Annotated in this window: 50 protein-coding genes, 4 tRNA genes and 1 pseudogene; 21 read left to right on the top strand and 34 right to left on the bottom strand. The window is 51.7% G+C overall.

Annotation, left to right across the window (positions count from 1 at the left end; all coding sequences use genetic code 11):
• Positions 1–93: 93 nt before the first annotated feature.
• Positions 94–663 carry a DUF6444 domain-containing protein gene (locus Q1Q75_RS13955; RefSeq protein ID WP_300671824.1) on the bottom strand — a complete coding sequence of 190 codons (570 nt, stop codon included), beginning with the start codon at positions 661–663 and terminating at the stop codon, positions 94–96.
• A gap of 126 nt (positions 664–789) precedes the next feature.
• On the opposite strand from Q1Q75_RS13955, the pseudogene Q1Q75_RS13950 reads away from it, so the two are divergent.
• Positions 790–1671 (top strand): annotated as a pseudogene (locus Q1Q75_RS13950) (IS4 family transposase); the annotation flags it as partial.
• A 117-nt stretch (positions 1672–1788) separates the two neighbouring features.
• Here Q1Q75_RS13950 and Q1Q75_RS13945 read toward each other — a convergent pair.
• The 9 genes from Q1Q75_RS13945 to Q1Q75_RS13905 all read right to left on the bottom strand — a co-directional run bounded on the left by Q1Q75_RS13945 (position 1789) and on the right by Q1Q75_RS13905 (position 12209).
• Complete coding sequence (locus tag Q1Q75_RS13945; RefSeq protein WP_300671821.1) at positions 1789–2850, bottom strand: glycosyltransferase family 4 protein; 1062 nt, start codon at positions 2848–2850, stop codon at positions 1789–1791.
• Positions 2834–3691, bottom strand: coding sequence for a glycosyltransferase family 2 protein (locus Q1Q75_RS13940; RefSeq protein ID WP_300671818.1), 858 nt, complete (start codon positions 3689–3691; stop codon positions 2834–2836). The genes Q1Q75_RS13945 and Q1Q75_RS13940 overlap by 17 nt, the downstream gene beginning before the upstream one ends.
• 811 nt (positions 3692–4502) lie before the next feature.
• Positions 4503–6548 (bottom strand): tetratricopeptide repeat protein, encoded by a 2046-nt coding sequence (locus tag Q1Q75_RS13935; RefSeq protein ID WP_300671815.1) that lies wholly within the window; start codon positions 6546–6548, stop codon positions 4503–4505.
• Positions 6549–6997: 449 nt separating this feature from the next.
• Positions 6998–7768, bottom strand: coding sequence for an ABC transporter permease subunit (locus tag Q1Q75_RS13930; protein ID WP_300671812.1), 771 nt, complete (start codon positions 7766–7768; stop codon positions 6998–7000).
• Positions 7769–7770: 2 nt separating this feature from the next.
• Positions 7771–8685 carry an ABC transporter ATP-binding protein gene (locus Q1Q75_RS13925; protein WP_300671809.1) on the bottom strand — a complete coding sequence of 305 codons (915 nt, stop codon included), beginning with the start codon at positions 8683–8685 and terminating at the stop codon, positions 7771–7773.
• A 30-nt stretch (positions 8686–8715) separates the two neighbouring features.
• The gene (locus tag Q1Q75_RS13920; protein WP_300671806.1) at positions 8716–9558 is read right to left on the bottom strand and encodes a hypothetical protein; all 843 of its coding nucleotides are present in this window, start codon (positions 9556–9558) and stop codon (positions 8716–8718) included.
• A 110-nt stretch (positions 9559–9668) separates the two neighbouring features.
• Positions 9669–10136 (bottom strand): type IV pilin protein, encoded by a 468-nt coding sequence (locus tag Q1Q75_RS13915; RefSeq protein ID WP_300671803.1) that lies wholly within the window; start codon positions 10134–10136, stop codon positions 9669–9671.
• A gap of 121 nt (positions 10137–10257) precedes the next feature.
• A complete protein-coding gene (locus Q1Q75_RS13910) occupies positions 10258–10653 on the bottom strand; it encodes a type IV pilin protein (protein WP_300671800.1) in 396 nt (131 codons plus the stop codon).
• A gap of 167 nt (positions 10654–10820) precedes the next feature.
• On the bottom strand, positions 10821–12209 hold the full coding sequence (locus Q1Q75_RS13905; RefSeq protein ID WP_300671797.1) for a sigma-54 dependent transcriptional regulator: 1389 nt from the start codon (positions 12207–12209) through the stop codon (positions 10821–10823).
• Between the two features lie 155 nt (positions 12210–12364).
• Between Q1Q75_RS13905 and Q1Q75_RS13900 the strand changes: the two genes are divergently transcribed.
• Positions 12365–12559, top strand: a complete 195-nt coding sequence (locus Q1Q75_RS13900) for a hypothetical protein (protein WP_300671793.1) — start codon at positions 12365–12367, stop codon at positions 12557–12559.
• A gap of 985 nt (positions 12560–13544) precedes the next feature.
• Here the strand turns inward: Q1Q75_RS13900 and Q1Q75_RS13895 are convergent.
• From Q1Q75_RS13895 to Q1Q75_RS13875, 5 genes are all read right to left on the bottom strand, one after another.
• Positions 13545–14819, bottom strand: coding sequence for a dihydroorotase (locus Q1Q75_RS13895; protein ID WP_300671791.1), 1275 nt, complete (start codon positions 14817–14819; stop codon positions 13545–13547).
• Positions 14803–15738, bottom strand: coding sequence for an aspartate carbamoyltransferase catalytic subunit (locus tag Q1Q75_RS13890; RefSeq protein ID WP_300671788.1), 936 nt, complete (start codon positions 15736–15738; stop codon positions 14803–14805). Before Q1Q75_RS13890 ends, Q1Q75_RS13895 begins: the two co-directional genes overlap by 17 nt.
• A gap of 479 nt (positions 15739–16217) precedes the next feature.
• Positions 16218–16859, bottom strand: coding sequence for a signal peptidase I (gene lepB / locus Q1Q75_RS13885; RefSeq protein ID WP_300671785.1), 642 nt, complete (start codon positions 16857–16859; stop codon positions 16218–16220).
• 532 nt (positions 16860–17391) lie between these two features.
• Positions 17392–18564 carry a homocysteine biosynthesis protein gene (locus tag Q1Q75_RS13880; protein WP_300671779.1) on the bottom strand — a complete coding sequence of 391 codons (1173 nt, stop codon included), beginning with the start codon at positions 18562–18564 and terminating at the stop codon, positions 17392–17394.
• Positions 18565–18732: 168 nt separating this feature from the next.
• Complete coding sequence (locus Q1Q75_RS13875; protein ID WP_300671776.1) at positions 18733–20133, bottom strand: M23 family metallopeptidase; 1401 nt, start codon at positions 20131–20133, stop codon at positions 18733–18735.
• Positions 20134–20830: 697 nt separating this feature from the next.
• On the opposite strand from Q1Q75_RS13875, the gene kdsA reads away from it, so the two are divergent.
• The 18 genes from kdsA to Q1Q75_RS13785 all read left to right on the top strand — a co-directional run bounded on the left by kdsA (position 20831) and on the right by Q1Q75_RS13785 (position 34229).
• Positions 20831–21658 (top strand): 3-deoxy-8-phosphooctulonate synthase, encoded by an 828-nt coding sequence (kdsA, locus tag Q1Q75_RS13870; RefSeq protein ID WP_300671774.1) that lies wholly within the window; start codon positions 20831–20833, stop codon positions 21656–21658.
• The gene (locus Q1Q75_RS13865) at positions 21655–22176 is read left to right on the top strand and encodes an HAD family hydrolase (protein WP_300671771.1); all 522 of its coding nucleotides are present in this window, start codon (positions 21655–21657) and stop codon (positions 22174–22176) included. The genes kdsA and Q1Q75_RS13865 overlap by 4 nt, the downstream gene beginning before the upstream one ends.
• The gene (gene lptC / locus Q1Q75_RS13860) at positions 22173–22778 is read left to right on the top strand and encodes an LPS export ABC transporter periplasmic protein LptC (RefSeq protein WP_300671768.1); all 606 of its coding nucleotides are present in this window, start codon (positions 22173–22175) and stop codon (positions 22776–22778) included. The genes Q1Q75_RS13865 and lptC overlap by 4 nt, the downstream gene beginning before the upstream one ends.
• On the top strand, positions 22759–23286 hold the full coding sequence (locus Q1Q75_RS13855; RefSeq protein ID WP_300671766.1) for an LptA/OstA family protein: 528 nt from the start codon (positions 22759–22761) through the stop codon (positions 23284–23286). Before lptC ends, Q1Q75_RS13855 begins: the two co-directional genes overlap by 20 nt.
• A 211-nt stretch (positions 23287–23497) precedes the next feature.
• The gene (lptB, locus tag Q1Q75_RS13850; protein ID WP_300671763.1) at positions 23498–24220 is read left to right on the top strand and encodes an LPS export ABC transporter ATP-binding protein; all 723 of its coding nucleotides are present in this window, start codon (positions 23498–23500) and stop codon (positions 24218–24220) included.
• Between the two features lie 147 nt (positions 24221–24367).
• The gene (gene rpoN / locus Q1Q75_RS13845; RefSeq protein WP_300671760.1) at positions 24368–25804 is read left to right on the top strand and encodes an RNA polymerase factor sigma-54; all 1437 of its coding nucleotides are present in this window, start codon (positions 24368–24370) and stop codon (positions 25802–25804) included.
• A gap of 11 nt (positions 25805–25815) precedes the next feature.
• Entirely contained in the window at positions 25816–26232 is a 417-nt protein-coding gene (gene raiA, locus Q1Q75_RS13840; protein WP_300671757.1) for a ribosome-associated translation inhibitor RaiA, read from the top strand.
• Between the two features lie 368 nt (positions 26233–26600).
• On the top strand, positions 26601–27059 hold the full coding sequence (locus Q1Q75_RS13835) for a PTS sugar transporter subunit IIA (RefSeq protein ID WP_300671754.1): 459 nt from the start codon (positions 26601–26603) through the stop codon (positions 27057–27059).
• A 151-nt stretch (positions 27060–27210) separates the two neighbouring features.
• Positions 27211–28086 carry an RNase adapter RapZ gene (rapZ, locus tag Q1Q75_RS13830; RefSeq protein ID WP_300671751.1) on the top strand — a complete coding sequence of 292 codons (876 nt, stop codon included), beginning with the start codon at positions 27211–27213 and terminating at the stop codon, positions 28084–28086.
• A gap of 51 nt (positions 28087–28137) precedes the next feature.
• A complete protein-coding gene (locus tag Q1Q75_RS13825) occupies positions 28138–28548 on the top strand; it encodes a PTS fructose transporter subunit IIA (RefSeq protein WP_300671748.1) in 411 nt (136 codons plus the stop codon).
• Between the two features lie 244 nt (positions 28549–28792).
• Positions 28793–29794: a type I glyceraldehyde-3-phosphate dehydrogenase gene (gap, locus tag Q1Q75_RS13820; RefSeq protein WP_300671745.1), complete on the top strand. Its 1002-nt coding sequence runs from the start codon at positions 28793–28795 to the stop codon at positions 29792–29794.
• A gap of 50 nt (positions 29795–29844) precedes the next feature.
• Positions 29845–30603, top strand: coding sequence for a triose-phosphate isomerase (gene tpiA, locus Q1Q75_RS13815; RefSeq protein WP_300671742.1), 759 nt, complete (start codon positions 29845–29847; stop codon positions 30601–30603).
• Positions 30604–30624: 21 nt separating this feature from the next.
• The gene (secG, locus tag Q1Q75_RS13810; RefSeq protein ID WP_300671740.1) at positions 30625–30924 is read left to right on the top strand and encodes a preprotein translocase subunit SecG; all 300 of its coding nucleotides are present in this window, start codon (positions 30625–30627) and stop codon (positions 30922–30924) included.
• A gap of 10 nt (positions 30925–30934) precedes the next feature.
• Positions 30935–31019: transfer RNA gene (locus Q1Q75_RS13805), tRNA-Leu, on the top strand.
• Positions 31020–31297: 278 nt separating this feature from the next.
• Positions 31298–31382: transfer RNA gene (locus tag Q1Q75_RS13800), tRNA-Leu, on the top strand.
• Between the two features lie 998 nt (positions 31383–32380).
• Positions 32381–32465, top strand: a tRNA-Leu gene (locus Q1Q75_RS13795).
• A gap of 404 nt (positions 32466–32869) precedes the next feature.
• Positions 32870–32954 (top strand) — tRNA-Leu (locus Q1Q75_RS13790).
• A gap of 477 nt (positions 32955–33431) precedes the next feature.
• Entirely contained in the window at positions 33432–34229 is a 798-nt protein-coding gene (locus Q1Q75_RS13785) for an MBL fold metallo-hydrolase (protein ID WP_300671739.1), read from the top strand.
• Positions 34230–34288: 59 nt separating this feature from the next.
• Here the strand turns inward: Q1Q75_RS13785 and Q1Q75_RS13780 are convergent, their stop codons facing one another.
• The 3 genes from Q1Q75_RS13780 to cbiB all read right to left on the bottom strand — a co-directional run bounded on the left by Q1Q75_RS13780 (position 34289) and on the right by cbiB (position 38139).
• Positions 34289–35782 carry a leucyl aminopeptidase gene (locus tag Q1Q75_RS13780; protein ID WP_300671737.1) on the bottom strand — a complete coding sequence of 498 codons (1494 nt, stop codon included), beginning with the start codon at positions 35780–35782 and terminating at the stop codon, positions 34289–34291.
• Positions 35783–36014: 232 nt separating this feature from the next.
• On the bottom strand, positions 36015–36953 hold the full coding sequence (gene glpX / locus Q1Q75_RS13775) for a class II fructose-bisphosphatase (protein ID WP_300671734.1): 939 nt from the start codon (positions 36951–36953) through the stop codon (positions 36015–36017).
• A 217-nt stretch (positions 36954–37170) separates the two neighbouring features.
• Positions 37171–38139, bottom strand: a complete 969-nt coding sequence (gene cbiB, locus Q1Q75_RS13770) for an adenosylcobinamide-phosphate synthase CbiB (protein ID WP_300671731.1) — start codon at positions 38137–38139, stop codon at positions 37171–37173.
• A 234-nt stretch (positions 38140–38373) separates the two neighbouring features.
• Between cbiB and Q1Q75_RS13765 the strand changes: the two genes are divergently transcribed.
• Positions 38374–39540 carry a mechanosensitive ion channel family protein gene (locus Q1Q75_RS13765; protein ID WP_300671728.1) on the top strand — a complete coding sequence of 389 codons (1167 nt, stop codon included), beginning with the start codon at positions 38374–38376 and terminating at the stop codon, positions 39538–39540.
• Positions 39541–40383: 843 nt separating this feature from the next.
• Here Q1Q75_RS13765 and Q1Q75_RS13760 read toward each other — a convergent pair.
• The 16 genes from Q1Q75_RS13760 to Q1Q75_RS13685 form a co-directional block, all read right to left on the bottom strand.
• The gene (locus Q1Q75_RS13760; protein WP_300671726.1) at positions 40384–41463 is read right to left on the bottom strand and encodes a threonine-phosphate decarboxylase; all 1080 of its coding nucleotides are present in this window, start codon (positions 41461–41463) and stop codon (positions 40384–40386) included.
• A gap of 105 nt (positions 41464–41568) precedes the next feature.
• Positions 41569–42309 (bottom strand): adenosylcobinamide-GDP ribazoletransferase, encoded by a 741-nt coding sequence (gene cobS, locus Q1Q75_RS13755; protein WP_300671723.1) that lies wholly within the window; start codon positions 42307–42309, stop codon positions 41569–41571.
• A 377-nt stretch (positions 42310–42686) separates the two neighbouring features.
• On the bottom strand, positions 42687–43214 hold the full coding sequence (gene cobU, locus Q1Q75_RS13750; protein WP_300671720.1) for a bifunctional adenosylcobinamide kinase/adenosylcobinamide-phosphate guanylyltransferase: 528 nt from the start codon (positions 43212–43214) through the stop codon (positions 42687–42689).
• A 1-nt stretch (position 43215) separates the two neighbouring features.
• Positions 43216–44730 (bottom strand): cobyric acid synthase, encoded by a 1515-nt coding sequence (locus Q1Q75_RS13745; RefSeq protein ID WP_300671717.1) that lies wholly within the window; start codon positions 44728–44730, stop codon positions 43216–43218.
• A gap of 380 nt (positions 44731–45110) precedes the next feature.
• Positions 45111–45632, bottom strand: a complete 522-nt coding sequence (locus Q1Q75_RS13740; protein ID WP_300671714.1) for a cob(I)yrinic acid a,c-diamide adenosyltransferase — start codon at positions 45630–45632, stop codon at positions 45111–45113.
• A 24-nt stretch (positions 45633–45656) separates the two neighbouring features.
• Positions 45657–46397 carry a precorrin-3B C(17)-methyltransferase gene (cobJ, locus tag Q1Q75_RS13735; RefSeq protein WP_300671712.1) on the bottom strand — a complete coding sequence of 247 codons (741 nt, stop codon included), beginning with the start codon at positions 46395–46397 and terminating at the stop codon, positions 45657–45659.
• 26 nt (positions 46398–46423) lie between these two features.
• On the bottom strand, positions 46424–47452 hold the full coding sequence (locus Q1Q75_RS13730; protein ID WP_300671709.1) for a cobalamin biosynthesis protein: 1029 nt from the start codon (positions 47450–47452) through the stop codon (positions 46424–46426).
• A gap of 601 nt (positions 47453–48053) precedes the next feature.
• The gene (cobM, locus tag Q1Q75_RS13725; protein ID WP_300671706.1) at positions 48054–48833 is read right to left on the bottom strand and encodes a precorrin-4 C(11)-methyltransferase; all 780 of its coding nucleotides are present in this window, start codon (positions 48831–48833) and stop codon (positions 48054–48056) included.
• Positions 48833–50053, bottom strand: a complete 1221-nt coding sequence (gene cbiE, locus Q1Q75_RS13720; RefSeq protein ID WP_300671704.1) for a precorrin-6y C5,15-methyltransferase (decarboxylating) subunit CbiE — start codon at positions 50051–50053, stop codon at positions 48833–48835. The genes cobM and cbiE overlap by 1 nt, the downstream gene beginning before the upstream one ends.
• Positions 50050–51141, bottom strand: a complete 1092-nt coding sequence (gene cbiD, locus Q1Q75_RS13715; RefSeq protein ID WP_300671701.1) for a cobalt-precorrin-5B (C(1))-methyltransferase CbiD — start codon at positions 51139–51141, stop codon at positions 50050–50052. Before cbiD ends, cbiE begins: the two co-directional genes overlap by 4 nt.
• Positions 51142–51542: 401 nt before the next feature.
• The gene (locus Q1Q75_RS13710) at positions 51543–52631 is read right to left on the bottom strand and encodes a nucleoside recognition protein (protein WP_300671697.1); all 1089 of its coding nucleotides are present in this window, start codon (positions 52629–52631) and stop codon (positions 51543–51545) included.
• Entirely contained in the window at positions 52600–53328 is a 729-nt protein-coding gene (cobI, locus tag Q1Q75_RS13705) for a precorrin-2 C(20)-methyltransferase (protein WP_300671694.1), read from the bottom strand. Before cobI ends, Q1Q75_RS13710 begins: the two co-directional genes overlap by 32 nt.
• Before the next feature lie 353 nt (positions 53329–53681).
• On the bottom strand, positions 53682–54299 hold the full coding sequence (locus Q1Q75_RS13700) for a precorrin-8X methylmutase (RefSeq protein WP_300671691.1): 618 nt from the start codon (positions 54297–54299) through the stop codon (positions 53682–53684).
• Entirely contained in the window at positions 54296–55699 is a 1404-nt protein-coding gene (locus Q1Q75_RS13695) for a cobyrinate a,c-diamide synthase (protein ID WP_300671688.1), read from the bottom strand. Before Q1Q75_RS13695 ends, Q1Q75_RS13700 begins: the two co-directional genes overlap by 4 nt.
• Before the next feature lie 89 nt (positions 55700–55788).
• The gene (locus Q1Q75_RS13690; protein WP_300671685.1) at positions 55789–56724 is read right to left on the bottom strand and encodes an ABC transporter substrate-binding protein; all 936 of its coding nucleotides are present in this window, start codon (positions 56722–56724) and stop codon (positions 55789–55791) included.
• The coding region (locus Q1Q75_RS13685; protein ID WP_300671682.1) for an ABC transporter ATP-binding protein at positions 56717–57510 on the bottom strand (794 nt) is incomplete at its 5' end. The genes Q1Q75_RS13685 and Q1Q75_RS13690, both read right to left, overlap by 8 nt.

Here is a 57510-nt window from a genome sequence, read left to right as displayed (position 1 = left end):
TGTGGGAAAGGAAATTATGAAGAAAATAAAGAAGATGAAGAAAATAATTTTAAAATGTGGGAACTGAAGAAAAAAAGAAAGGAAGAAAATTGACTACACTTTCGTACCGCCAGTGAGCATGCAGATTAAAGACGCCGCTGACACTTCGGGAGTATTTTCGGGTACGGTAGCCTTTACAGACTGACCACATGATGGACAATTGCACTTATTCAAGATGAAGTGGCGGATGTCCAAACGGGGTGGTGGAAGCTCAATATTCTGATGGGTATAAAACGTTTCAAAATGGACACCCTCGAAGTTTCGGCACCCGCAAGAACACTGCGTCGGAAAAATATCGTGTGTCTCTGTTGGGGGTAACAACTCTTGTTGATGCCCTTTGTGCCCGGGTTGCCCTCCCTTAGGGAGAGAATCTTTCTTCTTAGGGAATTTTGCGGGTGCTTCGGTCTCTTTCTTTTCTTTGTATGGAGAATCAGAAGAGGGAGGCTTACTGGAGTTAGTTGAATTTTTGCCGTTCTTTTCGTTTAGCTTCTCAACGACCGCTTCAAGCTCGTTTATGCGTACCTGATGAGACGCCAACAGTCCTTCAAGATGCAGGATGTATACTTGCACAGGTTGAGGGGTTTTCACATAATCTTTTTGTGATGGCGGTTCTAAAATCTCCATGACATAGTGCTATCACACTAGTGAGCGCATGTCTAGTTTAAGTTGTTTTGATCGATTCTTCGTTAATTGTCAGTAATATTGAACGTTTGCGACAACAGAAAGCGAACTATAGCCCCCTGAACGCTTACGGGCAGAGATCTCATACAGGATTTATCCGAAAACGAATTTGCAAAGCAGTGTATCGCTCCTGACGGTGGGATAAGCCGGAGCAGCTTTTCAGAGGCCATCAATTCTCGTGGACTTGAGCAGCTTCAAGTCGTCTTCAAAGAGCTGTCAAAAAAAGCGAGCCATCTCCTACCCAAAGAATTTTCGCAGTTCGGGGAGCTTATTGCCATAGATGGCAGCCTTATCGATGCATGCCTGTCAATGTACTGGGCTGACTACAGAAAAGGCTCAAAAAAAGCTAAGGGCCATTTTGGTTTCAATATCAATCAAGGAATTCCAACAAAGGTTTATCTGACAGAGGGCAATGGAGCTGAGCGTCCTTTTGTCAGTTCTATTCTCTCCCCAGAACAGACCGGTGTCATGGATCGTGGTTATCAATGTCATAATGACTTCGATAGCCTTCAAGATCAGGGCAAACATTTTGTTTGTCGTATTAAAGCACTTACGACAAGAACTGTTCTTGAAAAATATCAGATCAATGAGGGCGAGAACTTTATATTTTATGATGCCAAAGTCCTTCTTGGTTCCTCACGAGCCAACCTGACCAAAATTCCCGTCAGGGTTGTGGGTTACAAGGTAGATGGCAAGGATTATTACGTTGCCACAGATCGATTTGACCTTAAAGCCCATCAGGTTGCAGAAGTTTACAAACTGAGATGGACTATTGAGTCCTTTTTTAAATGGTGGAAACACCATTTGAAAGTTTATCACCTTATAGCACGTAGCGAGTATGGACTGATGGTCCAGATTCTTGGTGGCCTCATTTCATATCTTTTAATGGCAATATATTGCCACGAGGAACACAACGAAAAGGTCTCTATTGAAAGAATCAGAGAGCTACGGGCGACCATTTTTAATGAGCTATGCGGTGCACCGGACTCCACTACTACGGCAAGGGAAAAAACAAAAAAACGTAAAAAGCACCATGCAAAGACCTAACCGGACATCACTGAAAATAAATTAAAATAACAGACTGAAATACGCATCTATACATTTATCCCATGAGAAATTCTTCATTACATATTCTGCTATAACTTTACGGTTATAACTTTGATTTATAATGGCTGAAGAATAACCTACACTATCTTCCACTTGTATCAAAATGCCCGTAATCTCATTTACAACAGCATCCTTGATACCTTGAAGATCGGATGCAACAACTGGAAGACCACATACGCCCGCCTCAATGGCTGTAATACCAAACCCCTCTACATCCCCATCAACGATAATATTTGGCATAATAAACAGATCTGAAGAGTGATACACTATATTTCTTTCCAAATCACTTAATCCACTAAATACCTTAACCCTATTTTCTAAAGAATATTTCATAATTGTTTTAGCAATACTACCATACTCTGGTCCAGAGCCTACAATTAAATAGATGTAGTTCTCATCCAATTTATAAAACACATTTTCTAAAAACCAGACCACACCCTTTCTTTGCACCAAACGACCGACTGTAAGAAGAATTTTTTTAGAGTTAACCTCAAAATCTACTATCTTTTTAAACTTGTATGAGATTTCATTTTTAGGCAAGTTAAGCTTAAAGTCATTGGCATTAACTCCGTTACCAATCACGATGCATTTCGATGCGGACATCCCTCTGTTAACACACTCCGTCAATGTTGAACGACTAACACAAACAATTTTATCAAGATGCGATAAAATTCTCGGAATGAATAATTGATAAGACCTATTACTGTACGTAATATCTAAGCCATGGATTGTTACAGTCACCTGAATACGAAAGAATGCTTTCAAAATGAAGCCAATAGGGGATAAAACACCATCACATAAATGCACTTTCTGTATGCGATATCTCTTAATCATGAAACTGGCAAGAAATAAACTATAGGGAATAAACCATAATAAATGAATATTGCTTTTTGAGAGTGTGATTTTATATGTTGATGCCCTCTTTTCAAAATTTTGGATCAAATTAAAACTAAACGTTTCAAGCCCGCCAATTTTAGGTGGATAATTTCTCGTAATGACGAGTATTCTATTTTTTATATTCATAGCGCATCTGACATATCTGTTCAGAAATGATCCCCATCATAAAAATGATCACTCCAGACATAAATAATGTAGCACTCATGTTCGTAAACCTGCCTCCAGACAGATACGTATATGCATAGTTAATAAACCCTAAAAGAAACATCATGCCACTGACAGGCAAAAAAACCCTTAAAGGTGAATAGAGTGTGCATATTTTAATAATAATCATCAAAAAGCGGGTCCCGTCCTTAACCAGGTGGATTCCGCTTTTTCCATTTTTACGAGACTTGACTCGTATTGGCATGTATTTCAGACTAAACCCACTTCGAAGAACAGCTATAGTCAAGGTGGTCGGATAAGAGTATGTATTAGGAAAAAGATGCAAATATTCCAAAGCTACTTCACGCTTAACAGCCCGAAAGCCAGAGGTCAGATCTTTGACTTTGAATTTTGCTACATAGGATGCAAATCCATTGTATAAATAGTTACCCACGGCCCTCCGGACTGATGCCTGCCCATTTAAAGAGCGCTCACCGACCACCATGTCGTATTCAGGAATATACGAAACCAACTTTTGAATATCAGCTGGATCATGCTGACCATCGGCATCCATGGTGACCAGTACATCTCCAGAAGCATGACGCATTCCTGTCTTTACTGCTGCTCCATTCCCTATATTGTAGGGATGTTCATAAACAATAGCACCTAACGACTTGGCAACGCGCGCTGTATCATCTGTAGAACTATCGCTGACAACAATAACCTCATACTCAGGATGAATACACCTGATAGCGGAGACTACTGCACCAATACTTGTCACTTCATTATAAGCAGGTAAAATAACGCTGACTGAAGAACTCATAAGCCCCCACACATTAAGACCAAACAAATCAAATACTACCGACAAAACCGTTAGCCCGAATAGAGCCTCTGAAAGAGAAAAGTCGTACCAAAGCTTTTAGGAATTACCAAAATATAGTTGTGCAATTGGCTCAAGCCCTCGATATCTTGGGCCGCTAAGGCATAGTGCATACCCCATTTTACCAATTTCTATTTCCATTGATCGCTTATCCTGCACTTACTGTTGGTTGCTATACGGCCATACTACCCCTAAGTTGACCCTATAGAATAAGTCTGTTTTTCAAAATTCAGGGTTATTTGTTAAAAAGACGTTGAATTCTGGTAAAGTAACAGTCAAATTCTACACAGTTGACACTTCTTTGACTAATTTCAGCATAGCATTCACCATGAAATTTCAGCGGGGACTTATTCTACGGCGTCGTTAGACGACAAAAAAACAGCCCAAAAAGTCGATAGGGCACAATACCTTAGTTCAAAAGCTCCTTGTTTAAATGTATTGGCCGTTGCTACATACAAACCGCAAATATGAACATGGTGCGACATTGAAGGCTCTTCGACTAGGTTCTATGCAAATTTGACCCCATTGCTCTACAAAAACCTACCCGAAACGCTACCGTATCCGACCATACAACTTATACGACCATAGCTTGAAATCCACCCAACATCGTTTTTATATCTCCTTTTCCGGTTTCCCTTCCGAATGGTTTTCATAATCCCTTATATTAATATTCTTACCGCCTCGCGGTACCTCGGAAAGAAAGTGAATGTCGCATGAATAGGAAAGCCTGTCATAGCCGCGACAATATCATTGATTAGTAACCCATATCATTCTGAATTACAGAATCAACAGAAGATATCTTTTTTTTGATAATAGTCTCTACTTCAGTAACTTGAACAATAGGAACATCTTTTAGATCTTTATATCTTTTCACTTCACTTAAGATATCAGGTATAGGAAATGACTTTATCATAGAAGTTATTACATCGTTAATTTTATTTTGATCGTCTATCAAAGCTGCAAGTTGCAAATAATAAACGTAGTATAAAAAGTTTCTATTTGAGTGAGGAATTTTATTTAAATACAATTCTGCTTTATCATAATTATGAATACGCATATTTGTATAAGCAAGAAAATAATAAGGAGTCGTCAAATCACCTCCAAGTTTTACATACTGTATAGACTGATTCTTGGCTTCAGTAAATTTATTTGTCTTAATATATATAACAGATTTGAGGCGATAATAGTCTTTGCGCTCCGGAAGACTTATCTCGCTAATACTAACATAATCTATCCAGCGTAACGCCTCTGAGTATTTCCCTTCACTAAGCTGCATTTTTGCGATTAGCAATGCGTCCGAATCGCTCTTAAGATACCCATAAGCCTTTATAAGGTACCATAGCGCCTTTGAATAGTCGCCCTTCTCAATATAAACAATCGCAATATTTTTTAAAGAAATGATCTTTGCTTTATTTTTTGTGGAATCATTCAATTCCATGGCCTTTTTATTAAATGCAATCCGTATTGCCTGGTCATGGTCACTGTTCGTGTATGTTGCGGATAAATTGTGATACACACGAGCCATATTTTCAGCATGCGGCAAAGCAGAAGCCCATAAAGAGCGTTCTGACTTCCAGTCTTCATTACGAGTGTATGTACTAAGGCCCAATATCATAAGAAGAAGCACACATAACATTTGTATCAGCCCCTTGGTTAGCTTACTGTAGCCTGACTCATATATTCCCTTATAAATTAGACAAGACGCAGGAATATTGAAAAAAAATGAAGGGATATAATTTCGATGTTCAAAAGCAATTTCAAGGGGAATAAATGTTGATTCTAACAAATGGCTCGTAAAAAAAAACAAAATCGAGAACCCGATCAATTTATGCCTACGCATTACTAAAATCACCGCTATGCAAAGGATAATAATGATAGTAATAAAAGCAAACAATGTCGATATTGGATCAATGAATGAGTTGGAAATAAAAAATTCATGCGCTATAGAATAATTACTCGACACTGGATATACCAATAAATAAAGATAAAAAATCACCACTCTAAATTCTGTCAAAAATCTTTGTACTTTAGTATAACTTCTTAAACGGTATGCATCATATACCGATGACCATTCGAAGAAAAAATCAAGAAGGACAAAAGCACAACACAAAGCAAAAATAACATTAAATAATGCCAAACAACGACGTTGCTTGCAATCGTTCGAATTCAAAAAAAACACATTCTCTAAAAGCAATATTGAAACCAGTAAAAGGATTCCGTTCTGCTTACTTCCGACAGACAAAATGAATAACGCAAAAAAAACCAAATAATATATTATTCTTTTATCACTTGATTTGGCTTTTAAATAAAACAGCAAAGCCAAAAGATAAAATAAAGCTGCCAGAGAATTCATTCTCTGGACGATGTAAGTCACCGACTGGATTTGAATGGGATGAATGGCCCATAGCAATGCTGACAGAGATGATATGAAAAGAATTCTTTTTTCAGATTTTTCGCCTGTCAACTCCAATAAAGAACGCGTAAGAAAAAACAACAAGATAGAATTTGTGAAATGTATTATTATATTAGCAATATGATAACCGAAAACATGGGTACCCCCCAAATACCAGTTAAAAGCAAAGCTCAAAAATGAAACGGGCCTCATGTTAATCAGCCACGAAATGGTCGGCTTAAAACCTGAGGCCTGCTTCAAGGAGTGGGGTGATAAATCTGATATATGAATAGACTCATTTTGTAAAATATTTTGATCGTCATCAAAATGCCAAGAGGCATTAAACGTATTACTATAAATAAGTAAAACAAACAAGCCACTCAAAACAACAAACCACTTTGAGCCCATTGGAATCCCCAAAAATTAGTCTTGATGATAAAAATACGATGGGTTCAAAAAACTGACCCATATAGCTCATTTATAGCCGAAAACCATTCAATCTTTAAGCTATTGAAATTTACATTCTCTTAATTATCTTTGTATTCGTTGTCTTTAAGAAAGTTTCTTTATAATAACCTGAAGCATCAAACCTTACAGGCCACACCATCAAAAGTTCGGACACAATTTTTGATAAAAAGCCTATCGAGAATCAATAGCAAGGTTACAATTACGGCTCTTTCACGATTTGAATGGGTAATACCGCACCATAAAGTTTGCGGTAGGATCAACTCACTGCCACATGCTATGAGTTTAAGCATCCCCCTGCCTACCATCGGAGACCTGCCTGTATCTGTCACGACACAAAGCATTTCGGTTCTCTCCTGAGTTACCCACTCTAATATGGGAAGAATCCACAATCACTCTAAATCTTTCTTCTCAAATACAACAATTGCAAATTTTAAAAGAATTGTAAGATATAATATTACATAACAGAAAGATAGAAACAAGTGAGGAACTTCGATCGGAATATTATAAAGAGCATGAGCCCTGAAATTAAATTTATTAAAATCAGGTAAGACATAATATAGTATTTGCAATACCCAGCCAACACTCTCGCTCGACAAACGGTATAAATCATAAATGCTATGAGAAATATTTCCAACAATATAGAAGGCTATAGTAAAAATACCACTGAGTATAGGAGAACTCATTGTTGAGAAGATAACGGCAAAGGCAAGTATTAATTCTATTTCACATAAGATAGAGAAAAATGCTGGAAACAAATTGATATTAATCGGATGACCTTGTAAAAACATTAAAACAACCATCATCGCAAACATCTGTATTTCCATCAGCACAAGTGCGGTACTTAAACCCAAAAACTTGCCGATAACAACCTCTCCCCTACCTATGGGTTTTGATAAAATATTATAAATTGTTTTTCTTTCTATCTCTCTATAGACCAAGCTAATTCCAACAAAAACAGAAACAAGAGTACCTATTACTGACATAGTTCCAAAAGACACATCAAGTAATATTTTTCTTGATTCACCAATCGATAAGCGACCCAAATAAAATGACAATCCAATTATAATTATCGAAAAAGCAAAAAAAGTATAAAAAATTTTATCTCTGACAGATTCTCTGTACGTATTAAGAGCAATAGAAAATAATTTATTCAAATGCATTTTCACCTCTTACATTCTCCGGGCAGCAAAAGAGTTTCAAGGCTCGAATACATTTCCTTTACATCCTCTATCCTTCCGCCAGAATTAATGATGACTTTAAGTACCATGTTCACATCATCTATCGTTGATAGTGTCAAGCGATACCCACCATGCTTCAATGTCTGTGCAGATTTAAACATGGGCATCTGTAAATCGTGCCGTGGTATTTCCCCTCTGAACTCAACAATCCAACTGCGATATCGATTGGTTTCTTCATTCGAAAGGATCTGCACGATCTCGCCTCCTTTAAGAACAACAACTCGATCGCAAATATCCTCAACATCACTTAAAATATGAGATGAAAAAACAACTGCCTTCCCGCGCTCTGCCCTATTCATAATAACAGACCGCATATCCCTTCTTCCCTCAGGATCAAGACCTGACATAGGCTCATCAAGAATCAATAATTCAGGATCGTTGAGCAAGGCCTGTGCTATGCCAAATCGCTGAAGCATTCCTTTCGAATAGCTTCTTAACAACGCATTTGAATGATCCTGAAGGCCAACTTCATTTAAACTATTTTCAATGAGAATAGTTGAGTCTTTCAAAGACATACCGAATAAAGATATATACAACCCCAAGCACTCTCTAGCTGACAAATGACTGTAAAAATAGGGTGACTCAGGAAGAAATCCAATGCGAAAACGAGGGTCCTGACCAAAGTGAGAGCTGAAATGAACAGCCCCCCGATCAGCCTTCATAAAACCCACGATAATCTTGAACAGCGTTGTTTTCCCTGCCCCATTGTGACCAACGAGACCCATAATTTCATTGCTCTCAATATTTAAGGAGATGTCTTTCAAAACATCTTTCTTCTTCTGCCAAAAATGAAACCCCAAAGACTTTGATACATTCTGCAATGACAATAGTGAGTTCATATAGCACGCACAAACCGCCCTAAGTATAGATTATTTAACCCTTAAAACTACAACCCCATCGCCTCTTATTTCATAGTAATCCAACAAATCGAAAAGATATGGGTCCTGAATAAACCCCATAAAAACAAGAAAAGATAATTCACATGGTATCACCAAAAAGGACGACCGGAATAAATCCACAGCACTCTGCATCGCTTCCAACCCTAAATCGGCAACAAGCTCATCCCTGCGTTTATTTAATTCCACCAAAAGGTAAGGATCATCTGTCAAAGCAATTACAGAATCAAGAAAACCTATACCATCTCCCTCCTTATCTGCCATAGAGTAAAGGCGTGCTACAAGCAATGGCAAATATTTGGGTGACTGTGAGTACGTCGCCGCCTGTTCCATATAAAATGCAGCTTTACTGTAATCATTTTTATAAAAAAAATAATTGAACCCCTGATAGAATAGAAGTTTCCAATAACGATTATCTCTTGTTGAGACACTTGCCAACCCCTTCTCAACAAAAAAAACAGAACCATCAACATCGTTAAATACACTCGGCAGGATCATGCCAGCAAACTCATAAACGCCCTCAAACATAGGGGAAATATCAGTGATATATTCCAAATATTCATAAACAAATTCAGCATCCTGCTTATTTTTAATCGCAGAACCAAAACGAGATACAAGTTGAAGCCATAAGTAATCGGCAATAACTTCTTCATGCCCAATAGATATAAGAGATATCAGTCGGGTATCGATATTAAAGATGAAGGGCCTCTGCACCCATTTGCCTCTGTAATCATGTTGCGGCAACTGGACAAGTACAAGTAATATTGACGCAACAATGACCGATGATACAGCATGATTTCTCCGAAAAAAAAGCATAAAACACTCTCTTTAATATAATAAAGGCAGATATCTTTATGGATACCTGCCCTTATCTTCTCCATCTGAAAATGGATTTATCAAGACAGAAAATGTCTGGACTTAATGTCTTAGTAATCTGTCAATTTAGAGAACTTCCAAACCCCCGAATCATTTTTGACTCGGAACTCGCCATTAGTCTTGTCTCCATCTAAGTCTGCCTTCGCTGTGCCTAAAAAGCTAGTATTACCAACCTTCGCAATTTCGTACTGATAATAAACTTTAGTATCTTTAGGCTCAAAACCAATCTTTTCGTAGCCTTTAAAATCGGCTGAATCTGGTATCTTCACAAATACAGCTTTCTTTCCAGGTATTAGAGCCTTTGGGTTTGGAGCGCAAGTAGGGTATCCATCAAACTCGGCAAAATAACCTTCCTGCGCAACAGCAATTGCCGCCAAGTTGACTTTAGCTTCAGACTCTTTTGACTTGAGTTGGTAATTTCGAAAGTTTGGAATCGCAATCGCGGCCAAAATACCGATAATCGCCACAACGATCATCAATTCGATCAGAGTAAAACCTTTGCTGTCTTTTTTCATCATGGTATTTTCTCCTATTTTTTTCGTTAAATAACCCGTAGCTTCATGAAACAGTTATCATTCTTTCAACCACGGGTCAACACATCCATTTTATGTAAGTTGAATCGAAAGATCAGTGCCAAATTTAGTTACTACATCCCGGTTGAGTATTCTTCAGCAGCCCCTGTTCATCCATACTCCATGAATCGAGTTTATTATTTATAAACCCTGAAGCTTGAGCTGTGAAAGTTATCCGGGAAGAAGTCACGATTGAAATCGTATATCTTCCAGGCTGACGTGGAAAATAATTAAGCGATATCAGTCTTGAAGCATAAGAATCTGATTCCGCGTAATAAGCTTCCTGGGCTGTCCGAATATCATTAAGTGCTTTTTTTGCCTCAGCTTGTTTCGATTTACACTGAACTTTAGAATAATTCGGAATCGCAACGGCGGCAAGTAACCCAATGATCGCTACCACAATCAACAACTCAATCAGAGTAAATCCATTCGTATCACTTTGATTTGTTGAGTCGCTTTTCATCGTTGCCGCCTTCACTATTTTAATAATGCAGTATTCGTTCCAGAAAAAATTAAAGTTATAAACATCTTAAATCATGCAGTATATCAGGACAAAAGCATGAATCAACAGATACATACCAAACACATACTGACATTATAAGGCACTGTGGCTGACAAAAATTGTCACATTTACAAAATATTCAACTTGTCACACCGATACCGGAAGGACCGGAAGGAGAGTCCCAACAGTTCAGCGGCCTTGCTTTTGTTTCTTTTGGTGAATTCCAGGGCCTTTTCCATATAAGCGGTTTCGATGGCTTCCAAGATTTCGGTGAGATCCACGCCGGTAGCGACCTCATCCAGATCAAAACGCCGGTTTGAGACCCCTTCAATCCATCGCCTTCGCTTTGAAGACATGGAGAGACTTTCTGGGAGAATGATGTTGGTGGCAGAGAGGGCCACACTGCGTTCGATGAGATTTTCGAGTTCCCTTACATTACCCGGAAAATCGTAATTTTTCAACAAATCAATGGCATATGATGAAATCTTTGTTATGTCTTTTCCCATCTCGCGGGCATATTTTTCCAGAAAAAACTGGGACAGGGGCTTAAGGTCGGCTTTGCGCTCGCGAAGGGGGGGGACTCGAATTTCAATGACGTTCAGGCGGTAGAAGAGGTCTTTTCGGAATCGTTTTTCCATCACCTCCTCTTCAAGATTCTTGTTGGTGGCACAGATGACGCGGGCGTCGACGTCTACTTCGCGGGTGCCGCCTACAGGCTTGATTTTTCGTTCCTGGACCACTCGGAGGAGTTTAACCTGCAGGGCCACAGAGAGTTCGCCGATCTCATCAAGAAAGATCGTGCCGCCCCCTGCCTCTTCGAAGAGCCCTCTTTTGTCGTGGGTGGCCCCGGTAAAAGAGCCCTTGAGGTGGCCAAAAAGCTCGCTTTCCATGAGGGTTTCGGGAATGCCACCGCAGTTGACGGCCACAAAGGACTCTTTTTTACGACCACTCAAGAGGTGGATGGAATGGGCTATCAGTTCTTTGCCGGTACCGCTCTCGCCGGTGATCAGGACATTGGTCTTCGTGTCCGCCACCTGCTCAACCAGAGTATAAATTCGGCGCATGGGGCCGCTGCTTCCAATCATACTCCCGAAGTGAAGGACCTCCTGAGTCTCTTCGGAGAGTTTTTCTTTTTCGGCGGCAATGCTCTGAAGTTCGAGGGCTCTGCGGAGGGTGTCTTTGAGTTCTTCGTTGTCAAAGGGCTTGGGCACGTAGTCGTAGGCACCTTCATTCATCGCCTCGACGGCTGTTTCCGTTGTGGCATAGGCGGAAATGAGCACCACGGCGGTCTCTTCTTTGTTCTGCTTGGCAGCCCGCAGGACATCCAGACCTGTCAAGTCTCCCAGACGAATGTCCGTCAAGACCAGATCATACTCAGATTTCTTGATTTTTTTTACTGCGTCTTTTCCAGAATCCGAAAGGGTCACCTTGTACCCCTCCTGGGTCAGCATCAGCTCAAGAAACTCACGCATTCCGAGATCATCATCCACAACGAGAATATGAGGTTTATTGGGCATGAGTCAGTGGGGTGTCCTTCTATCCGAATGGGTTCTGGGTTAAAAAAAACGGGCTATAGGTGATCGGCCATAGGCTATCGGCAAGGAGTCGCTACGCTCCAGCATTTAAAAAACATTCTCGGGCAAAGGCGCTAAGACACAAGGTAGCGTTTTAAATGGCGAAGGCTGGCGGTGCATCAGAAGTAACAAAAAAAGGCGTTTCTACCATGAAGCGCTTGAAGAGCATGAAGGCGGCTACGCCGCTAAAAGCATTGTTCTTCGTAACTATTCAGCGTATGCCTCCGGCGGCCCTGCCGGGGGCTAAACTTTTGAAAAGTTGGATGTGTTCAATAATGGCTATTTTAGGGTAACACTGGCCGGGGCCAAGCCCCCGGCAAAAAAAGCCGCAGCGGAGCACGGCGCGCCCGGAAGGGTGCTGTGGTGCCTCCACTCCGTTATAAAATACGATTGGTGTTTCCGTTCGTTAAACGCATTTTTATTCAACTTCTCGGCCTTGGTCATCGTTTGAGCCGCGACCTTTAAAAACCGAGAAAGACGAACCGAAACGGAGCGCCGAACTCCGGTGCGGCTTTTTAGTTCGTCGTTACCCATGCCGCACCGGAGTGCGGCGCTCCAGGGAACAAGGGTGTTCAGGTGGCGATGTAAACACGCTGATGGCCGAAACGATGATTGAGGCCAACTTCTCAATAAATGTGGCCAATATTATGAGCTACATTCAAAATGTATAACCCTGAGTTGGACCAGGCCGAAAAGTTTAACAAACAGGTCTTAAATACATATTTTAGATTTCGGCGACCCAAATGCGGATGTGATTTGACCCAAGAAATCCGTCTTCGCGTTCAGCTACGCTTGGAAAAGCCGGCTACGCCGTGACAAGTCCGCCTACGCCCGTGTCTGTGCGTTACCATTCGCCCCACGTCAAAGGACTACAACGCGACACGTCCCCCCCTTACCCTTCACACGAATGCGGACGTGAGGTGCTGAGAGTACCGACACCCATAGTGCATTCGCAAACCCGCTTTCAAGGTGGCTCACCTTGCCGCCGGAGGCAGCCAGGTTAAAGATGCCTCCGGCGGCCCTGCCGGGGGCCAAACTTTTGAAAAGTTTGATAAACAGGTTTTGAAAAACAATCTTGGGTAAATCTAAAGCCCAAGGCGAATGTGATTTGACCCGAGGAACGAGGGGCAAAGCGCATTTGCAACCTGCTTTCAAGGTGGCACACCTTGCCGCCGGAGGCACGTTTTTGCCCCGAGTTTAACCATAGAAGGCACTGCTTTTTGTGCCCTTATTTTTTTCTTGCCCGATAGCCTATCGCCGCTTACCTATAGCCTTTTTTTACCCCCCATACACCGTCTTTCCATCCACAATCGTCTGCACCGCCCTCCCCTTCAAGGCCCAGCCTTCAAAAGGGGTGTTGGTGCTTTTCGAGTGCATCTCAGAGGCCACGGCCGTCCATTCTGCATGTTCATCAATCAGAGTGATATCGGCTGTATTGCCCTGGGTCAGCGAATTATCAAGGCCTAAGATCTGTGCCGGTTTTTTGGACATGCGCGTCACGAGCTGTTCCAGGGTCAGCACGCCATCTCGGACCAGTTCCAGGCTCAAAGGCAACGACGTCTCCAGGCCGATGATGCCGTTCATGGCTCGATTGAACTCCAGGTCTTTTTCAAGGATGGAGTGGGGGGCATGATCGGTGGCGATGACGTCCAGGGTGCCATCGGCAAGGGCTGCTCGTACAGCCTGACGGTCTTTTTCCGTCCGCAGGGGGGGATTCATCTTGGCATTGGTGTTGTAGCCCTTCACCGCCTCATCCGTCAGGGTAAAGTAGTGGGGTGCGGTTTCAGCCGTGACGGAGACTCCGCGCTTTTTAGCCTCGCGGATGGCCTCGATGGACTCCGGCGTGCTCACATGGGCCACGTGCAGATGGGCGCCGGTGAGTTCGGCCAGGCTGATATCCCGGATCACCATCATGGACTCTGAAATGTTGGGGATCCCTGCAAGGCCCATGTGGGTGGCGGTGAGTCCCTCATTCATGCAGCCGCCGGCCACCAGGGAGAGCTCTTCGCAATGGGAGATGATCAGCATCTGAAAGCCTTTGGCGTACTCCATGGCCCGGCGCATGATCTGGCCGTCTTCCACGGGGCGCCCGTCATCGCTGATGGCCACAGCCCCGGCTCGTTTCAACTCCCCGTACTCGCAGAGGGAGGCCCCGGAGAGCCCGCCGGTAATGGCCGCAACCGGATAAACCTTCGCATAACCGGCCTCGCGGGCTTGTTTCACTATAAAAGAGGTCACTTCAGGGGTGTCGTTTACGGGTTTGGTGTTGGGCATGGCGCAAACCGCTGTAAACCCACCGGCAGCCGCCGACAGAGCGCCTGTTTCAATGGTTTCCTTGTACTCTTCACCAGGCTCGCGCAGATGCACGTGGACATCAATGAGGCCTGGGACCACCAGAAGCCCTTCTGCGTCAATCACCTCTGCATCGACGGGAATCGCCTTCTCGCCAGAAGGAACCACCTCATCAACAGATCCGTCCATGATCCAGACATCATAGTGTCCCACCACATTGCCCGGATCCACCACCTTGCCGTTTTTAATCACTGTCAGCATCACGGCCTCCTGCCAAAAGATAAAATAGTGCCATACGCGCAGCCACCCCGTTGGTAACCTGATCCAGAATCACGGACCAGGGACCGTCGGCGATCTCACTGGTGAGCTCAACCCCACGATTCATGGGGCCGGGATGCATCACAATGGCCCCCTCGTTGGCGCGCATAAGCCGTTCACGGGTCATCCCGTAATTTCGCGAATATTCCCGGACCGATGAGAAGAGAAAATTCTCCTGGCGCTCCTTTTGAATCCGAAGCATCATCACCACATCGGCACCCTCCACGGCTTCATCGGCAGATCCCGTCACATCACAGCCCAGATGCTCCACACCAAAGGGGAGCATGGTAGGCGGACCGGAGACCACCACAGACGCACCCATCTTGATCAGGCCGTTGATGTTGGACCGGGCCACCCGGCTGTGTGCGATATCCCCGATGATGGCGACCCGCTTGCCTGCAATCGTTCCAAGCTTTTCCCGAATGGTGAGCATGTCCAGAAGCGCCTGGGTGGGGTGAGCGTGCATGCCGTCCCCGCCGTTGATGACCGAGGCCTTCACCCGCTGGGCCATCATATGGGGAGCCCCCGCTGAGGAGTGACGCATCACGATGATATCCGGATTCATCGCCTCAAGGGTCAGTGCCGTATCCGCCAGAGTCTCCCCCTTGACCAGGCTGCTTGAACTTGCCGCCATGGAGATGCTGTCGGCGCTCATTCGTTTGGCGGCAATGTCAAAGGAGGTCTTGGTGCGCGTGCTGGGCTCGTGGAAGAAAAGAATGATGGTTTTTCCCCGCAGGGTGGGGACCTTCTTTACAGGACGCTGGGAGATCTCACGCATCCTCTCTGCCGTGTCAAGGATCAGCCCGATCTCTTCGGCAGAGAGGGACTCTATGTCCAGAATATCCTTGTTCCTTAATTTCATGGCACCTCGAATATGAAATCTATATTTATATATTGACGGGCTAAAAAAGCCTCCGGCGGCCCTGCCGGGGGCCAAACTTTTGAAAAGTTTGATAAACAGGTCTTAAAAACAGGATTTACGCGCCACTACCGTTGTTGGCAGATTGTCTGTTTTCTGCTTGGCAACAGGCTCGATATTCCAAATTATGGCATTGATCATCGTTTCGGCCATCAGCGTGTTTACATTGCCACCTGAGCACCCTTGCGCGCCGCACTTTGGTGCTGCATGGGTAGCGACGAACTAAAAAAGCCGCACCGGAGTGCGGCGCTCCGTTTCAATCCGTCTTTCTCGGTTTTTTTAAGGTCGCTGGCCAAACGATGGCCAGGACCCAAATTATACTTGGTGAAACCCCACGCTGTCGGTTTTGGCGCATCGAATGGACCGACTTCCTTCGCCTTTAGCCTTTAGCCTTTAGCCTGTTTTTCGTCTTTAGCCTTCTTTTACCTGAGAATATCTCCCATACGACTCCAGCGCACCGAATTATCCCGCCCGTTCCAGGAAAAATAGATCAAAAAGGCTTTCCCTTTCACGGCCTTCAGGGGAACAAATCCCCAGAAGCGACTGTCATGGCTGTTGTCACGGTTATCTCCCATGACAAAAAGCGACTCTTTGGGAACCGTGACCGGCCCAAAGTTATCCCGTTGGGTGAACTCTGCAGGCAACACCCGCCGATCGGTATGGATGGTGTAATCCCTTTCCACACGTGCGTTGTTCACATAGAGCACTTTATTTCGAACTTCAATCACATCCCCTTCGACCCCCACAACCCGTTTGATAAAATCCTTCTTGGGATCTTCCGGGTAAATGAACACCACGATATCATCGCGTTTCGGATCTTTGACGGGAATAACCGTTTTTTGAATAAAGGGGATTTTGACGCCGTAGATGAACTTATTCACGAGAATATGATCACCGATCTGAAGGGTGTTAAGCATGGAGCCCGAAGGAATTTTAAACGCCTGGACCACGAAGGTCCGAATAAACAACGCCAGGATAAGAGCAATGACGATCGCTTCGACGTTCTCACGAAGGGGACCTTTGGCCGGAGTCGATTCAGCAGGGGATCTCTTTTTCAATGCCACTTTATTTTCGCCTTTTACTTTCAGCCCTGCAGAGCCAGGTCATACCGCAGCTCACCCGTTTTGCCATCGCATAAACACCCGAAGGGGCAATCCGCATGACCGGCACAGGCCTTTTTTTAATCATAATAAATGAAAATGCATTCGTAAAAAGTCACGATTCAGCGCACCATACAGCATCTATTCATGCAGCTGAGGGAAACCGCACCATCGTTGATGCCAACAGACGCCAGCACAACTTTTTGCGAGGCCATCAATGAAACATCGGAATAAAGACAGGCAACCACGGTAACGTGGCTTATGCGGAAAAATTGAAAGGCTCGTACACATGCGGATGTCGTCGGGTCCATACCTTATGACTCGGTCTTTCGACATGTTGATTGAGCCATCAATAATCATGCCGTGCAATGACCGTGATCATATACCGGTCCCATGACATCAGCAATACAAAAATAGAAGAGGAAGGCCCGGCTTCATGAGTTGAAGGGGCTCTCCCCCAAAAAAAGCGCCGGAAGGAATCCGGCGCTTAAACAATTTATTCGACGGGCAGAAGTTCCTGAGGAACCCCCAGGAGAAACTCGCCCCGCTGGATCCACCCTTTCAGGGTCTCGGCCACAGCCCGGGCCTTGACCATGCTGGACAGGGGAACGGTCTGAATGGTCTCCCCATCCACGGTAATACTGCCGCTCTTGAGCTCTTTGTAGCTTACCTGACCCAGGCTGCGGGACACACCTTTGGGGTAATCATCACTGTAATCCACAATCTGAGTGAAAATTTCCTCGTCTCGAACTGCGGTGAACTGCGCCATCTCTTCGTTCAAGATGGGAATGGGAATGCCCAGGCCCACAGAAAGCGAACAACCGTAGCCCCTCATGCTCACCCCGCGCAGCCACTCTGGTGACATTTTCTTCAAATCACCCATGGTCCAGAGCGTCCCGGCGGGAGAAAGCGGCACTCCGTTTTCACCGCGCGCTCCTCCTGGCCTATGCTGCGTTCCCGGTCCAGCCACATACCCCTGGGCCCCGCCGAGAAAAATCCGCGTTCCGAAGCCAATGGTTTTGTATAAGGGGTCGTTCATTAGGGGAGAAAGCTCCCCGGCCGAACAATAATTGGCATTGCCCATCTTGGGTTTCAAGGTCCCCATGTAGGTGTAGATGGTCTTGTCGGAGGGGTTTACCGCGCAGTTGTAATTCTGGTAGCCGTTTCGCGGGTTGCAGAGCGTGGCCGACGGCAGGCTCTCAAGGGTCATCTCTTTTTCAATATGAAGATTGGGGTAGCAGGCGGTGCCGTAGCTGTCCGCACGAATGTAGACCGTCTTGCCAGCCACGAGATCCTCGATGACATGGCCTCCCCCGTAGCGAAACTCCCCAGGATAGACCTTGTTCAACGGATCATCATCACAGACCGCCGTGGCCCCGAGATAACAATCCACAGCCGCCACTCCCGAGTAGGCGGGAACATTATTGAACCAGGTGGCCGTGGTGCGCACCGTGGGCGTGGACTGGCCAATGTTAAGAAAAGCTCCAGACGAACACATGGGCGCAAAGGTTCCCGTGGTGACCACATCCACCTGTCGGGCGGCCTCAACCGGGCCTTTTTCGTCAACAATACCGATCATCTCTTCGGCGGTGACCACCACAACCTCACCTGTTTTGATCTTGGCATTGATCTCTTCGTAACTTTTTTCAACCTTGTATGATTTGCCCACCGTATTCAGCTCCAAATTGATTGATCATTTGTCTGATAGTCTTTCCCGACCCAGGCCCGATATGTCGAAATACAAGCCCGATTGGATTGCACCCGATACGCCTTGAAAAACTGACGCTGTCACCCCTGAAGTGATCGCAGGATCGTGACTTAAACAACCCACCGCGCCCTATTTCCGCCCTCCGGTCCGTGCGAGGTCCCGCTTCACCTGATCCAGCTTGGACGTGATGTTGTTTTTAATCCAATGGCCATCAAACCATTCGATGGGGTTGACAAAAATATTGTGAACAATCATTCCAAAATGGAGATGATCGCCCCCCACCAGCCCGGTCACACCCGTCCGACCCACGACGTCACCTTTTCTCAAGACATCCCCCTCTTTAACACGGACCGAACTCATATGGGAATAGCTGGAGAGAAGCCCGAACCCATGGTCAATGACCACCGTCCGACCATAGATCCCAACTTCTTCGGCGAACACCACCGTTCCGGCATTGGCTGCGGGAACCTCCGCCTGCCGGATCGAGGCTAAATCCAAGCCAAGATGGTATTTTTGATCCACCCGTTTTCCCTTGTAATAATACGATCGATGATCGGCATAATTCGCACGGGAGGCAGAGCCAGGCAGTTGTTTAAAGGTCCCCTTCCAATGCATACGGGGTTCGGTTTTGAGGCCACTGGCAAGAATCGTCCGGTTATTGGCGGCCCGCATCTTGCTGTTGATGATCAACCATTTATTCAGGTTGCTGTCCGGGACAGCGCCAAAGGCATCGACATTCATGGCCGGTATTTTAGCATTGAGAAAGCTGTCGCCGATGTTGATGCGATCGCGCTTAAACTGTTTTCCCATAATATAGTGGTAGAACCCGGCCTTTGTCAGATTCCCGGCCGCATCCTCGGCCTCTACCCAGATTTCCATCCCCTTCTTTTGGAGATGGCTGAGCGCAAAAAAAGCGACATAAACGTTCTCATGCCCTTCAAAATAGCCGGAATATCCGGGGAAAAAGTTCTTTCCAACACGCACACCACTCTTGGAAACCTCTTCCGAAACCCGGTAAGCGACCACCCCAGTCCCACCCGTGGCCACATTGTGGTTGCGGGTCAGAATATCCACCCCGGGAGGCTTCGTATCGATGGTGATCTCTTTTTCAATATATGTGGTGTTCCCCTTCAGCCAGTTTCGAAGGGAATGGTCGGTGGCTCGAATACGCAGCAAGGCCTTTCCGTCTGTCAAACCCAATTTGCCAGGGTCTGCATCCACATCAATGGCATCAGAGAAGGTACTTCCCTTGCCAGGGAATCCATCACTCGGCCAGACTTTACTGTAAATCACTTTATCGACACCGCCCCGGGAAAGGGCGACCCACACCTCGCGAAGCCCACTGGTCTCATCAGACACCGTCCCCGTCAACCGGGCCCGGCTCCCCAATGTTTCCAAAGAGAGATTCAGACCTACCACAGGCGGGGTCCCCTCCAGGCGACTGAAGCCAAGCCATCCGGCCACCACGAGGATCACAAGAAAAAGCAGGACCACCAAGCGGCCTTTTTTGCTTTCTTTTTTTTGTCTCAAGCTTACATCTCCAGACACCCGCACTAATTTATTAAGGTGGGGCAATGATAAAAAACCCAAATGAAAATTCATTCAGGATGCATTCAAATGAAGCCATGATCCCCGGGTCTCTCGCGACCGAGAACCACCCGATACCCTTGGCAATCATGGCCAGTATGGCATTTCAACCTTATCTGATACCAGCAAAGCCATGGGTTATCAAGGGCTCTTTTGGCTTCTTGACTTTTGCCGGGCTTCCGAGATACATCCCATAGATCAACCGGCCACAGCAAATTCCGTACCTAAAGCATGGAATGCTGCCGTAAAAAAAATACCACCCTACCCCGGATATTTCACGAGTTGGGTGCGCTCATATGCAAGGCATCAGAGCTGAAGATGTAGTGGTTTACCTCAAAGCTCTGATAACGCGGCAGATGAGAGCACCCGGCTCGCCCGAAGGGTGAGAAAATCAGACAGCATACCGTGGATTACATTTTGCATTTTTGAAACAACGGAAAACATTGCTGCAAAAGACTGTAATTACTAATTTTCCCTTAGTCTTGGTTGTTTTCTTATGAAATATCCGGGCTAAGCGTTTCGCATGGGCCATGCTGTGATCGGGTACCGACCTGAGACAAAGGTGTGTATGATCACAGCCCCTGAGCCACAGGCTGCGAAGCCACCATGAACCAACCCCTTACACGTTAAGGAGCTTTGTATGACAGACCCCATAAATTCGTTACGCACCGGACCCGAAGCCCCCCCCTTTCTCATTGCCGGCCCCTGCGTCATCGAAACCCGGGATATCTGCCTGCGGATCGCTGAATTTCTCTCCCGGCTCACCCGAAAAGAGGGGGTGCCCTATATTTTCAAGGCATCCTACGATAAGGCCAACCGCACCAGCATCGACGCCTTTCGCGGCCCCGGCCCCCAAGAGGGACTGCGCATCCTGGAAGAGATCCGCCGTGAATTCGGCATCCCCGTTATTTCAGACATCCACTCCCCGGAGCAGGCCATAGAAGCCGCAGAGGTTCTGGACATCCTCCAGATTCCAGCGCTGCTCTGCCGCCAAACCGACCTGATTGTTGCCGCCGCCAAAACCGGCAAACCGGTCAACATCAAAAAAGGACAATTCCTCGCCCCCTGGGACATGGAAAATATTGTCAAAAAAGCACAGTCCGCCGGAAACAATGACATTCTCCTGACCGAAAGAGGCACCTCCTTCGGATACAACAACCTCGTGGTGGACATGCGCAGCCTGGGCATTATGAAGGAGACCGGCTGCCCCGTCATCTTTGATGCCACGCATTCGGTCCAGCTCCCCGGCGGCCAGGGCACCAAATCCGGAGGCGACAGACGCCAGGCACCCCCCCTGGCCAAAGCGGCCATCGCCGCCGGTGCCGACGGCCTTTTTATGGAGACCCACTTTGATCCGGACAACGCCCTGTGTGATGGCCCCAACTCGGTGACCTTCGGCATGATGGAAGCTCTTCTCCCCCAGATCGTGGCCATAAAAGCCATCGTAAACGGCGGAGGCAAGGCATGAAAGAAAAAGAGAAACTCGCCTCTGTTGATCTTTTGATCATGGATGTCGACGGCGTCCTCACCCAGGGCGAGGTGATCTATCAGGATGACGGCAGTCAGATCAAGAACTTCAACGTCAAAGACGGGTTGGGTCTGCGCCTCCTCATGGACGCCGGCATCCAGACAGCCATCGTCACCGGACGGTCCGCCGGGGCCCTTGAAGCCCGCGTCAAAAACCTCGGCATCCCCTTCCTCTTCCACGGCGTCTCCGACAAAGCGGCGGCCCTGGCAAAGGTTATCGACCAATCCGGCGTTCCGGCTCATCGCATGGCCTTTATCGGTGATGACCTCCCCGACCTGCCCATTATGCGGCGCGTCGGACTCTCTATTGCCGTGGCGGATGCCGCCGCCGAGGTCAAAGAACTCGCGGCGATAACCACAACCCATCCGGGGGGCAAAGGGGCCGTCCGGGAAACCTGCGAGGCAATCCTCAAAGCCAAAGGGCTTTGGGCGGAGGCCATCGAAAGATTTCTCGCATGAAGCACGGAAGCGCCCTCCCCACACGAACGATCATTCGACGTGTGCTGATCGCTGTCATTACAGCCACGGCCCTGTCCACGCTGGTTATTCTGGTCACCCATCGTTCAGGGGAAGAGACAGGTCCTTCCTCCGGCACAGACAGCAAGGCCACCTTCTCCCTGGACAAGATGCGCCACACGGCCTCGCGTCAGGGGGTCGATGAATGGAGCGTGGAGGCGGACACCGTCCACCTCTACAGCACGGAAAACCGGGCAGAGTTCATCGAGCTCACCGCCCGCTATTTTGAAAAGTCGGGAAATATTACCGTCATGACAGCGGACAAAGGATCTCTCAACACCCAGACCCGCAATATGACGGTCACAGGGAACGTGGTGGTCACACGAGGCGCCCTCACCATTAAAAGTGACGCCCTCTCTTACGCCAAAGCGGCCCATACCATCACGTCAAAAACGCCAGTTGCCATCTCGGACGGCATCTCCAATCTCTTTGGAGACACCCTGTTCCTCGACCTCACGGTCGGACGACTCGAACTGGACGGAAACGTAAAAGGAACACTTCGTGAAGAGAGCAAAGGAAATATAGATGAAACACTTCCCCGGTAAACACCTCTGGGTTCTCCTGCTGATCCTGCTTGCCCTGCCCGGTGTCGGAAGCGCTGTGGAGGGTGAAATCGGCATCAATGCCGATCACCTCACCTCAGACAGCCAGGGTCGCTACGCCCTCTTCTCCGGCAATGTCCGTATCACCCGGGACGGAGCCATCCTCACCGCCGACAAAGTCCAGCTTCATTACGAAGACGGCAAACAGAAAGGCGACACCACCAAGGGGCTCTCCCTCATCGAGGCCGAAGGCAACGTGATCATGGTCTTTGAGGAGAAACGAACCACATCCGAGAAAGCCGTCTACGACCTCCGCAAAGAGGTGGTCACCCTCACCGGAGGCCCACCCCGCGTGGTCAGCGGTGAAAACACCCTCACAGGGAAAACCATTGTCATCAATCGTCAATCCGGGGCCATCAACGTGGACAGCGACGCCAGCCAACGGGTTGAGGTCAAACTTGTCCCCGGAGAAAAAGGATTTTCCTTTGCCCCGGATGAAAAGACACCATAAAGCTTGAAGCCTTGGGAGTCGGTGCTCCCGCCAGGGATTGGGGCAACAAGCCAAGTGCTTTTTCAAACCCCGTGTGGTATGGTGAGTCACATCCTAAAAAAGCTGAACAGACAAAGAGGGCGGGTTGCTCTTGATATCGGCAAAGGATGCATGATCCTTTTGAAAAGGCCCGAATAAGAAAACAGACGCGAAGAGGAAAGATCGGGATTTTATGACAGAGCTTGTTTTAAACAGCCTTGTAAAAACATACGGCGGTCGTGCCGTTGTGGACGGTGTCTCCATTCATGTGGAGAGCAATCGGGTCATCGGGCTCCTCGGACCCAACGGCGCCGGAAAGACCACCACCTTTTACATGGCTGCGGGTATTGTACGCCCGGATTCAGGCACCGTGTTCATTGACGAACAGGAAATCACTGACTACCCGGTCTACAAACGGGCACGATGCGGGGTCGGCTACCTTCCCCAGGAATCGTCCATCTTCAAATCCCTGTCGGTACGGGACAACGTCATGGCCATCCTGGAGCTGCTCAACATCTCTAAGCAGGAACAGGAAGAACGCCTTGAGACCCTTCTGGCAGAGCTCCGCATCAGCCACCTGGCAGATCGCAAGGCGGCAGTGCTGTCAGGCGGAGAACGCAGGCGACTTGAGATCACCCGGGTCCTGGCCATCAAGCCGGCCTTTTTTCTCCTGGACGAACCCTTTGCAGGCGTCGATCCCATTGCGGTGATCGACATCCAAAATATTATTGCCATGCTCAAGGAAAATGGCATCGGAGTGCTGATCTCAGACCACAACGTCCGTGAAACCCTGGGCGTCTGTGACAACGCATATATCATGAGCGATGGGAAAGTCATTGCAACCGGCTCCCCCGAGGAAATAGCATCCAGTGATATCGCCCGCCGTATTTATCTGGGCGAAAGCTTTACCCTTTGAGAGTCAGCGCCTCTCTGCACCATGGAGGCGCCCGAAATATTTCGATGGATTGAACCGTCCGACAGGCGGCTTCGGTCGGCGTATCAATAGCGATGCGACTGGCAACCCAACTGTGTGAACCGTAATGGAAACCGTGAAGTTGTAGTTATGGCAATGGAACTCAGGCAACAGCTGCGCCTCTCCCAACAACTGGTGATGACCCCCCAGCTTCAGCAGGCCATCAAACTCCTGCAACTCTCCCGTCTCGAGCTGGTCGATGCCATCTCGCAGGAGCTGGAAGAAAACCCGGCCCTTGAAGAGATTCAGGAGACAGCACAACGGGAATCGGAAAGCCACGAGGACGAGAAGCCGGTACCGGAAGATAATTCAACTTCCGAGGTAAAGATCGACGAAAAAATTGGCAGTGACATTGACTGGGACAACTACCTGGGAGAATACAACTCCACGGGCAAGGCCCAGTATGAATCCGAGCAGAAAGAGGCCCCGAAATACGAAGCCTTTATTTCACAGAAAAAATCGCTGGATGATCACCTTCTCTGGCAACTTCTGATGACCTGCCCGGACAATGACACCGAGGAGATTGGTTGCCTCATCATCGGTAACCTGAGCAGTGACGGGTACCTCACCGCCACGGTCGAAGAGATCTCGGAAGAGTGCGGCCATTCAGTAGAGCTCGTAGAAGATGTCCTGGAAGAGCTTCAGACCTTTGATCCCCCCGGCATCTGCGCACGGAACTTAGGGGAATGTCTCTTGATTCAGGCCCGCCATTTCGGCGTGGAGACCCGGGTCATGAAAGAGATCGTGACCCATCACATCAAAGAGCTGGAGAATAAAAACTACAAGGCCATCAGCAAAGCCCTGAAAATCAGCCTGCCCAGTATCATCTCCACTGTGAACATTATCAAGGAGTTTGAATCCAAGCCAGGCCGCCCGTTCAGCACCGAAGAGCCCCATTATATTACCCCGGACATCTACGTCTACAAAGAGGAGGGTGAATTCATCATCGCCCTCAACGACGACGGCATGCCTCGACTCCGCGTGAACCCCTACTACCGACAGGCTCTCTCCAAAGGTCAGGATATTCCCAGTGACACGAGGGACTATCTGCAAGACAAGATGCGTTCTGCCGCATGGCTCATCAAGAGCATCCACCAGCGGCAGAAAACCATCTACAGCGTGATGGAGAGCATCCTGAAATTTCAGGCCGAGTTCTTTGACAAGGGGATTTCCCATCTGAAGCCCATGGTACTGAGGGATGTGGCCCAGGATATCGGCATGCACGAGTCCACCATCAGCCGGGTCACCACCAACAAGTACGCCTTTACGCCTCAGGGTATCTTTGAGCTGAAATACTTTTTCAACAGCTCCATCAATCGTGTTCATGGTGCTGCCATTGCATCGGCCAGTGTGCAGAACAAAATCAAGCTGATTATTGAAGGGGAGAATCCAAAAAAACCCTTCAGCGATGAAAAAATTGTTCAAATTCTGGTAAAGGAGGCCAACGTAGATATCGCAAGACGCACGGTCGCCAAGTACCGTGAGGCAATGAAAATATTGCCGTCAAGCAAACGAAAACAATACTAGGAGGTTCATCTATGCAAGTATCTGTAACATTTAAGAACATTGACCCTTCCGATGCACTCAAAGCATACGCCGCCAAAAAGCTGGAACGTATAGAGAAACTGCTTGACGCCCCGTCCGAAGCCAACGTCGTCTTCTCCGTGGAGAAGATTCGGCACATTACCGAAATCAATGTGACCAGCGGCCGGACAATCGTCCACGCCACCGAGACAAGCGAAGGCATGTATGCTGCCATCGACCTCGCCGTGGATAAAATCAAGCAGCAGCTTTCCAAAAATAAAAAGAAACTTCAGGCCCGGAAAACAGGCAATCCTGGGATCCGCCCGACCCTGGCCGAAGAGATCAACGAAGCCCCTGTTGATGTGGATGATGTTGATGATCTGGACGATTTTGACGAATTCGATTCCGATGACGATCGTCAACTGGCCTGATCCCCTGGCATCCCATCGCTGATTCATTGGGCACCACGCCCTCATATGGCAAGATAGCCGGACACCTGAACAGGGTTAAACCTATTTGACAACTTCGGCTATATCGGCTAAAAAATTCCCATTTAAAAGGTGCCTGCTCGGTGCAGGCACCTTTTTTCATGGGCAAAATCAGGTGCGGCCGCTCCGAGAATCTCGACGTTACCGCACGCATCAGGTCTTGAAAGATGGGCCATCCACTGATATGAAAGTAGAGGTCCCAAACCTGCCGGACGCCCCGTACACAGGTGACGGAGCATGGTCGAATACACTGGACTGATAACAAAACACACCGCCGGACAGGCCAATAGACACTCTCTGGGTGAATCATTATGAAAATCCTTGATGTACTGCAGCTGGAAACGATTATCCCCGAACTCACGTCACGGGACAAAAAAGGAATTCTGGAAGAACTCGCCGCTCCCATTGCGAGTCTTACCGGCCTCCACCATCCAGACCTGGTTCGGGTCCTTATGGAAAGAGAGCAACTGGGAAGTACCGGCATCGGAGATGGCATTGGTATTCCCCATGGAAAAATTGCAGAACTGGATCGCATGGTGGTCGGGTTCGGCATGAGCCGTCAAGGGGTGGATTTTGATTCCCTGGACGGACGACCGGCCCATATCTTTTTTGTCCTCGTCACTCCTGAGCAGTCCACCGGGCAGCATCTTAAACTCCTGGCACGGCTCTCAAAGATGCTGAAGAATGATCTCTTCCGCAAAAAATTGATGACGGCCGCTTCCCGTGATGAAATCCATGCGATTATTCAAAGCGAGGACAACAAAAACTAACCCCCGGAGATCGTCTCTCTTTCGACTCGGACGGCGCCAGCCATCGGCAATTACGCCAGAAAAAAGTGCTGAAACACTTCGCCCCACCAGGCAAAAAGCCTGATGGCTGTTTTGCCCAGGATAGATCAGGGCGACAAACGGAGTTATCTCCATGAACATCTTCAACATATTCATCATTACAGGCCAGTCAGGATCCGGAAAAAGTACCGCACTGGCTGCATTTGAGGATGCTGGTTATTATTGCGTAGATAACCTCCCCGTGACCCTTCTGACCAAGTTTCTGGAAATCCCCATTGAAAAGGATAGCCATTACCGAGGCATAGCTTTCGGCATGGACCTTCGTGAACGCACCTTTCTCAAATCCTATCGAACTGTTTTCGATGGCTTACGTCAGGCCGGTCACAAGCTGAAGGTCATCTTTATCGAAGCAGACGTCGCCACCCTGACAAGACGGTTTTCCCAAACGCGTCGCACCCATCCCCTGGCCGTGGGTGACAAAGGCGTCGTGGACGCCATCAAACAGGAACGAGACGAGCTGCTCGCCCTGCGCAACGAAGACGCAACCCGAATCATAGACACCTCAACCTTCAACGTTCACAAGCTGAAAAAAGAGATCTCGAATCTGGCCGCCGACTCCTGCGATGGAATCGCCTTGAAGATTGCCGTCGTCTCCTTCGGGTTTAAGTACGGCGTCCCCGAAGACGCCGACCTGGTCGTGGACGTCCGATTCCTTGAGAATCCCTATTTTGTACCGGAGCTGAAACCCCACAGCGGTCTCTCCCCGGCGGTTCGAAACTTTGTCCTGAACGGCGAGGGAACCCATACTTTTTTATCGAAGTACACCGATCTTCTGGACTTTCTCATTCCCATGTACCAAAAAGAGGGGAAGCATTATCTCACTCTGGGGGTGGGTTGCACCGGCGGACGCCACCGAAGCGTGGCCATCGCCACCGAAATCCACAACCACCTGAGAGCTCGTTTTCCTGATATCCGACTCCTGCACCGGGACATCGGGCAGGATGAATAAGTGCCCGCAGGATTTTCCTGCCCGCACAGATGCCCCACACGAGGTTTATAAATGATTGGCATACTGGTCGTTACCCACGGTAATCTCGGTGAAATTCTCATTGAGACGGCCGAATTCATACAAAAAGAGACCCTGGAGCAGGTCAAACCTGTCTCCATCAACATCACCAAAAGCGTGGATGACCTGCACAACAAAGTCGCCAAGGCCATCAAAGAGGTTAACTCTGGAGACGGGGTGCTGATTCTCACCGACATGTTTGGCGGAACCCCCTCCAACCTCTCCCTCTCTTTTCTTGAGGAAGGCCAGGTGGAAGTGATCTCAGGGGTGAACCTTCCCCTGCTGATCTCAGCGGTCGGCAAACAAAAAAAAGGCGATTTAACCGCCACCGCACATCTACTCGAAAATACAGGCAAACGCAGCATCTCTCTTGCCAGCAGCATCCTGAACGGGGCCAAACGCTGATTTGTCCCTGAGACCCGAGCAATAAACGATCGCCATCGGGGCGACCGCGATATAAGTAGAAGCGGGGATGGAGTCACTCACTTCATCCCCGTATCAACGTTTAAGGAGCCACCCGCGCATTCCCTTGGGATGGCCTGCATGTACTTGCACCCCAGACATCGGGAGCCCCTTTCAAACGTGACCTTCATTTTTCACCAACACATCTCCAACAGGTCCTGACCCAACGTTGGACGGAGGAAGACCCATGAGCATCAAAATCGGTATCAACGGATTTGGACGTATCGGTCGCATGGTTTTCAGAGCAGCCCTCAACAACCCTACGGTTGAAGTGGTTGCCATCAACGACCTCACCGACATTGCAACCATCGCCCACCTTCTGGCCTATGATTCCGTACACGGTCGTTTCGACGGCGAAGTAAAAGCCGCCGAAAACGGAATCATCGTAAACGGCAAAGAAATTCGCGTTACCGCAGAAAAAGATCCATCAAACCTGCCATGGAAAGAACTGGACGTGGCCATCGCCATGGAATGCACCGGTTTCTTCCGTGACCGGGACGGTGCCTCCAAGCACCTGGCCGCCGGCGCAAAAAAAGTCATCATCTCCGCCCCCGCCACCAACCCCGACACCACCATTGTCATGGGCGTTAACGATGCAAACTACGATGCGGCCAATCACCACATCGTCTCCAACGCGTCCTGTACCACCAACTGCCTGGCGCCTGTCGCCAAGGTGCTCCATGAAGCCTTCGGTATCAAAGAAGGCCTGATGACCACCATCCATTCCTACACCGGGGATCAGCGTATCCTGGACGCCCCCCACAAGGATCTCAGGCGTGCCCGCGCCGCCGGTTGCTCCATGGTTCCCACCACCACCGGTGCCGCCAAAGCCGTGGCCCTCGTACTCCCCGAGCTCAAGGGCAAGCTCAACGGCATGTCCATCCGCGTCCCTACCCCCAACGTCTCCCTGGTAGACCTGGTGGTAAACCTGGAAAAGCCTGCCACCAAAGAAGAAATCAATGCCGCCTTTAAAAAGGCTGCCGACAACGAGCTCAAAGGGATCCTTGATTACTGCGAAGCGCCCCTTGTCTCCATCGATTTCAATGGGTGCCCCGCGTCTTCAAGCGTTGATGCCCCTTCCACCGACGTCATCGACGGCATGGTGAAGGTCCTCTCCTGGTACGACAACGAAGCCGGTTACTCCACCCGCATGGTCGACCTGGCCGCCATGATCGCATCCAAACTGTAATCACCCGTGTCGGACCGGCTAAGGCCGGTCCGACCGTTAAGGAGATTCGTATGGCAAACCGTACCCCCCTCATCGCCGGCAACTGGAAACTACATAAGGATTGTGCCGAATCCATCGCTTTTGCAGAGGCGCTGAATAAAGCCATCCCCGCAGACATCGATGTGGACGTGATGGTGGCCCCCACATTCACCGCCCTTTACCCCGTCTGTGAATGCCTGAAGACCAGCCCAATTGCCGTGGCCGCCCAAGACATGTTCTGGGAAACCAAAGGTGCCTGGACCGGAGAAATATCCGCCGAAATGATCCGATCCTGTGGTTGCACCCACGTCATCATCGGGCACTCAGAACGACGCCAGTTCTTCGGTGAAACCGACGAAACCGTCAACGCCAAGCTTAAAGCAGCCCTTTCCGCTGGCCTGATTCCCGTGATCTGCATCGGTGAAACCGATGAAGAACGAAAGGCGGAAAAAACCTTCGAGGTTCTCGAAACCCAGGTCAAAATGGGATTAAAAGGGTTGTCTGCCGCTGAACTGTCTTCGGCAGTCCTCGCTTACGAGCCCGTCTGGGCCATCGGCACAGGCAACACGGCCACTCCCGAAATGGTCCAGGAAGTTCATGCCTTTTTGAGGAAAGTTGTCGCTGACGGCTTCCAGAAAGAACTTGCCAATGCCATGAGGATCCTATATGGTGGCAGCGTCAAATCAGGCAACATAGCTGAATTAATGGCCCTTGAAGATGTGGACGGTGCCCTCGTCGGAGGAGCCAGCCTCGAAACTGAATCCTTCAGTGGGATTGTTCGATACAAATGATGATAAATGGATGGCTAACCCATGCTTTTTGTTAAAATAATTCATATTCTGGTCTGTGTTGGCCTGATTCTCATTGTCCTTCTCCAAACAGGAAAAGGCGCCGACATGGGAGCCTCCTTCGGTGGCGGGAGCAGCCAAACGCTCTTCGGTCCCTCAGGTGGAGCCACTTTTTTGAGCAAGGCAACCACAGCCATTGCGGTCATTTTCATGGTCACATCGCTCTTCCTTGCCTATGACTCAGGCACACAGAAAACCGACTCCGTGATCACAGCACCTCCTGCCGCCGAGCAGAGTGCTCCTGCAGATACACAGAGCGAATAAACGCAGATTTGCCGAAGTGGTGGAATTGGTAGACGCGCACGGTTGAGGGCCGTGTGGGGCGACCCGTGGGAGTTCAAGTCTCCCCTTCGGCACCATATATAAACCCCCGTCTTGTGAACACAAGACGGGGGTTTTTTATTTGTCGCATAAGCGCTATAGCCTCCCGGATACCGCCGGAATAAGCCCGGCAAAAGACGCGCCATCAGTCCATCGAGCCTCGTCCGATCAACGATCAAGCGCCAGCCGAGGATCAACGTCCCACACATTTTCTGAATGCTTCAAGCGCCTTAAAATATCTTTTAAAAAAAAGGTAAAACCCCCTGCAAAAAGGCTTGATCAACCCGAAAGCCAATGCTATAACCCTTTTGAATTTGCCGAAGTGGCGGAATTGGTAGACGCGCACGGTTGAGGGCCGTGTGGGGCAACCCGTGGGAGTTCAAGTCTCCCCTTCGGTACCATTTTTTAACCCCCTTGCTGGAAACAGCAAGGGGGTTTTTTGTTTTCTGATGCCCACTCTTTCTCAGCCATCATTATGGGCATGGATGTTTAAAAACGTTCGTAACTATTCAGCTTGCCTTTGCCAGGTCGATCGAGGCAAATCACAGAATGATTCAAATGCCAATACGTCACGTCTTTTCATCACCGCGTAGGGTGCGGCTCCCGCACCTTCTACCGTAGAGAGGACCATCGGCCTCGCCAGTTAACGATGACCACGAGTCTTATTTCAAAATTCGGTGTTTCCGGTTTGCGATACGCCTGACGGTGCGCACGGCGCACCCGACACATCCACCCGGTACTTCATTGTAAAAATGAGGACGATACGGATTTTCATACATGGATTCCCGCCTGCGCGGGAAAGACGAAAATCGCAGGGTACCGTCAAGCCGGCCGGGCCCACAAAGCCAGAAACAGGTGCGTATCAAAAAGGCCGCCATGCTCGATGGAATCGTCTTCCCCGGCTCTCCGGAGAGTCGTTGCATACGGCCTGACCGCAACCTGAAATACTCTGCAACGCAGGAACAACCGGATGACCGGGGGTCCATGCTCGGGTTACGTCACCATAAAAACACAACACATACGCTTTCTCACAACCACCATGCCCCCCCCCCCTGCGTCATGGCTTTTCGTACAGGCAAGGCGGAGCCTTACACCCGACACTCCCAGGCAGAGCAGAGCCTGGGAGCGAGAAGACGCCGCTGACAAAGCATGGACGGTTGAACCGTGGTTGACGTCGTCAAGGCTTCATAAATGTCTCTCGCCAAGACAGGTCCATCCATGTTCCCTGCGGGTATCCTGCTCTCCTCTTTCCACCAGCCTGCCGATATAATCCCCGAAGCCGATTGCATTAAAATCTTCTTTTCCGGACCCTTGCCCCAAACAGCCCCAAAAAAAGATGAAACCGCCTCAAAAACCCTTGCTCAAGCCCGCATACCGATGCTATAACGCTCTCACATTTGCCGAAGTGGCGGAATTGGTAGACGCGCACGGTTGAGGGCCGTGTGGGGCAACCCGTGGGAGTTCAAGTCTCCCCTTCGGTACCATTTTTGACCCCCTTGCTGGAAACAGCAAGGGGGTTTTTTGTTTCTGATACCCACTCTTTCTCAGCCATCAGCACGGGCATGGGTGTTTAAAAAAGGTGCTTCGTGCGGTGTGCTTGGGAGTCGCTGCGCTCCATCAGTGATAAAAAAGCCAAGCATGGGCAGTTGAAGCGTGGTTGACGTCGTCAAGGCTTCATAAATGTCTCTCGCCAAGACAGGTCCATCCATGTTCCAAGCGGGTATCCTGCTCTCCCCTTTCCACCAGGCTGCCGATATAATCTTCGAAGCCGAGTGCATTAAAATCTTCTTTTCCGGCCCCTTGCCCCAAACGGCCCCAAAAAAAGATGAAACCGCCTCAAAAACCCTTGCTCAAGCCTGCATCCCGATGCTATAAAGCTTTCACATTTGCCGAAGTGGCGGAATTGGTAGACGCGCACGGTTGAGGGCCGTGTGGGGCAACCCGTGGGAGTTCAAGTCTCCCCTTCGGTACCAGTTAAAAAACAAAAGCCGTTGGATTTATATCCAGCGGCTTTTTTGTTTTGTCTTCATCCCTACCTGTGATAAAAAAACGGCAGATCAGAGACCGCCCCTTAAAAAAAATAACGAAAACCCCGAACACTCCAAAACTGCGTTTAATGACGATGACGACTCACAAACGAATTAATTGCAGGGCATGCGCCCACTTCTTTGTCACCTGGGACAAACAACACCCCTACGGATGTCGGATCATGGGTTTTAAAGGGCCCAACCTGCCCTCTGTGACCGTTTTTAAAAGCTCAGGCCGTCCCTGTCTCCATTTTCAGCCCAAGCCTCCCCAAAAGCCCAAACGTGACAAAAATTGTATCATCGCCTGACTCTCCCCCCCTTTCTCCAACACCAATCATGCCTTGACAGAAACCCACCCCATACCTAAACTTTACTTTAACTATCACCTGACACCTACGACCCACCCATCAAGGAATGCCTCCCATGTTCACGATCCATGCCGTGGACGGCTATATCGAAACCCTCTACCTGGCCGTCTATGAAGACAGGGTACTGTTGATCGATTCCGGCTGCCGAAGCGATGTCCCACGTATTGAAGAGGTCATGAAACGCCGCCTGAATCGACCGATGAGCCAGATCGCCCTGGCAGTGGCGTCTCACACCCACCCGGACCATGCTGGAGGAGCCCCCACCCTTCGCAAACGCCACGCGATTCCCGTGGCCGCCCCAAAAGACATCAATCAATGGTACGCTGGTTTTTCCGGAGGACTCCAACACAAAATCGACATCATGCTAGGCCACTTTGTGGCGTGGACCCTGAAATACCCCTTCGAGATGATCTATTACAAAAAACACCTTCTCTACGATCACCCCCTCAAAGAGGGAGACAGACTTCCCGGGTTTGAAGACTGGCAGGTCATTGAAACCCCGGGACACACCTCCCACGATGTGGTGCTCTACCACGCGGAAACCCAAACCCTCTATGCCGCGGATGTCATCCTGAAAGTCGGGTCCGGTTACCGCCCCCCTTTTCCGGTCTCCATGAAAAAAGAGATGCGGGAAAGCATCGAAAAACTCCGCCATCTTGATGTAAAACATCTCCTCATGGCCCATGGTGGCCCACAGCAGGTGACCGATTTTCCTGCCATCGTGGACGCCATGCTGAAAGAGATCGATAAAGGGCTGCCCCCGGGATTGAAGCGGTTCAGAAAACTGGAACGGTTCTCTCCGGTAATGAAACGGTATTACCGGGAAAGACGGCAGGCGAAGAAAGCCTCATAAAAAAAGGCCGAACTTCCCATTGGAAATTCGGCCTTTCATCATAAAAAATCATCTAAGAATCAGATTTTCAGGGCGCTCTCTTCATCAAACAGCAGATCGCAAAGCAGACGAACACCGAAGCCTGTGCCCCCGGGACGAATATAAGGGCTGTCTTTGTGGGTAAAAGCCGGACCGGCGATGTCGATATGAGCCCATCGGGATTTCCCCACAAACTCCGAGAGGAAGAGGGCAGCCGTCGTGGCGCCCCCCCATCGATGCCCGGCCACATTGGCAATGTCGGCAATCTCACTTTTCAAATGCACCTTGTAATCCTCGGGCATGGGAAGGGGCCAGCAGCGCTCATGGACCCGATCTGACGAAAGGGTGATGGCTTTGGCAAGCTTGTCGTCATTGGCAAACACCCCTGCTATATCCTGCCCCAGCGCCACCACACAGGCGCCGGTCAACGTCGCCAGGTCAATCATAAGATCAGGTTTATAGGTCTTGGCCGCCCAGGACAGGGCATCGGCCAGAATCAGACGCCCTTCAGCATCGGTATTTCCCACTTCAATGGTCTTTCCGGAGTGGCTCTTCAGCACGTCACCGACGCGCAGCGCTTTTCCAGATGGCATATTCTCCACCAGAGGCATCACACCCACCACGCGCACATCAGGTCGAAGCTGCCCCACGTTATAGAGAGTCCCCGCCACGGCGGCGGCCCCTGCCATATCGCTCTTCATGTCTTTAAGGCCATCGGCGGGCTTAAGGTTGAGTCCGCCCGAATCGTAGGTCACGCCCTTGCCCACAAGCACCACCGTCTTTGTGGCCCCTTCGGGATGGTAATCCGCCACCACCAGACGCGCCGGGCTGTCGCTGCCCATAGCCACCCCCAACATGGCCCCGAAGTGCATATTGGCCAGCTCCTTGTGGTCTTTAATCTCCACAGGAATCGAGACCTCTTCCAGGCTCTTTTCCACCATGGCGGCAAATTTCTCTGGGATCTTGTCCATGGGAGGTGTCGAGACCCAGTCCCGCGCCAGAAGAGAGCCGGTGACCAGCATCACAGCTTTTTCCGCCACCGCACGCAAGCGATTCACCTCATTTCGGGCAATAAGGACCTCAATAGCGACAAGGGGCTTCACCTTGCTCGCCTTCTTACTCCGATAGCGATGAAAAAGATGATTGGCCATCAAGGCGCCCTCAATCACGGCGAAGACCTGACGGTCCCGATCAATCTTGAGGGTTTCGATATCGGGCATCACGATAGAGACCTTGGACTGACCCAGCTCCAAGGCACGGCGCACCCCTTTGGCAGACATCCGACGCAAACCTTCCTCATCCACCTGCTTGGCTTTGCCCAGGCCAAGAAAAATGAGGCGATCTGCCTTGATGCCACCGGTGGAATAACGCATCAGGACGTCGTCTTCCTTCCCCTCAAATTCAGGCAAAGAAAGCACGTCGTCCACCAGGGCCGCCAGTTTGGCCTCAGCGGTAACGGATTTTTTTTCGCAAACAGGGACCACAATGTTGGTAAATCGCCGCCGGGACAGATCGGCACTTTTCAGGATGATCATAGAGCTCTCCAATCGATGAAGCGTTTGTCAAGTACAGACAGGGGCGTGGGGTTGTAAGGATCGCTTTCTTGACTGATTAATTTCGATTGCATAACGATTCCGTGGCACGTCGGAAAGATCGGCTGCACCTGTTTGTCAAAGCCTCTTTAAAAGATTAGGGGAAAGGTTTGGCCTCCGGCAGAACTGCCGGAGGGGCTTTTCTATGGATAAAAGACGGAAAAAAAGACGTCCGTTATCCGATATTTGTATGAACGGAGCGGACCATGCAAAGGTGCCCTGACCCGCCGTCAAGAACCATGGAGTGGGTCACAATTCCCGAGGCGTCATTTTCGACACCGGCAAGAAAGGTCCCGCCGGAGATACCTGTGGCAACAAAGCAAGCCTTGTCGCTGTCCACCAGATCGTTGGTGGTCAGGAGTTTGTCGATATCTGTGCCGTACTCGAGAACCGTCTTACGCTCCGCTTCGGTCTTGGGAGCAAGGCGACCAAAAATGGCCCCACCCAGAGCCACCACAGCACAGGCAGAGATCACGCCCTCAGGCGTCCCACCGGTTCCCAGCATCATATCCACACCGGACCCCGGGGTCACGGCCATCAGGGATCCGGCCACATCACCGTCAGTGTGCAGCTGAACCCTGGCGCCCTTGGCTCGGATACGCTGAATCAATTCCACATGGCGCGGCTTGTCGAGGACAAAAATCACCAGATCGCGAACGTCTTTGCCCAAAGCCCTGGCCGTATGATCAAGGTTGTCCTCCACCGGGGCGTCGATGTCCACAACCTGTGACGCCTCCTTGGGAACCACCAGCTTCTGCATATAAAAACTTGGACCGGGGTCATACATGGACCCACGGGGTGCCGCACCCAGCACGGCAATGGCGTTGGGACGCCCTAAAGCCATCAGGTTGGTCCCTTCCACAGGGTCCACGGCGATATCCACGGCAAGGCCACGGCCGTTGCCCACTTCTTCCCCGGTATACAGCATGGGGGCCTCGTCCTTCTCGCCCTCCCCGATCACCACACGCCCGGCAAGGTCGATGGATGAAAAGGCCTGGCGCATGGCAGCCACCGCTGCACCGTCTCCGGCTTTCTTTCGTCCGGTACCCACCCATTTGGCTGCTTCAATGGCTGCAGCCTCCGTTACCTTCATCAAATCAAATGCGATATTCATGATAGTATCTCTTGGTTTCACTTCCGATGCGTGACTCCCCGCGCACCTCGGGATGCTCCGAACTCCGAACTCCGGACTCTATTTATGGCATGGCAGCACACGGGCAGCCGGATGCGGACTTACCCACAACCGGATTGCAACGGAACTTTTCTGCACATATTTCGCATGCTACATCGTTGAATCAAAAAAGAATACCCTATACCACAACCGGCCTTTGTCAGGCCACCATATTCATTAAATGAGCGAGGGTCATGGCCCCAAACAGAGACACCGCCGCCGACCAGACCATCAACCGGCAGGCTTTCTCCACGGTGGAGGCACCATACGGATTGTTTTTGTGCTCCCCACAGATGTATTGCTTTTCAACCACCTTCCCAAAATAGACAGAAGGCCCCCCCATGGTCACCTCCAGGGCTGCGGCAAAGGACGCCTCCGGGAAACCGGCATTGGGGCTGAGGTGATTGCGACCATCACGCCAGGCAGAGGTTAAAATCTCTTTCCAACGCCGCGTGAGTCCATAGCTTGCAACCGCCACACAAAAAACAGAGAGGCGAGCGGGGATGAAGTTGGCCACATCATCCACACGGGCCGAGACCCTGCCAAAATACAGGTACTTCTCGTTGCGATACCCCACCATGGAGTCCAGGGTATTAATCATCTTATATGCCATGGCAAAGGGCGCCCCGCCGATGGCGGCAAAGAACAGGGGAGAGATCACCCCGTCCACGAGATTCTCAGCCACGGTCTCCACAGCCGCTTTCAGCACCCCGCGCTCATCCAGTTCCGAGGTGTCTCGCCCCACGATCATGCCCACTTTAACGCGTGCCGCCTCAAGGCCGCCCATGCGAAGAGCATCAGAGACTTCAAGGGCCGCCTTTTTAAGAGAACGGGTAGAAAGGGCAAACCAGATCATCAGGATTTCCACCACCCGGGCCAGGTCGGCATGTAAAAAGGAAGCCAGAGCCATCACAGCCGTGGCCACAGCCCAGACCACCGCCACCATGGCAACAGAAAACAGCCCGCCGGAGACCACGGTGGGAAGCTTCAGACGCCTGAACGGGGCCTCGGCCTTTGTAATCAGATTTCCCATCCAGCAGATGGGGTGCGGAATAAAAGCGGGATCCCCCACAAGAAGATCCAGAAGAAAGGCTGCAGGTAAAATATACCACTCGGAAATGGGAAACATGACTCGTCCTCTGTTGATAATGTATCCATCGTTCTAAACGTACCGACGCCCTTTCATGGCAAACAAAGACGAGGGCGACCTTTTCCTGATTAGTGAAAGCCACCCGCAAAGTCAAGGTAAGCACGCAGATTGGGGAAGAATTTCTCGCTTGAAGTCAGGGGCAAAAAAAGCGATGATATAAACTTTTTAACACATTCTTGTTTCTTGACCCGCGTGAAGGGAGCACACACAGCCATGGAACCGTTGAAAGCCTTCGGTGATTTAGTTCTTGATGTCTGGAAAAATGGCCTTTTAGGTATCGACATTGGCCGCATTCTGGTGGCCATGGCCATTTTTCTTGGTTTTCTCCTTCTCCGAAAAACCATCTCCAGGTCGATTCTCCACCGCCTGGAACATTTCACATCCAAGACAGAGACCCAACTCGACGACAAGATCCTCACGGCCTTAGAGCCCCCCTTGAATCTTCTGCCCATCGTCCTCGGCCTCTTCTTCGCCCGGCAGTACCTTGGCTTTGAAGGCACAGCGGCCTTTCTCCTGGACAAGTTAATCCGCTCCATGGTGGTCTTCACCCTCTTCTGGAGCTTTTTCAATATCATCCTGCCCATCTCCCATCTGTTCCGAAAACTGGAAGATTTCTTTGACCGATCGTTGCTGGACTGGTTCTTCAAGGCCACACGGGCCGCCCTGGCCATTATCGGCGCCGCCACCATTCTGGAAATCTGGGGCATCCGGGTCGGCCCCATCATCGCCGGCCTCGGGCTCTTCGGTGTGGCCGTGGCCCTGGGCGCCCAGGATCTTTTTAAAAACCTCATCTCCGGCATCCTGATCCTGGCCGAACGGCGCTTTAAAATCGGGGACTGGATTCAGGTCAACGGCGTGGTGGAAGGAACCGTGGAACAAATCGGGTTCCGCTCCACACGCATCCGGCGATTCGATAAAGCCCCGGTCTTTGTCCCCAACACCCTCTTGTCCGACAACACCGTCATCAACTTTACCTCCATGACCTATCGCCGCATCTCCTGGCTCGTGGGCCTCGAATACCGCACCACGGTCAAACAGCTTCGCACGATCCGGGAGAGAATTGAAACCTGGATCAGCGACAATAAAGACTTCGTAAATCCACCGACAGCGCCCCTCTTCGTCCGCATTGATAACTTCTCGGACTCCTCCATCGACATGAAAATCTACTGTTTTACTCGGACAACGGTCTGGGGAGAGTGGCTGGGGCTGAAAGAGGAGTTAATCTGCGCCATTAAAGAGATCGTCGAAGAAGAAGGCACCGGTTTTGCCTTCCCGAGCCAGTCTCTCTATGTGGAGACCCTGCCGTGGGAAGATAGACAAGTAGGAACACAAGCTAATAATACGGACACTCAGGGACGCATCGCCGAAGTCGGGGAGTAAAGGTTTTATCAAAAACGTTCTTCGTTCTTCGTTCTTCGTGCTTGGTGCTTGGTTCGAGGAGTCGCTGCGCTCTATCCATTATGAGAAAGCCATGGGTTGGTGGCTGACGTCTTAGGTCTTCATCAATGGGTCTGGTTCAAAAACATGAACGGCCAAAACATGCCTCGCATCCGGTATCACATCCCAACGAGCGACTCTTTCCCACCGGTATCACGTAAATGCCGCGACGGAGCACGGCGCGCCCGTAAAAAAGCACCGTTGAGACGTTGAAGAGAAAGGGTGCCCACCAAGAGTGAATACTGCCAGGGTTTTGAGAATGGCATGGAAACACCGCGGCATCCTTCTGGGCGCGCCGCGCTCCGCCGCGGCTCTTTTTCTCTCGTTCCCAGGCTCCGCCTGGGAATGCTCTCCGGAGGCTCTGCCTCCATGCTTGGGACCACCATAACCTGTGAATTTCACCCCCACGCCACGGTTTCCCTTACTGGTAAGGCAAAGCCTTGCACCCAACACCCCCAGACAGAGCCTGGGAACGAAAAAACAGCCAAAACTTGCCTCGCATCCGTTATCACATCCCAACGAGCGACGCCCTCCCACCGGGATCACTTAAATGCCGCGACGGAGCACGGCGCGCCCAAAAATAAGAACCGTTGAGAAATTGTAGAGAAAGTAGACCCAACCGCTGACTGTGCTGAAGCCCCCTCAGGCCATGCCCTTGTGACACAGGTTGCATGGCCTTACACGTCGCACGAATGCGGACGCATTACCCCACAAATTACGATACCCGATACGCATTCGTAAACCCGCTTTCAAGGTGGCACACCTTGCCGCCGGAGGCACTTTTTTTTACTTTTTCAGGTGCTTTTCCAAGAGAGTAAGAAGCCGGTCGTTGGTCTCTTTGTTTTTCAGTGAGAACCGAACGAATTCCCCTTCGATACCGATAAAATTCGTGCAATCGCGAATCAGGAAAGCCTCTTCGGCCAGGGCCGTCCAGAGGGCAGCTGCGGTGTTCTCGCCTTGCAGCTCACAAATCACGAAATAGGTCTCGGCACCATAGGGGATGATACCCGGCATCTTGTCGAGGGCGGCGACAAACCGCTCTTTTTCTTCCTTCACATAGGCACGGGTCGCCGTAAGAAAGGCGTCGATGGCCTCGCCGCCGGAGAGGATAAAGCTGACAGCCGCCTGAGCCATGGCGTTCACACACCAGGGCAACACATATTTGGAAAACTCGGCGATGAGGGCTTCAGGGGCCATCAAAAACCCCACGCGAAGGCCCGGAATACGAAACACCTTGCTCATAGAGTTCAAAACCACCACGTTGGCGAGGCCGTAGCGCGCCACACTCTTCCCGTATGCATCACAGGCAAAGGGAAGATAGGATTCGTCGATGACAAACCGAATATCGGGCCGGGCTTCGGCCATGGCTTTGATGGCTTCAGGAGCCACCAGGGTGCCGGTGGGGTTGTTGGGGTTGCAGAGAAACACCGTATCATAACCGTCTGCGGCCTTGGCGATGTCTTGGGGATCGATGCAGAAAGCGTTCTCTTTCTGGGTCGTCAGAAAATCCGCTCCGGCACCGTACATCTCACAGGCATCGCGATAGTCGGCATAGGTGGGGCCGACGATCAGGGCCCGCTTTGTGTCCAGGGCTCTGGGGATGGCGTAGATAAACTCGGTGGTCCCATTTCCGGCGAGAAGGGTAGACGGGGAGATGCCATACTTCGCGGCGAGTAGTTCCTTGATATGCCCGGCATCCACTTCCGGGAGACTGACGATGGTGGAAAGCTTGGATGCCAGGTGTTCCATCAGCCCTTCAGGCGGTCCCAAAGGGTTCAGGTTGCTGCTCATATCGGTAATCTCACCAGGGGTCACTCCCAGATCCTTCGCCAACTTGTATATGTTGCCTCCATGGCCGATAATCATATCCTGAACTCCTTATTTTTCATGTACTTATATCTTTTATTATACACCGAATGGCCCGCAAGCACACTCTGTAAAAATCGAAAGTAAACCGTGCCTCCTTGCGACCTAAAGCGCCGCCGCGGCCGCCACAAAGAGAAACCCTTCGGTAATCTCTGTCATGGCACCCAGCATATCACCGGTGATGCCCCCCATTTTTTTTCTGTACCAGAGCAGGAGGACAGCCGTCAGGAGTGCATGAACGAGAAGAACCATCACGCCGCGCCCCCCGGTAAGCAGAACCAGCAAGACAGGGAGAATCACAAACCGAAGCCGCTTGACCAGGGACACGTCCCCGAACAAATCATGGGCTGTCCCCTCTTTGCGTGCATAGGGAAGAAGACCAATGCCGATAATCTGGCTGCCCCGGGCAAGGGATGGGATCGCTATCAGCAAAAGCGCCCGACTCCAGCCCGGTTCCGCCATGGAGGCCAGCCCCGCCCACTTCATGGAAAGAATGGCGATCATGGCAAGAACGCCCATGGCCCCGCTTCGGCTGTCCTTCATGATCTCAAGGGCTCTCTCCTTGGGTCGGTGGCTGAACAGGCCGTCAGCCGTGTCCCCCAGTCCATCCAGATGAAAACCACCCGTCAGGATCATGAGAAGCACCGTATCCAGGATCCCGACCACCATAGGCGGCCACAGCTGGGACAAAAGCGCATCTGTTAACGCCAGAATCCCCCCGAGGATCAACCCCACCACCGGAAACATCGCCACCTGCCCCACAGGTCGAAACACATTGTCCGATCCCACGGGAAGAATAGTGGAAAACTGCATTGCCGACTTCAAATCCAGACCTGACTCTTTCATGCTCATTTTCATGTCCTTCATGCTCTTCATGGTTCACACGTTTTTCATACGGCCCACAACAAGCCTCGCTGCTTTTGGTCGCGTGCGCGTTCCCTCCAGCGTGAACCTGGAGGAACGCATTTGGCTTTTCTAACCCGGATATTTCACGAGTCGAGTGCACCCATATTCAAGGCATCAGAGCTGCAGATGTAGTGGTTTACTTCAAAGCTCTGCTAACGCAGAAGATGGGTGCACTCGGCTCGCCCGAAGGGTGAGAAACGCGAGTAGAAAATGGTGAATTACATTTTCATTTTTGAAATATCTATATCTTTTTCGATAAGCCTCTGTAATAGCTCGTTATTGTTTTGAAATGGTCGTTTTATCATGAAATATCCGGGCTAAGCCCCTTTGACCGTCATGGGAATACCCGAAACAGTGAAGACCACCTTGTGGGCTCTGGCGGCAAGGCGCTGGTTGGCGGCGCCCTGAATGTCCCTGAACTGACGCGAAAGCGCATTATCCGGGACAATGCCCATGCCCACTTCGTTAGAGACGGTCACAACGGGGACCTCAGAGGCTGCGGCGGCGACGGCAAAAGCATCCACCATTTTCAGGATCTCCTCTTCGCTCTGTTCCGCCATAAACAGGTTGGTGACCCAGAGCGTAATGCAGTCCACGAGAATGACCCCGGCCTTGCCCTGTTCCTCTTCGATCACATTGACAATGTCATACGGTTCTTCGATGGTGTACCAGGACTCATCACGCTGGGCCTGATGATCGGTCACCCGTCTCTCCATTTCGGAATCCATGGGCTCGAGGGTGGCCACGTAAAGCCGGTTGTCGGCGGAGAGGGATTCGGCGAACTTCTGGGCGTAAGAGCTCTTTCCGCTCCGACAACCGCCCGTAACAAAGGTAAAAGACCCCAATTTATGCCTCGTCTTTCGCCATGGCGTTAATTTTTTCCATGGCCAGGTGTGTTCGTGTGTGTTCGGCAAGCCTGCCGTAGGCTTCCATGCGCGCGTCAAGGCCCCCGGTTGTTTTGGAAGCAAGAACCTCCATACCGAGATTTTTAAACCAGGAATCCACAATAGCCGGTGAATCGAAGATCCCGTGCATGTAGGTTCCCATGACTTTTCCAGAAGGGGCTTTGCAGCCATCGGTGTCCCCTGCGGGCTGGCTGTTTCGCTCCAGAACACTCACCAGGGGTTCACCGCCGTGGCGGGATGTGGTGCCCATATGAATCTCGTAGCCGGTGCCCTCGATGCCTTCATAAGTGAACCGGCTGAGTGTGGTGGTCTTGGGGGCCTTCATCACGGTGGTGACAGGAAGAAGCCCCAGCCCCTCTTCCGTACCAGCCACGCCTTCCACCCCTTGAGGGTCCTCGATTTTTTCTCCCAGGATCTGATAGCCACCGCAAATACCGGTCACATGGCCACCGGCTTCCGAAAAAGCCTTGATCTGACGATCCCAGCCCGTCTCTTTGAGCCAGACAAGATCCTTGCGGGTGTTTTTGGATCCGGGGATGATGACGAAAGCAAATTCAGAGAGATCACAGGGGCGGTCGAGGTAGCAGAGTTCGATCTCCTCTCGCTGCATGAGAGGCTCGAAGTCGGTGAAATTGGAGATAAAGGGAAGTCGGATCACGGCCCCGGCGGGTTTGGTGCCGGTCAGGGAGGACTTCCCTTTGGGCTGCTCGATGACCACGGAGTCTTCGGAGCCAATGTAAAAATCCCGGTACCAGGGAAGCACTCCGAGGACGGGTTTTCCGCTCTTGGCTTCAATCCATTCGCACCCATCTTTAAAAAGTGAAATATCGCCCCGAAAGCGATTGATGACGACCCCCTTGACCCGGTCGGCATAATGATCCGGCAGGCAGGCCATGGTGCCCACCACCTGCCCGAAGACCCCGCCCCGATGAATGTCAGCCACCAGGATCACGTCGGCATCGGCATAATCGGCCATGCGAAAGTTCACGATATCCCCGGCCATGAGGTTCACCTCCGCGCAGGAGCCGGCCCCTTCCATAATCACCAGGTCGTTCTCTTCCCGCAGACGATCCAGGGCGTCGGCGGCAATGTTAAAGTAGCGTTCTTTCTTCTTGTGGTAGTCGGCAGCGGATTCGTCCCCCTCAACCTTACCCATGACCACCACCTGTGACCCGGTCTCACCGGTAGGTTTCAACAGCACCGGGTTCATCAGCACCGAGGGGACCACCCCGGCCGCCTCGGCCTGAATGATCTGCGCCCGGCCCATCTCCAGCCCTTCTGGGGTCACCCCGGAGTTGTTGGACATGTTCTGAGCCTTGTAAGGTGCCACCTTGAGCCCCTGCTCGGCAAAATGCCTGCAAAGCCCTGTGGTGACCACGCTCTTGCCCACATCCGACCCTGTGCCGAACACGGCAATACAACGGGCCGGCTTCTTTTTATCGTCAGCGGTTTTCATAAAAAAGATGCCTCCGGCGGGTCGCTTTTTGAAAAAAGCTCCGCAAAAACGTTCCGGTTGCAGGAAAAAAATAAAAGGACAAAAAGCAATGCCTCCGGCTGCAAGGTGTCATTATTTATTTTCACCAACCTTAATCATCGTATGGGCTATCCGTGTGTTCACATCACCACCTGAACACCCTTGTGCCCTTGTGCGCCGTGCTCCGGTGTGGCATGGACAACAACGAACTATAAAGCCACACCGTTAACCACGGGCGCAGCCCGTAAGCAAATGTGATGAACCCGAGGAATCCGCCTACGCCCATGGCTGGGTGTCATCATTCAACCAACGTCGGTGGGCTACGGCGCGACAAGCAAGGGTTCAGAGCATATGCGAACCCGCTATTTTTCGATGCCGACTCGGGCTTTGACGCCCTGGTCGGCAAAGTAATGCTTAACGGGCTCAATCTGCGACACCAGGTCGGCCCGGGCCATCACCTCTTCGTGGGCGTAGCGCCCGGTGATGATGAGCTCGGTGCCTTCGGGTTTCATCTCCATGAGGCCCAACATCTCCTCAAGGGTTATCAGGCCATACTTGACGGCGAGGTTGCCCTCTTCGATCACCACCACGTCATAGTCGGAGCCGCTCAAAGCCTCCTTCAAAAGGGCATAGCCCTCCCGGGCCCGGGCCTTCTCCTTATCGGAGGGTTTGCCTTTGACCCAGCCACCGGCCCCAAACTGACGCACGGTGATAAGGTCGCTAAACCGTTCCAGGGCCTTAATCTCGGAGTAGTCGCCCTGCTTCATGAACTGAGCGATAAGCACCTTGAAACCGGCCCCGGCCGCTCGGACGCTTAAGCCGATGGATGCCGTGGTCTTGCCCTTGCCCTTGCCTGTGTAGACCTGAATGTACCCTTTTTCCATGGTTTGCCTTATGCCTGCCTGTCTTTATGATTTCAGATCATATTTCTTTCCATACCCGCGTGGGGTGAACATGAAATCAAGATACCCCTCAGAAGCACTGTTGCCAATGAAAACGGTGGTGAGCATATCCACATCGGCTTCATGAAGGTCCTTCAGGGGCACGATGGTCACCTCCTGGCCCTCACGCATAGCGCTCTTTACAATGCCCACCGGGGTATCGCCGCTGCGATGCTTCAGGGCAATCTCCTGGGCCTTGTTCAGCTGCCAGTTTCGCTTCTTGCTTTTTGGGTTGAAGATCACCATGACAAAATCCGCTTCGGCCACAGCGTTAAGGCGCTTTTCGATAAGCTCCCAGGGCGTCAGAAGATCGCTCAGGCTGACGCAGGCAAAATCGTGGGTTAACGGAGCACCCAGAAGGGACCCACCGGAGGAAAGGGCGGGAATACCTGGCACGACCTCCACGGTGAGACCGCCCTCTTCCGGATCGCCTTCACCGGGACGATGGGCGGACACCCCTTTCTCTTTGATGATCTCAAGGGCGAGGCCCGCCATGGCGTAGATGCCAGGATCCCCGCTGGAGACCAGGGCCACCTTTTTGCCGGTAAGTGCTGTCTCTACCGCCGCCTTCACGCGATCCACCTCTTTTTTCATGGTGGTGGCGATCACCTCTTTGCCGTCGATGAACTCTTTGATCAGGTCCACGTAAACGGTGTACCCGGCGATGACGTCCGCGCCTTTGATCATGTCCACGCAACGCATGGACATATGGTCCAGGCTGCCGGGCCCAATACCTATAATGTAAAGGACACCATTGCCAGCGCCGCCGTTACATTTTTCCCCTTCACCTTGGGCACCACAAGCCGCCCCATGTTTGCACTCTGAATCGCTGCTGCTTCGCATACACTCACCGTCCCTACGTGTTTTAAAGCGGCCGCCGAGGGTGTCACCACCCCTTCGGTGCCGCTGAGTTGGTCCTTGGTATAAAATGAGAGGGGTACGCCAAAACGCTCGGCGGCTTGAAGGATCCCCTCCTCATCAGCTTTCACATCAATGGAGGCCAGGGATTTCAGGCAAAGACGCGCTATCTTTCCCGCCTGAAATGCACGCCCGATCACCTCCACAATCTCTTCCACATCCGTACCCCGGTTGCACCCGACACCGACCGTCACGACCTTTGGCCGGATGACCAGCGCCCCTGCTTTCACAGAGGCCGTATCACAGTCCACCACCACATCGGCAGAAGCGCGATCGGCGACAGAGGCATACAACTCAACCATATCCGCATAAAACCCCATGGGATCCCAGAGAAGCGGTCTTCTCTTCTCCAGAAGGGCCATATTAACGGCTTTTATGGCTGAGGGGTTCTCCACAACGAGCCCCCGCTCGGACACCACCCCGTCCACCGAGGGGATCCCGTGGGTGTCCGTGGCCGTGGTAATCACAGGCACAGCATCCACCGCCGCCCCGGCCTCTTCGGCCAGCCGATTGGCCCCGCCGATGTGGCCCGACACCAGGCTGACAGCAAAACGCCCCGCCTCGTCCATCACCACCACCGCCGGATCTGCGGCCTTGCTCACAAGAAGCGGCGCGATCATCCGCACCACGATGCCTGTGGCCATGACAAAGACATGCCCATCCGCCCCGTGGAACCCGTCGGCGATCCCTTCCCGAAGCGATGGAACCACCCGCGCCCCGGAAAACTCAGAGGCCCAGGGTTTCTCAGGCAGGCACAGCTCGCCCCCAAGGGCATCACACAGCCTTTGGCCAAGGCGTGCCCCGCACGCTGTGACGGCCCATATTTTTAATGACTGATGCTTCAAAACATGCCTCCGGCGGGTCGCTTTTTTGAAAAAAAGCTCCGCAAAAAACTTTCCGGTTGTGGATATGGCTTGGCCCCCGTTCCTCGGATCAAACCATATCAGCATTCACAAGTCTGTATTCATAGCCCTTCTCTCCCCCTCACCGGATTCTCATCACCCTTGTCTCGCTCCCAGGCTCTGCCTGGGAGCGTCATTTGCAAGGCTCCGCCTTGCCGGTATAAGAAGCTACGACGTGACAAATAAAACTTACAGGGTGAAACGATCTCAAGCATGGAGGCAGAGCCTCCGGAGTGCATTCCCAGGCGGAGCCTGGGAACGAGAGAAAAATTGCCGAAATTCACAATGTCGCAACCCAAACAGTGTTGGACAAATACTGCAGGCAATTAAATTTGACCGCCTCCGAGTTCGACAAACTTCTTGCTGAACCAAATTTGGTTACATTGAAACAATGACTGGTCGAAAAGTTCCAAGGGCACTCCAAAGCAATTCATATGTATCTCAATAAGCGAATGTGACGTGCCCGAGGAACGAGGGCTCGGAGCATTCGCAACCTGGGGTCCAGGGGCTCAGCCCCTGGCCGCCGGAGGCACGCTCTTTTCCCTTACGCCTTCTCCACGCCGTCCCGGTATTCATGGGTAAAGGTGGCATCATAGAGTTTGGATTTGGCGGCGTTGTGGCCGCCAACGCCTTTGCCCACGATGATGAGGGCGGTTTTTCTGATGCCTTCGTTTTTCATGGTTTCCGGCAATTTAGCGAGGGTGGTGTAGATAATTTTCTCATCGGGCTGGCTCACGCGGTAGGCCACGGCGCAGGTGGACTCTTCCCCATAGTGTGCGGCCAGCTGTTTCGAAACTTTTTCCGCCAGGGCGCTGGAGAGGTAGATGGCCATGGAGGCGCCGTGGGAGGCCAGGGAGTCCAGGGACTCGCCTTCGGGGACCGGGGTGCGGCCTTCGGCGCGAGTAAGGATCAGGGTCTGGGTCACCTCGGGGAGGGTGTACTCCATCTTCATGGCGGCGGCGGCCCCAAAGGCTGCGGTGACGCCGGGAATGACGTTGTAAGGCACGTCCAGCTTATCCAAATCGCGCATCTGTTCGTCAATGGCACCGTAAAGAGACGGGTCGCCGGTATGGAGGCGTACCACCTTTTTCCCGGCGCGATAGCCTTCGGCCATCTTCTCTACCATGCCGTCCAAATCCATGGAAGCGCTGCTCAAGCATTCGCAATCCTCCCGCGTCCAGACCAGGAGCTCTTCGGGCACCAGGGATCCGGCAAAGATCACCAGATCGGCCTCTTCCAGGCTGCGTTTGCCCTTCACGGTAATGAGTTCGGGGTCGCCGGGACCTGCACCCGTAAATGTAATGGGGTATTTTACGTCTGTCATCAACCTACTCCTCGTATTCCGGTGACGATAAAGACCGGATTGGTTCCTTTAAGCATGATATCCCAGGCCACGGTGGTGGAGATACTTGCGTTGAGTTGCAGCACCTCCACGGAAAACCCTTCATCTTCAAGGGCGGTCACGGCGGTGCCGAGGCTCTGGAGGAGCACGGTGTTCACCACCATGCGTGCGTTTTCTCCCATACGGTCAGAGGCCATGCGGATAATGGCATCAAGGCCTTTTCCGCCGCCTCCGATGAAGACAACGTCCGGATCGGAAAGTTCGGTTGCGGCGTCGGGAAGTGAGCCTTCCGTCACCGTCATGTTCATGACGCCAAAACGGCGCATATTGGTTTTTATATCGGCCACACGCTCGGCTTTTTGCTCCACCGCGCACACCTTCTTCACAAAACGGGAGGCTTCAATAGAGACCGACCCACTGCCCGCACCCAGATCCCAGAGCACCTGCCCGGGCTTGAGGCCCAGCTTGGCCAGAGTCACGGCCCGAACTTCGGGCTTGGTAATCAAGCCTCGCTGGTGGGAAAAGGCGTCACTGGGCATGCCCAGCCCGATAAAAGGGGGCTCTACTTGAAGCGCAGCCCCCAGGATCACCATCATGTTGGGATCGGCAAAACAGCCTTCCGCAACCTGGGTGAGTGGGGTGTGGGTGTGTTTTTCGTTCGGAGTTCCCATGGATTCAAAAACATGGCAGGCTTCGGCTCTCACCCCCTGATCCAGAAGCCATGCGGCGACGGCATCAGGGCTGTTGGTGGGGTCGGTGAAAAGGGCTGTTTTTTCATGCCCCACAAGAATCTCCAGAGTCTCTGGTGACATCCCGCGGCCATGAAGGCTCACCACCCCGGCATCCTGCCAGGCCAGGCCCAATCTGGCAAAGGCCCCGGCCACGGCCGAAACGTTCGGAATCACCCTCACGGCGTCCGTCCCGAAGCGTGTTGTGACCAGAGAGCCGATGCCGTAATAGAGGGGATCGCCCGAGGCGAGGATGACCACTTTTTTGCCCGCTGCCACCGGCTCTTCCAGGCGATCCAGAATAGCGGACATTTTTCCTTCAATCACCACTTTTTCAGCAGAGATCGCCCCACATGCGGATAAATGCCGCTTCCCCCCCACGAGAAGGTCAGCGTCTGCGATAAGATCGAGGGATGTCTGGGGAAGATCCTTCTCTGACAGGCCAAAGCCCATCACGGTGATGGTTTGTTTCATGACGGCTCCTTCATGCTGTCGCTTGCCACGTTTCCATCAAAATCAAAAATAAGGCACCGGGTGTTAATACCGCCCCCTGCAAACCGAGACGCCGAGGCAGCAGCCAGCTCGCCCACACGGGCGATCACCTCCGGGCAGGGGCCTTCAAGCCAGGTAAAGGCCTCACGGGCGGTGTTGGAGTGGGCCACGTTGTTAACCAGCTCCACATCGTCCACCATCTCTTCCACCAGGTCGGCCAGGAACCTCAAGTTAAGGTCCGACTTGGCCGCATGGGTATGAGGAATGCCCGCCGCCATCTTAACGGCTTTACCGAAGAAGATCGCCAGGACAACATCCATGGATTCAGCACCCGCCGTCTCCATGGAGCTTTTAAAAAAATCGCCAATCTGGACAAAACAGGGCTCCGAAAGTTCCGGAAACACCTCCATGGCAAACCGCTCACTGCGACGCCCGGTGGTGCAGACCACGCTGTGGCCCCCGATAGCCTTGGCGACCTTAATGGAAGAACGGACCGTGGCTTCATAGGCTTCATGGGAGAGGGGCCGCTCGACCCCTGTGGTCCCGAGGATAGAGATTCCCCCCTCGATGCCCAGGCGCTTATTCAGGGTCTTTTCTGCCATCACCTCGCCTTCAGGAACAAAAATTTCGATCTCCAGCGGAGATTCATCCCCCGTCTCAAGACGAAGGACCTCCACTGCCCGATGAATCATCTTCACCGGCCCGGAGTTGATGGCCGCTTTCCCCACCGGGACTTCCAGGCCGGGCCGAGTCACACGCCCCACCCCTTCGCCACCTGTCAGCACAAGCGCCGCTCCGGCAGAATCTCCCCGCCTCACCCGCGCGCCGATAATGGCGTGCCGGGTAATATCCGGATCATCCCCACCGTCTTTCATAACGGTACACACCGCCACCTCCCCTTCCATCCCACAGGAGACAAGGGGAATGTCCACATGCCCTTCACTTAAAAAAGGCACCCGGACACACTCCGGGCAAACCCCGGTGAGAAGAAGATTCACCGCCCCCGTCACCGCCGCTGTAGCCGCCGTGCCAGTGGTAAACCCACTTCGTAATGTTCGTTTTTTTGCCATATTAAAAAACCTTTATAGGCTTAAAAAACAAGCCTCCGGCGGCAAGGTGTGCCACCTTGACAGCTGGTTTGCGAATGCGAGTCGGGCGACGTCATTCAGAGCTGAAATACATCCGCATTCGCATTGCGTGAGGCGGTATGCAACGTGCGTAGCAAGTGCATACTGTGGACACCTGTGGCGCCCTGTAACCGAGACTCAAGCTTAAATTCACATTTTCAGTTGCAACATGGCAACCACCCAACGCCCAAACCTTATGCCTGCGCCTGCACTCCCCACATCATTGGCCACGGGCGTAGCTCGTCAGCGAATGTGACGGACCTGAGGAACGAAGGCCCGGAGCATTCGCAACCTGGGGTCCAGGGGATTATCCCCTGGCCGTCGGAGGCATGCTTTTGCCACGTTTACGGAACGAAGCAATAGTAGAGCACGCCTGCGACCATCAGAGAGAAGATCCTCAAAAACTGACCGATGAGCAGGATCTGGGTTCCCATGACAGGGGAGAAGATGCCTGCGTAGCGGGGCAGCTGGTGCCTGACAGCCCGAATCGGAAAGGCGATGATATTGCCGATGAGAAGGGCCAGGGCCGTCTGTTTAACGGTGAGAACCCCTGCCTCGAGCAAAGCGCCTGCCGCAGCAAAGCCGGACGTGAACTCAGCGGTAAAACCCAGCACCACCACGGAGAGGGACTCCACGGGCATGATCTTCGAGACGGCCAGGTGCGCCAGGGCCTCATTCATAAAATCGAAGAACCCCAGGCGATGGACAAAAAAGACCGCCACGTAGATGGGAATCACCCAGGTGATGATGGTGGCCGCGCGTTTGGGAAAGCGATTTCGAATGCCGTCCTTCACCGCCGTCCACCCTTTGGCCGTGGGTTCTCGACCCTCCACCTCTGCGCCCCCTTCCTTTTCACCACCCAATGTTACATGGCCCAGGGCCAGAAGAAAAAGGCACCGAAGGATCAGGGCCGTAAAAGTAAGGCCGAAGTAAACCAGCCCTGCCTTGCCAACCAGAGGGATGACGATAAAAAAAGTGGTGGGCAGGTGAAGAAAATAGGCCGGGAACTGGTTCAGAAAGTTGGCCATGAAGAGCTGCCTGCGGCTGATGCTGCCATCTTTATAAAAACCGTAGAGCATCGAATTGGAGGCCACTCCCGAGACAAAGGCTGTTGTAAACGCTGCACTGCAGCGATCACCCAGGCCTGCGAATCGGAAGAGCGGTCCGGCCACTTTCGCCAGATACCGGGTCCAGCCGGTGGATTCAATCACCTGACCGGCGACCAGACCCAGGGAGATAAAGCAAATGAGCCGCAGCAGAGGTTTGCCGACGCGGGTCACCACCCCATGGGGGGTGACCCCGTCAATCCAGATCAGGCCTGCTGCGATCATGGCTGCCGTAACGCCCAGGGAGATCACCAGCTTCTTATAGCTGCCTTTTCCCTTGCGATTTCCGGCCATCTCAGTTTGCCAGTCCGTTCTTCTGCTTGGCAATGATGAGCGTCCAGTAATCGGGCTTCACCTCTCTCAGATCACCGACGTTCCAGATGATCTCTTCGCCTTCACGGCCGCATTTCTTGATGGCGCAGCTGTTTTCAAGGAGCCCGCTGTCGGAGAGGGCATTGGCGATATCATCGACATTTTTATAGGCTTTCAGGAGGACCACGTTCTCAGAGGTCGCGGCCACACGGCGGACATGCTCGCCACCGTACGCACCGGAGGTGATGACAAGAGACTCTTCGGCTTCCACGAGGGGGGTGTTGATGCGGGCAGCGGCTGCCTGAAAAGAGGTGATACCGGGAATGGTCACCACGGGGCAATCGGCGTGATCCGCCTTCATGTACTGGAGGATATACCCGAAGGTGGAATATGTCAGGGGGTCTCCGAGGGTAAGAAAGGCAGCGTTTTTACCGGAGCTCAAGACCTCTGCGATACGGTCGGCGTTCTCTTTCCACGCTTTGGTGGTCACGCCCTGTTCACTGGTCATGGGGAAGGGGAGGATCTCCACCGCCACGTTTTCCGGGAGGTGGGGCCTGGCAATGTCCACGGCCAGGCTGAAGCTGTTTTTGGATGAAGATGCCGTAAAGATAACATCCACGTCCATCATGGCCTTGACGGCTTTCATTGTGATGAGGTCGGGATCTCCCGGACCTACGCCAATACCATAAAGCGTACCTCTGTTCTCAGACATAACAAACTTCCTTGAATTCCCGTTTGCTGTTCAAACGGTTGATTGGAGCCGATTTTTCACAAGAACCCAGAAAAACGACTGATTTAAAGCGGAAAACTGCCCGCATTCTCCATCAAAGCCGGGTTGACGATTGACAGACGCCCCTTCAGCGCTGCATGCCTCCAACTTCTTCTGTCTGCTTTGATGAATCTTTCAATGACACAATCGGCGCCACCGTTCCCATGCATGCCGATGAAAACAGAAGAGCACCCCACCCGGCGCGGTGAGGCATCCTCTCATCCCATCTGGTTGGGGCATAATCGGAACAAACAACGCAGATATTATTTTAAAAAATAGAACGGTTCCGGTTGCCCCTATCTGGATGACGCCATGATTAAAAGGGCGTTAACAGCGGCAGCAGCCACATTGGAACCCCCTTTGCGTCCCACGTTGGTGATGTAAGGAACGCCCGGCGTCTCTAAAAGCTCGGCCTTGGACTCGGCAGCGTTCACAAATCCTACGGGGAAGCCCACGATAAGGGCAGGTTTAACGCGCCCTTCACGCACCAGTTCCAGAATGCGAAGCAAGGCAGTGGGGGCATTCCCCACGGCGTAGATGGCCCCGTCGAGTTGGCCGACCAAGGCGTCCACTGCCGCTTTAGACCGGGTAATCCCCTTGGCTTTGGCGATGGCAGCCACCTCGGGATCGGCCACCAGGCAGGTGACGCTTCCCCCGAAGGATTTCACCTCCATCTTGCGGATCCCGGAAAGGGCCATGTTGGTGTCCGTGAAAATGGGTTTACCGGCACGAATGGCCGCGACCCCGTTTTCGATGGCTTCGGGATGAAACCGAAGGCTGTTCACATAGTCAAAATCGGCGCTGGTATGGATCACCCGACGTGCAATGGGCCACTCGGCATCAGAGAACCCGTGGTCACCGGCCTCTTCTCCAATTATTTTAAAGCTCAGGTCTTCAATATCCTGGGGTTTCATCGTTTCGTTGACTCCTTATATGCGTTGCATCGGGCCACAAACGCCTCCCCCACTCCGGCAGAGCTTCCGAAGTGAAGATGAACGTAGCTGCCCAGTGTGTTGCCATTAACATAGCCCTCGTCGGGGAGGGTGCGATCGGTACGCGGGGTCACCCGATAGATTTTATCAAGGGCCGGATGATTCACGGGTTTGGAGTAATGAAATTCATGTCCCCGCACGGTGGTGCCTGAAGGCCCCAGCAGAGACGCCTCCTTCAGGGTGATCTCCCGATACCCCAGGGCACAGCGTTTTTCCTGCATCTCGGTTTCAAGGGAGAGGCAGCCGGACATGGCCCAGCGTTTTCCGTCGAAATCCGTGATGGCCTCGGAGAGATACATCAGGCCACCGCACTCGCCATAGATCGGCATCCCCGATTCGGACGCCACTTTGACAGCCTCCCGCATGGGGGTGTTGACGCTTAGTTTTTCTGCAAAGAGTTCGGGATAGCCCCCCCCGAAATAAAGACCGCTGATCCCTTCGGGGAGGGCCTGATCCTCTACCGGGGAAAAAAATGCCAGGGTCGCACCTGCCTTTTGCAGGGCTTCAAGGTTATCCGGGTAATAAAAACAAAAGGCACTGTCCATGGCCACACCGATCTTCAGCTCTGCACATCCGGATTGTGTCGGCTCTTCACGCCCCTCGATCGGAAGACAAAGGGACCCGGCCCGTTCAAGCAGCAGATCCAGATTGATATGGGCCTCCACGGTGTCGGCGAGGTGATCGGTCTCTCCTCTGGACAGGAGATATTCCTCATCGGTGACGAGCCCTAAGTGCCGCTCGGGAATCCGCAGGGCTTCGTCCCTGGGAATCCCGCCCAGACAGGGCAAATCGCTGTGAGCAGACAGTGCCTCGGTGAGATAATTGAGATGGCTCTGGCTGCCGATATTATTGAAGACCACACCGAGAAAATTGAGTTCAGGATCAAAATGTTGAAAACCCGTCACCAAAGCCGCTGCGCTTCGGGCCATGCTGGCGGCGTTCACCACCAGAATCACGGGAAGCCCGAGCCACTTGGCCATCTGGGCCGAAGAGCCCGCCTCATCAGTGCCGGAGAACCCGTCGAAGAGCCCCATCACCCCTTCCACCACGGCCAGATCTGTCTCTGCCATGGTGCGGAAAAAAGCCTGCCGGCAATAGTCACGGCTGAGCATCCAACCGTCCAGGTTCCGTGAGGCTCTCCCCGTCACACGACGATGATGGCCGGGGTCGATGTAATCCGGACCGACCTTAAAGGGTGCCACCGAATGCCCACGCCGTTTCAATGCCGCCATCAACCCTAAGGAGAGGGTGGTCTTGCCGCTGCCGCTTGAGGTGCCGCCGATGAGAAAGCCCATCTTGTGGTGAGTCGCCTTACTGCTCATGCCCTGCCAGTCCTTCTGTGGTCGTTTCAAAGAGAGTGGGATAAAGAAGCTGTCCGATGCGCCGCTCACGATCAAGGCGGTGAGTCGCCTTACTGCCCATGCACTGCCAGTCCTTCTGTGGTCGTTTCAAAGAGAGTGGGGTAAAGAAGCTGTCCGATGCGCCTGACGCCCTCAAGAAGAGCGGGCGTGGGTCGAGAAACCAGGGCTTCATCCACAAAGTAAATCTTGCCATCGCGCACGGCACGGATCAGGGAAAAACCCGGTTCTTTTTCAATTTGTTCTCGGGTGACGCGGTTCATCCGTCCCTGCTGCACCAGATAAACGTCGATGCTCGCACCCTTTGCGAGCAGGCGTTCCTTGCCATAAATGGCAATGTTGCTGCCCTTGGACGGGACCGCGTCCTCTGCCGCATTGACGCCCCCTGCGAGCCCTAAGGCCCAGGCTGCCATGGATTCTTTGGAGAACGTACGCAGCTTGGCGTGCATGGCCTCAAAAAAAACTGTCCGTTTCTCATGCATCCCCTGGGTGAGTCCCTGGATGCGCTGCGTCTCTTTTTCAAATGTCGACACCATGGATCGGGCCTCGGCCTCATGCCCGCTGAGTTTTCCTAAGGCCACCCAGTAATCCATCATCTCAGCCACCGTTCCGGGCTGAAGGGAGATCACGGTGATGCCCCGGGCTCGAAGGCTTGAAACCAGCCTGCCGTATCCCCGTTCAATCATGGGACGAATAAGCACCAGGTCGGGTCGAGCGGCCAGAAAGCGTTCCGTGCCGTCATGATAGGAGAAACGGGGAATATCCCCGACCTCATGCCCTTTGGAAGCACCGATCAAAGCCTCACCGGCCCCCATCGCGAGCAAATTGTCGGTATGGGCGCTGTAAAGGGAGACAATCCGGGAAAAGGGTTTATCAAAGGTCACGACCCGCCCGGAGGCATCGGTAATCTGAGCGGCTCCTGAGATGGGGGGCCAGAGACACACTAGGCTGAAAACGATAAAAATAAGGAGACCGATTCGTCTACCCATAAAACCCTCCGGAACTGAAGAGTACCTGACGGCTGTGAGTGACTGCATCTTCCATGACGCGCGCCTTGACCCCAAACACCTCCCAGAGGATCTCAGGTGTTATCGTCTCTTCCACAGAGCCCGACACCGCCACTTTGCCCTCTTTTAAAAACAGAAAACGGTCACAAAAAAGCGCGGCGGTGTTAATGTCCTGAAACACCCCGACAGCGCATCTGTTTTCCCGTTTCACCTTCTCCCGAACCACGGACAAAAGGCTTAAGGTATGTTTCATATCGAGGTTGCTGGTGGCCTCATCCAGGATTAAAACGGGGGTGTCCTGGGCCAGGGCCCGGGCAAAAAGGGTTCTCTGGCGCTCGCCCCCGCTCACCTCGGTGATGGGCCTATCGGCCAGGTGGTGGATTTCGGCTACGGCCATGGCCTCCTCCGCCAGTCTGAAATCCTCCGTCGACGGGGATCCAAACCGGTCAATGTGGGGATGCCGCCCCATCATCACCACGTCCCGCACGGAAAAGGCAAAACGCACATCATGGCTCTGGGCCACCACCGCCACGTTCTGGGCCACGGTGCGGGCCGAGAATTTTTTCATCGGGGTCCCAAACAGAGAGGTCGTCCCGGAGTCCGGTTCCAATTGCCCGGCAAGAATTTCAATCAAGGTGCTCTTCCCGACCCCGTTGGGTCCCAGGATGGCATGAAAAAGGCCATTCTCAATATGGGCGTCAATGCCCTTGAGCCCCTCTCGGTTACCTCGTTTGAAAGAGATCCCTTCAATATGGAGAACGCTGTCTG

It is taken from the genome of Desulfoluna sp. (assembly GCF_030145185.1).
Lineage (GTDB): Bacteria > Desulfobacterota > Desulfobacteria > Desulfobacterales > Desulfolunaceae > Desulfoluna.
Note: the sequence above shows the minus strand (reverse complement) of the source record. Positions and strands in the feature narration are given on the sequence as shown.

What these genes read in the sequence shown, in the direction of transcription:
- Q1Q75_RS13955 (WP_300671824.1), bottom strand. Translation starts at nt 663, where the DNA reads ATGGAGATTTTAGAACCGCCATCACAAAAAGATTATGTGAAAACCCCT.
- Q1Q75_RS13945 (WP_300671821.1), bottom strand. Translation starts at nt 2,850, where the DNA reads ATGAATATAAAAAATAGAATACTCGTCATTACGAGAAATTATCCACCT.
- Q1Q75_RS13940 (WP_300671818.1), bottom strand. Translation starts at nt 3,691, where the DNA reads ATGAGTTCTTCAGTCAGCGTTATTTTACCTGCTTATAATGAAGTGACA.
- Q1Q75_RS13935 (WP_300671815.1), bottom strand. Translation starts at nt 6,548, where the DNA reads ATGGGCTCAAAGTGGTTTGTTGTTTTGAGTGGCTTGTTTGTTTTACTT.
- Q1Q75_RS13930 (WP_300671812.1), bottom strand. Translation starts at nt 7,768, where the DNA reads ATGCATTTGAATAAATTATTTTCTATTGCTCTTAATACGTACAGAGAA.
- Q1Q75_RS13925 (WP_300671809.1), bottom strand. Translation starts at nt 8,685, where the DNA reads ATGAACTCACTATTGTCATTGCAGAATGTATCAAAGTCTTTGGGGTTT.
- Q1Q75_RS13920 (WP_300671806.1), bottom strand. Translation starts at nt 9,558, where the DNA reads ATGCTTTTTTTTCGGAGAAATCATGCTGTATCATCGGTCATTGTTGCG.
- Q1Q75_RS13915 (WP_300671803.1), bottom strand. Translation starts at nt 10,136, where the DNA reads ATGATGAAAAAAGACAGCAAAGGTTTTACTCTGATCGAATTGATGATC.
- Q1Q75_RS13910 (WP_300671800.1), bottom strand. Translation starts at nt 10,653, where the DNA reads ATGAAAAGCGACTCAACAAATCAAAGTGATACGAATGGATTTACTCTG.
- Q1Q75_RS13905 (WP_300671797.1), bottom strand. Translation starts at nt 12,209, where the DNA reads ATGCCCAATAAACCTCATATTCTCGTTGTGGATGATGATCTCGGAATG.
- Q1Q75_RS13900 (WP_300671793.1), top strand. Translation starts at nt 12,365, where the DNA reads ATGGCGAAGGCTGGCGGTGCATCAGAAGTAACAAAAAAAGGCGTTTCT.
- Q1Q75_RS13895 (WP_300671791.1), bottom strand. Translation starts at nt 14,819, where the DNA reads ATGCTGACAGTGATTAAAAACGGCAAGGTGGTGGATCCGGGCAATGTG.
- Q1Q75_RS13890 (WP_300671788.1), bottom strand. Translation starts at nt 15,738, where the DNA reads ATGAAATTAAGGAACAAGGATATTCTGGACATAGAGTCCCTCTCTGCC.
- kdsA (WP_300671774.1), top strand. Translation starts at nt 20,831, where the DNA reads ATGACAGACCCCATAAATTCGTTACGCACCGGACCCGAAGCCCCCCCC.
- Q1Q75_RS13865 (WP_300671771.1), top strand. Translation starts at nt 21,655, where the DNA reads ATGAAAGAAAAAGAGAAACTCGCCTCTGTTGATCTTTTGATCATGGAT.
- lptC (WP_300671768.1), top strand. Translation starts at nt 22,173, where the DNA reads ATGAAGCACGGAAGCGCCCTCCCCACACGAACGATCATTCGACGTGTG.
- Q1Q75_RS13855 (WP_300671766.1), top strand. Translation starts at nt 22,759, where the DNA reads ATGAAACACTTCCCCGGTAAACACCTCTGGGTTCTCCTGCTGATCCTG.
- lptB (WP_300671763.1), top strand. Translation starts at nt 23,498, where the DNA reads ATGACAGAGCTTGTTTTAAACAGCCTTGTAAAAACATACGGCGGTCGT.
- rpoN (WP_300671760.1), top strand. Translation starts at nt 24,368, where the DNA reads ATGGCAATGGAACTCAGGCAACAGCTGCGCCTCTCCCAACAACTGGTG.
- raiA (WP_300671757.1), top strand. Translation starts at nt 25,816, where the DNA reads ATGCAAGTATCTGTAACATTTAAGAACATTGACCCTTCCGATGCACTC.
- Q1Q75_RS13835 (WP_300671754.1), top strand. Translation starts at nt 26,601, where the DNA reads ATGAAAATCCTTGATGTACTGCAGCTGGAAACGATTATCCCCGAACTC.
- rapZ (WP_300671751.1), top strand. Translation starts at nt 27,211, where the DNA reads ATGAACATCTTCAACATATTCATCATTACAGGCCAGTCAGGATCCGGA.
- Q1Q75_RS13825 (WP_300671748.1), top strand. Translation starts at nt 28,138, where the DNA reads ATGATTGGCATACTGGTCGTTACCCACGGTAATCTCGGTGAAATTCTC.
- gap (WP_300671745.1), top strand. Translation starts at nt 28,793, where the DNA reads ATGAGCATCAAAATCGGTATCAACGGATTTGGACGTATCGGTCGCATG.
- tpiA (WP_300671742.1), top strand. Translation starts at nt 29,845, where the DNA reads ATGGCAAACCGTACCCCCCTCATCGCCGGCAACTGGAAACTACATAAG.
- secG (WP_300671740.1), top strand. Translation starts at nt 30,625, where the DNA reads ATGCTTTTTGTTAAAATAATTCATATTCTGGTCTGTGTTGGCCTGATT.
- Q1Q75_RS13785 (WP_300671739.1), top strand. Translation starts at nt 33,432, where the DNA reads ATGTTCACGATCCATGCCGTGGACGGCTATATCGAAACCCTCTACCTG.
- Q1Q75_RS13780 (WP_300671737.1), bottom strand. Translation starts at nt 35,782, where the DNA reads ATGATCATCCTGAAAAGTGCCGATCTGTCCCGGCGGCGATTTACCAAC.
- glpX (WP_300671734.1), bottom strand. Translation starts at nt 36,953, where the DNA reads ATGAATATCGCATTTGATTTGATGAAGGTAACGGAGGCTGCAGCCATT.
- cbiB (WP_300671731.1), bottom strand. Translation starts at nt 38,139, where the DNA reads ATGTTTCCCATTTCCGAGTGGTATATTTTACCTGCAGCCTTTCTTCTG.
- Q1Q75_RS13765 (WP_300671728.1), top strand. Translation starts at nt 38,374, where the DNA reads ATGGAACCGTTGAAAGCCTTCGGTGATTTAGTTCTTGATGTCTGGAAA.
- Q1Q75_RS13760 (WP_300671726.1), bottom strand. Translation starts at nt 41,463, where the DNA reads ATGATTATCGGCCATGGAGGCAACATATACAAGTTGGCGAAGGATCTG.
- cobS (WP_300671723.1), bottom strand. Translation starts at nt 42,309, where the DNA reads ATGAAAGAGTCAGGTCTGGATTTGAAGTCGGCAATGCAGTTTTCCACT.
- Q1Q75_RS13745 (WP_300671717.1), bottom strand. Translation starts at nt 44,730, where the DNA reads ATGAAAACCGCTGACGATAAAAAGAAGCCGGCCCGTTGTATTGCCGTG.
- Q1Q75_RS13740 (WP_300671714.1), bottom strand. Translation starts at nt 45,632, where the DNA reads ATGGAAAAAGGGTACATTCAGGTCTACACAGGCAAGGGCAAGGGCAAG.
- cobJ (WP_300671712.1), bottom strand. Translation starts at nt 46,397, where the DNA reads ATGTCCATGCGTTGCGTGGACATGATCAAAGGCGCGGACGTCATCGCC.
- cobM (WP_300671706.1), bottom strand. Translation starts at nt 48,833, where the DNA reads ATGACAGACGTAAAATACCCCATTACATTTACGGGTGCAGGTCCCGGC.
- cbiE (WP_300671704.1), bottom strand. Translation starts at nt 50,053, where the DNA reads ATGAAACAAACCATCACCGTGATGGGCTTTGGCCTGTCAGAGAAGGAT.
- cbiD (WP_300671701.1), bottom strand. Translation starts at nt 51,141, where the DNA reads ATGGCAAAAAAACGAACATTACGAAGTGGGTTTACCACTGGCACGGCG.
- cobI (WP_300671694.1), bottom strand. Translation starts at nt 53,328, where the DNA reads ATGTCTGAGAACAGAGGTACGCTTTATGGTATTGGCGTAGGTCCGGGA.
- Q1Q75_RS13700 (WP_300671691.1), bottom strand. Translation starts at nt 54,299, where the DNA reads ATGAAACCCCAGGATATTGAAGACCTGAGCTTTAAAATAATTGGAGAA.
- Q1Q75_RS13695 (WP_300671688.1), bottom strand. Translation starts at nt 55,699, where the DNA reads ATGAGCAGTAAGGCGACTCACCACAAGATGGGCTTTCTCATCGGCGGC.
- Q1Q75_RS13690 (WP_300671685.1), bottom strand. Translation starts at nt 56,724, where the DNA reads ATGGGTAGACGAATCGGTCTCCTTATTTTTATCGTTTTCAGCCTAGTG.